General features: G+C 68.8%; 35 protein-coding genes, 1 tRNA gene and 4 pseudogenes (2 of these 40 running past the window's edge). 24 read left to right on the top strand and 16 right to left on the bottom strand.

Annotated elements, in window-relative coordinates:
• The 8 genes from OHU89_RS54360 to OHU89_RS54325 all read left to right on the top strand — a co-directional run.
• Nucleotides 1-741, top strand: the 3' portion of a protein-coding gene (locus OHU89_RS54360; protein WP_405638625.1) for a TnsA-like heteromeric transposase endonuclease subunit. The gene continues 87 nt to the left of window position 1, outside the view; 741 of the gene's 828 nt are visible here — the last part of the coding sequence; its start codon lies off the left edge, out of view; it ends in the stop codon at nt 739-741.
• Nucleotides 738-2870 (top strand): transposase, encoded by a 2133-nt coding sequence (locus OHU89_RS54355; protein ID WP_331737782.1) that lies wholly within the window; start codon nt 738-740, stop codon nt 2868-2870. Before OHU89_RS54360 ends, OHU89_RS54355 begins: the two co-directional genes overlap by 4 nt.
• A 107-nt stretch (nt 2871-2977) precedes the next feature.
• Complete coding sequence (locus OHU89_RS54350) at nt 2978-3946, top strand: TniB family NTP-binding protein (protein WP_331737819.1); 969 nt, start codon at nt 2978-2980, stop codon at nt 3944-3946.
• 308 nt (nt 3947-4254) lie between these two features.
• Nucleotides 4255-4836 (top strand): acyl-CoA dehydrogenase family protein, encoded by a 582-nt coding sequence (locus OHU89_RS54345; RefSeq protein WP_331737779.1) that lies wholly within the window; start codon nt 4255-4257, stop codon nt 4834-4836.
• A gap of 1053 nt (nt 4837-5889) precedes the next feature.
• Nucleotides 5890-6093, top strand: a complete 204-nt coding sequence (locus OHU89_RS54340) for an acyl-CoA dehydrogenase family protein (protein ID WP_405638626.1) — start codon at nt 5890-5892, stop codon at nt 6091-6093.
• Between the two features lie 309 nt (nt 6094-6402).
• On the top strand, nt 6403-6876 hold the full coding sequence (locus OHU89_RS54335) for a hypothetical protein (protein ID WP_405638627.1): 474 nt from the start codon (nt 6403-6405) through the stop codon (nt 6874-6876).
• A 35-nt stretch (nt 6877-6911) separates the two neighbouring features.
• Nucleotides 6912-7535, top strand: a complete 624-nt coding sequence (locus OHU89_RS54330; RefSeq protein ID WP_331737772.1) for a hypothetical protein — start codon at nt 6912-6914, stop codon at nt 7533-7535.
• 93 nt (nt 7536-7628) lie between these two features.
• Nucleotides 7629-8336, top strand: a complete 708-nt coding sequence (locus OHU89_RS54325) for a helix-turn-helix domain-containing protein (RefSeq protein WP_331737771.1) — start codon at nt 7629-7631, stop codon at nt 8334-8336.
• A gap of 134 nt (nt 8337-8470) precedes the next feature.
• Here the strand turns inward: OHU89_RS54325 and OHU89_RS54320 are convergent, their stop codons facing one another.
• Both OHU89_RS54320 and OHU89_RS54315 read right to left on the bottom strand, forming a co-directional pair.
• On the bottom strand, nt 8471-8764 hold the full coding sequence (locus OHU89_RS54320; RefSeq protein WP_405655329.1) for a transposase: 294 nt from the start codon (nt 8762-8764) through the stop codon (nt 8471-8473).
• 13 nt (nt 8765-8777) lie between these two features.
• Nucleotides 8778-8945, bottom strand: a pseudogene (locus OHU89_RS54315) (IS30 family transposase); the annotation flags it as partial.
• Nucleotides 8946-9022: 77 nt separating this feature from the next.
• Here OHU89_RS54315 and OHU89_RS54310 point away from each other — a divergent pair.
• The 6 genes from OHU89_RS54310 to OHU89_RS54285 all read left to right on the top strand — a co-directional run bounded on the left by OHU89_RS54310 (nt 9023) and on the right by OHU89_RS54285 (nt 13327).
• Nucleotides 9023-10081, top strand: coding sequence for an RNaseH domain-containing protein (locus tag OHU89_RS54310; protein ID WP_331737816.1), 1059 nt, complete (start codon nt 9023-9025; stop codon nt 10079-10081).
• Nucleotides 10082-10418: 337 nt separating this feature from the next.
• A complete protein-coding gene (locus OHU89_RS54305; protein ID WP_331737767.1) occupies nt 10419-10700 on the top strand; it encodes an HU family DNA-binding protein in 282 nt (93 codons plus the stop codon).
• Between the two features lie 199 nt (nt 10701-10899).
• On the top strand, nt 10900-11106 hold the full coding sequence (locus tag OHU89_RS54300; protein WP_030578348.1) for a cold-shock protein: 207 nt from the start codon (nt 10900-10902) through the stop codon (nt 11104-11106).
• Between the two features lie 53 nt (nt 11107-11159).
• Nucleotides 11160-11233: transfer RNA gene (locus OHU89_RS54295), tRNA-Met, on the top strand.
• Between the two features lie 668 nt (nt 11234-11901).
• Nucleotides 11902-12441, top strand: coding sequence for a helix-turn-helix domain-containing protein (locus OHU89_RS54290; protein WP_331737765.1), 540 nt, complete (start codon nt 11902-11904; stop codon nt 12439-12441).
• A gap of 55 nt (nt 12442-12496) precedes the next feature.
• Nucleotides 12497-13327 (top strand): IS5 family transposase, encoded by an 831-nt coding sequence (locus OHU89_RS54285; RefSeq protein ID WP_331737763.1) that lies wholly within the window; start codon nt 12497-12499, stop codon nt 13325-13327.
• On the opposite strand, the gene OHU89_RS54280 is transcribed toward OHU89_RS54285, so the two are convergent.
• From OHU89_RS54280 to OHU89_RS54270, 3 genes and pseudogenes are all read right to left on the bottom strand, one after another.
• Entirely contained in the window at nt 13324-14094 is a 771-nt protein-coding gene (locus OHU89_RS54280) for a hypothetical protein (protein WP_331737761.1), read from the bottom strand. The genes OHU89_RS54285 and OHU89_RS54280 overlap by 4 nt on opposite strands.
• Before the next feature lie 1220 nt (nt 14095-15314).
• A pseudogene (locus tag OHU89_RS54275) lies at nt 15315-15716 on the bottom strand (transposase); the annotation flags it as partial.
• Nucleotides 15717-15801: 85 nt separating this feature from the next.
• Nucleotides 15802-16595 (bottom strand): IS5 family transposase gene (locus OHU89_RS54270; protein WP_405655342.1). Its coding sequence is split into 2 segments (ribosomal slippage): nt 15802-16256 and nt 16256-16595, totalling 795 coding nucleotides; the frame shifts between segments, so codons are not numbered across the junction.
• Nucleotides 16596-16952: 357 nt separating this feature from the next.
• Here OHU89_RS54270 and OHU89_RS54265 point away from each other — a divergent pair.
• Complete coding sequence (locus OHU89_RS54265) at nt 16953-17987, top strand: NlpC/P60 family protein (protein ID WP_331737759.1); 1035 nt, start codon at nt 16953-16955, stop codon at nt 17985-17987.
• A gap of 72 nt (nt 17988-18059) precedes the next feature.
• Here OHU89_RS54265 and OHU89_RS54260 read toward each other — a convergent pair whose 3' ends face one another.
• Together OHU89_RS54260 and OHU89_RS54255 are read right to left on the bottom strand one after the other, a co-directional pair.
• Complete coding sequence (locus OHU89_RS54260) at nt 18060-31712, bottom strand: amino acid adenylation domain-containing protein (RefSeq protein ID WP_331737758.1); 13653 nt, start codon at nt 31710-31712, stop codon at nt 18060-18062.
• A 137-nt stretch (nt 31713-31849) separates the two neighbouring features.
• Entirely contained in the window at nt 31850-32065 is a 216-nt protein-coding gene (locus tag OHU89_RS54255; RefSeq protein WP_331737756.1) for an MbtH family protein, read from the bottom strand.
• 996 nt (nt 32066-33061) lie between these two features.
• On the opposite strand from OHU89_RS54255, the gene OHU89_RS54250 reads away from it, so the two are divergent.
• The gene (locus tag OHU89_RS54250) at nt 33062-34984 is read left to right on the top strand and encodes an N-acetylmuramoyl-L-alanine amidase (RefSeq protein WP_405655323.1); all 1923 of its coding nucleotides are present in this window, start codon (nt 33062-33064) and stop codon (nt 34982-34984) included.
• A gap of 133 nt (nt 34985-35117) precedes the next feature.
• On the opposite strand, the pseudogene OHU89_RS54245 reads toward OHU89_RS54250, so the two are convergent.
• A pseudogene (locus OHU89_RS54245) lies at nt 35118-35365 on the bottom strand (WhiB family transcriptional regulator); the annotation flags it as partial.
• Between the two features lie 72 nt (nt 35366-35437).
• Complete coding sequence (locus tag OHU89_RS54240; protein ID WP_331737755.1) at nt 35438-35821, bottom strand: helix-turn-helix domain-containing protein; 384 nt, start codon at nt 35819-35821, stop codon at nt 35438-35440.
• 558 nt (nt 35822-36379) lie between these two features.
• On the opposite strand from OHU89_RS54240, the gene OHU89_RS54235 reads away from it, so the two are divergent.
• The 4 genes from OHU89_RS54235 to OHU89_RS54220 all read left to right on the top strand — a co-directional run bounded on the left by OHU89_RS54235 (nt 36380) and on the right by OHU89_RS54220 (nt 39596).
• Entirely contained in the window at nt 36380-36631 is a 252-nt protein-coding gene (locus tag OHU89_RS54235; RefSeq protein WP_331737754.1) for a DUF3311 domain-containing protein, read from the top strand.
• Entirely contained in the window at nt 36628-38256 is a 1629-nt protein-coding gene (mctP, locus tag OHU89_RS54230; RefSeq protein ID WP_331737753.1) for a monocarboxylate uptake permease MctP, read from the top strand. Before OHU89_RS54235 ends, mctP begins: the two co-directional genes overlap by 4 nt.
• Nucleotides 38257-38628: 372 nt before the next feature.
• Nucleotides 38629-38865, top strand: a complete 237-nt coding sequence (locus OHU89_RS54225) for a hypothetical protein (RefSeq protein WP_405655319.1) — start codon at nt 38629-38631, stop codon at nt 38863-38865.
• Nucleotides 38862-39596 (top strand): hypothetical protein, encoded by a 735-nt coding sequence (locus OHU89_RS54220; RefSeq protein WP_331737752.1) that lies wholly within the window; start codon nt 38862-38864, stop codon nt 39594-39596. The genes OHU89_RS54225 and OHU89_RS54220 overlap by 4 nt, the downstream gene beginning before the upstream one ends.
• Nucleotides 39597-39617: 21 nt before the next feature.
• On the opposite strand, the gene secY is transcribed toward OHU89_RS54220, so the two are convergent.
• Nucleotides 39618-40931, bottom strand: coding sequence for a preprotein translocase subunit SecY (gene secY / locus OHU89_RS54215; RefSeq protein WP_331737751.1), 1314 nt, complete (start codon nt 40929-40931; stop codon nt 39618-39620).
• A gap of 428 nt (nt 40932-41359) precedes the next feature.
• On the opposite strand from secY, the gene OHU89_RS54210 reads away from it, so the two are divergent.
• Entirely contained in the window at nt 41360-42340 is a 981-nt protein-coding gene (locus tag OHU89_RS54210) for an aldo/keto reductase (protein ID WP_331737749.1), read from the top strand.
• Nucleotides 42341-42816: 476 nt separating this feature from the next.
• Nucleotides 42817-43229, top strand: a pseudogene (locus OHU89_RS54205) (GNAT family N-acetyltransferase); the annotation flags it as partial.
• A 275-nt stretch (nt 43230-43504) separates the two neighbouring features.
• On the opposite strand, the gene OHU89_RS54200 reads toward OHU89_RS54205, so the two are convergent.
• Nucleotides 43505-47263 carry a S8 family serine peptidase gene (locus OHU89_RS54200; RefSeq protein ID WP_331737748.1) on the bottom strand — a complete coding sequence of 1253 codons (3759 nt, stop codon included), beginning with the start codon at nt 47261-47263 and terminating at the stop codon, nt 43505-43507.
• Nucleotides 47264-47513: 250 nt separating this feature from the next.
• Here OHU89_RS54200 and OHU89_RS54195 point away from each other — a divergent pair, with 250 nt between their 5' ends.
• Both OHU89_RS54195 and OHU89_RS54190 read left to right on the top strand, forming a co-directional pair.
• Complete coding sequence (locus tag OHU89_RS54195) at nt 47514-48554, top strand: LuxR C-terminal-related transcriptional regulator (protein WP_405655315.1); 1041 nt, start codon at nt 47514-47516, stop codon at nt 48552-48554.
• Nucleotides 48555-49242: 688 nt separating this feature from the next.
• Nucleotides 49243-51615 carry a carboxypeptidase regulatory-like domain-containing protein gene (locus OHU89_RS54190; RefSeq protein ID WP_405655313.1) on the top strand — a complete coding sequence of 791 codons (2373 nt, stop codon included), beginning with the start codon at nt 49243-49245 and terminating at the stop codon, nt 51613-51615.
• Between the two features lie 175 nt (nt 51616-51790).
• On the opposite strand, the gene OHU89_RS54185 is transcribed toward OHU89_RS54190, so the two are convergent.
• The 5 genes from OHU89_RS54185 to OHU89_RS54165 all read right to left on the bottom strand — a co-directional run.
• Nucleotides 51791-52627, bottom strand: a complete 837-nt coding sequence (locus OHU89_RS54185; RefSeq protein WP_331737744.1) for an alpha/beta hydrolase — start codon at nt 52625-52627, stop codon at nt 51791-51793.
• A 381-nt stretch (nt 52628-53008) separates the two neighbouring features.
• On the bottom strand, nt 53009-54211 hold the full coding sequence (locus OHU89_RS54180; RefSeq protein WP_331737743.1) for an acyl-CoA dehydrogenase family protein: 1203 nt from the start codon (nt 54209-54211) through the stop codon (nt 53009-53011).
• Between the two features lie 136 nt (nt 54212-54347).
• The gene (locus OHU89_RS54175) at nt 54348-55712 is read right to left on the bottom strand and encodes an epoxide hydrolase (protein WP_331737742.1); all 1365 of its coding nucleotides are present in this window, start codon (nt 55710-55712) and stop codon (nt 54348-54350) included.
• 280 nt (nt 55713-55992) lie between these two features.
• On the bottom strand, nt 55993-56427 hold the full coding sequence (locus tag OHU89_RS54170) for a nuclear transport factor 2 family protein (protein ID WP_331737741.1): 435 nt from the start codon (nt 56425-56427) through the stop codon (nt 55993-55995).
• A 102-nt stretch (nt 56428-56529) separates the two neighbouring features.
• Nucleotides 56530-57671, bottom strand: the 3' portion of a protein-coding gene (locus OHU89_RS54165) for an MFS transporter (protein WP_331737740.1). 280 nt of this gene lie beyond the right edge of the window; the window shows 1142 of its 1422 coding nt (coding positions 281-1422); the start codon falls outside the window, past its right edge; the stop codon is at nt 56530-56532.

The following is a 57671-nucleotide window of genomic DNA, read 5'->3' as shown; positions in this document are numbered from 1 at the left end:
GCCGTTTTCGTTGGTCCGGCGGGGCGGGCGGTGCGGCAGCAGTGGGCTGGCGCCGCGGTGACGGTGCCGTTTGAGGAGTTGGATCCGGTGTCGTCGTTCCCGGTGGTGCCGGGACGGCGGTGGGGGCCGGGGCTGTGGTGGTCGGCGACCACCGGGCGGCACGTGTTGGCGGGATCGCATGCGATGCGGGTGCAGTTGATGGTCCTCGACCGTGATCCGCGTGTGGTCGGGATGGCGGGCCGGCCGGTGCGGGTGCTGTGGCGGGATGGGCGGGGGCGGGAGCGGTCGTGGGTGCCGCAGCTCTTCGCCCGGTACGCGGACGGCACCGGCATGCTGGCCGACTGCCCCAGCCACGCCGAGGCCGGCGGGGAACGGGCGCTGCGGGCCGCGGCCGTGTTAGCGGAGGCGTGTGCGCAGGTGGGGTTCGTCTACCGGCGCTTGGAGCGGCTCGATGAGTTGGTCGAGGCCAATGTGAAGTGGCTGGCCGGCTACCGGCACCCACGAAATCGGGGACGGGCGGGACTGCTGGAGGACGTGGTTGAGGTGTTCTCGCAGCCGCGGCCGCTTGTCGAGGGGGTAGCGGCGGTTGGTGATCCGCTTGAGGTGCTTCCCGCCGCGTTCCACGCCCTGTGGGCCCACTTGTTGGTGGCGCCGCTGGATGTGGCGCTGCATGAACGTGTTCTGGTCCATGCCGTGCGGGAAGACGCTGAGGGCGCGAGGGTCCGCGGGGAGGCCAGGTGAGCGGGGTGAGGCCAGGCGGGCGGCCGGTGGTCGCGGTGGGGGCGTATGTACGGTTTCGCGGTCTGCGGTGGCAGGTCGTCGCGCTGGCCGGGCAGCAGTTTCATCTGACCGGTGAACAGGGAGCGGATGAGGTGGTGCTGGCCGGGCATCTGTTCGCCGATCCTGCCTTCGCGGTGCTGGGGGCGGAGCGGGCTCAGGCGGTGCCGCAGTGGGGGCTGTTCGAGACCGCCCCGGCCGCTGCGCGGGAGAAGGCGCTGGCCTGGCAGCGGCACATCCGGGAGGTGGAGTACGGGCGCCCCGATGGGGAGGACAGCGGCGGTCAGGTGCGGCCGGAGTACAACCCGGAGCGGTGGACGCTGGCCGAGCGGGAGCAGGCCAAGGCACGGGAGCTGACGGCGCTGGGCTTTGGTCGGGTATCGAGGTCGACAGTGCAGCGCATGCGGCTGGCCTACCGCAAGCAGGGGCTGTGGGGGCTGGTCGACCACCGCACCGCCCGCAGTCCTGGCGGCGGTGACGGGCGGCAGGACGAGCGGGTCGTTGCTGCGGTCAAGGACGTGCTGCGCGGCCAGCGGGGACGTTCCAAGGGCACCGTGAAGGCGCTGATGCCGCTGGTCGCGCAGCTTCTCAAGGACCGGCACGGGGACACGGTGGCGATGCCGGCGCAGGCCACCTTCTACCGGCTCGTCAACCAGCTCGCCCACCCAGCCGACCACCCGGGCACTGCGGTGCGCACGGCGCCGATCACGGACGACGGGCGCGCCCTCACCCCGACCGTGGCGCTGCGGCCCGGGGAGCAGGTCCAGATCGACACCACCTGCCTCGATGTCCTGGCGCTGTTCGAGGACGGCAGTGTGGGGCGCCCCGAGCTGACGATCGCTGTCGACGTGGCCACCCGGGCGGTCCTGGCGGCCGTGTTGCGCCCGGGTGGCACGCAGGCCGTGGACGCCGCCGTGCTGCTGGCCGAGATGGCTGTGCCGCACCCGGCGCGGCCGACCTGGCCCGATGCCCTGCGCTTGGCCCACAGTGCCCTGCTTCCCGGACAGCGGCTGCTGTCGCTGGACGAGCGTTTTGAAGGTGCGGCCGCACGGCCGGTGGTGGTACCGGAAACGGTCGTGGTGGACCGGGGAAAGGTGTTCCTGTCGAAGGCGTTCACGGGTGCCTGCCAAGCACTCGGGATCAGCGTGCAGGCCGCCCCGCCGTTCGCGCCGACAGCCAAGGGCATCGTGGAACGCACCTTCGGGTCGATCAACACCCTGTTCTGCCAGCACCTGCCCGGCTACACCGGCTCCAATGTCACCCGCCGCGGCAAGGATGTCGCACGTGAAGCCTGCTACAGCGTCGCGCAGCTGCAGGACCTCCTCGACGAGTGGCTCGTGCACTTCCACCATCGCCCCCACGAAGGGCTGCGGCATCCGCTCCTGCCGAAGATCGCGCTGTCCCCGAACCAGATGTGGGCGGCCCTGGTCGCCATCGCCGGATACGTGCCCGTGCCGTTGAGCGGCAGTGACTACCTGGAGCTGCTGCCGGTGCGGTGGCAGGCCATCACCGACCGCGGCATCCGCCTGCACCACCGCACCTACGACCACGACCTGCTCGGCCCCTACCGAGGCCAGACATCGGACGTGGCCGCCCGCGGCGGGAAATGGGAAGTCCACACCAACCCGCACGACGTACGCCAGATCTGGGTCCGCCTGCCCGGCCTCGGGCTGACGGAGATTCCCTGGATCCACCGTGAGCACGCCCACCGGCCGTTCAACGACCGCACCTGGCAGTACCTGCAGACGATCACCACCCGCCGCGACGGCCATGACCGCTACGAGGCAGATCTCGCCGAGGCCCTCGACCAGCTCATGCGCCGCGCCCGCGCCGGAACGGCCACCCGCGACGAGCAACACCTCCTGGCCCGTCACGCCCCCGTCCGCACTCCCCCACCACGAGCCGTTCCCGGGCCCGGCGTTCAGGAACAGGAGGAGGGCGCACCAGCCACCGCGGAGGCGGGAGGCGACAGCCTCGACGACCTCGACCAGGACACGCAGGGCGCCGCCGGGAACGAGGACGAGACCTTGGACGGTCCGGCGGTGGCCGGATACGGGCTCTACGACGCCCTGGAGGAGGCCCTCAAGTGGTGAACCACCACCGCCCCGGCACCGCCGGCACCGACACGATGGCGGGCGTGGGCAGGGGCGAAGAGAGTGTGCCCGCCGACGAGGATGCGGCGGCCGGCGGGGCGTGGCCGGTGACCACCTGGCAGGGCTGGCAGCACTTCGCCACCACCCCGCCCCTCGCACCGCCCGCCCCCGGCGACCCGGCGCGCAGCGAGGAGGAACGCCTGGCCTACCACTCCGCGTTCGTCACCGTACGCACCCCGGCCATCGACACGCTCACCACGAACGTACGGACCCTGATGATCCTGGGACGGCACCAGCAGACCACCGCCCGCCCCTCACTGATCGTCACCGGCCCGGCGGCCGCCGGGAAAACCACCGCCCTGCTCCACGTCGGCCGGGCCTGCCACCTCGCGCACAGCCACAATCACCCGCCGCCGGCGGGCTCCGCGCACCCCCAGGTGCCGGTGGCGTATGTACTGGTCCCACCTGCCGCGAGCGCGAAAGCACTCGCCACCGAGTTCGCCCGCTACCTCGGCATCCCCGTCACCACCCGCATGACCCAGGCCCAGATCACCGACGCCGTCTGCCACACCTACAACCGCGTGGGCGTCCGCCTGGTCATGATCGACGAGATCCACCGCCTCAACCCCCGCACCACCACCGGCGCCGAAACCGCAGACCTCCTCAAAGACCTCACCGAACGCATCCGGGCGACCTTCGTGTACGCGGGCATCGACGTCACCGGCACCGCTCTGTTCTCCGGAGTCCGCGGAGCCCAACTCGCCGCCCGCGCCAGCCTCGTGGAATGCGGAGCGTTCCCCGCACGCCTCGGAAAACACCAGCCGTTCAAAGAACTGATCACGGGCGTGGAAGCCGCCCTCGACCTCCGCGCACACCGGGCAGGCACCCTGGCCCGCCACGCCTCGTACCTCCATCAGCGGACCGCAGGAAGGATCGGGAGCCTGACCCGCCTCATCCGCCAAGCCGCGATCACCGCGATCCTCGACGGCACCGAACGCATCACCAAAACCAGCCTCGAGACGATCCGCCTCGACCACCTCGCCGAAACCCACCACCGCCCCACCGGCAGGAAGTAACCACCCACCAGGTGCTGAGCAGGACCAACCCCCTGGCCAGCACCAATGCAGCCGGTGCCCTTAGACGCAGAAGCCATCTGCAACAAACCCCAGAATTCTCAACAAAGTTGAGATAGCCCCTGTTCAGAGCATTACAAGCCCGCAGCGCCTTACCAACAACCCGTTCTCACCCAACCTGCAACACCCCAGCCCACCCCACACCCCGCACCCCAACCACCACCCCGCCAACGTCAACCGCCAAACTCGGCCTGCACGGCTTCAGCTTCGGACAGATCACCCTCGACCGCGTCCGCATCCCGCCACGCAACGTGCTCGGCGAGGTAGGCCAAGGGCTCGCCGTCGCCCAGTCCAGCAGCGTCCTCTACGGCCGCCCCAACCTCACCGCCCTATCCCTGGGCCTGCACGAGCAGGCCGTGGCCCTCACCGCCCGCTACCTCAGCCAGCGCCCCCGTTACACCGGCACGCTCGCCGATCTCTCCGTCGTACGCGACCGGCTCGGGCGGATGTCATCGAGGCTGATCATGGCGCGGATCCTCGCCTACCACGCTGTCGACATGCTCGACCACCACCTCGCCTGCGACGACGAACTCATCACCGCCAAAGCCCTCGGCCACGAACTCGCCGCCGAAACCGGCAACGACGCCATGCAACTCCACGCCGCCAACGGCCTGGGCACAGAACTACAGATCGGGCGCATCTGGCGCGACATGCAAACCACCTACGCCCCAGCCGGCACCGGCGAAATCCAACGCAAACGCCTCGCCGACACCCTCCTCCACCACCACACCGACACGACCGGTCCGGCCGACGAGCAACCACACCTCCCGTGGTCAGTGCTGCATGCCGCCCGCGGCCAGCCATCTGTCCCCGAACCACCCCTGCCCGTCTGACACTCCACGCTCCCGCGCACGGTCACTCCCCGTGACTCCCCACGATCGTGCGCGGACCCGTCCCACAGCCGGCCCCGCTCCGGCGCCGCCTGTGGGACACCCGGTGCGGCATCCGCAGTGGCCGCAGGTGCCGCACCGGACCCTCCGGCCAGGGAAACGACCCGGTGATCCGATCCCCGGCCGGAACCCGGTGCGGCGTACGTCCTGGGCAGACACGCGCCGCACCGGGCCCCAACTCCACAGCCCGCGGCAATCCCTCACTCCTGTCCGGCGGCCCGGATGACGACCGGGCCGGGTCGCCGGACAGGGCACACCCCCGGTGCGGGGATTCGTTCCCCCACGGCCCCCGCACCGGGCTTTCAACACGCCAGCTCCCTCCCAGCCGAAAAGGACAGACACCGTGCAGCTTGTTGCGACCCCGTTGGGAAAGCACCGCCTCATCCTGCGGCCCGGCAGCACCAAGGCCGTGCAACTCCCCCACGCCCGGTTCGAGGAGCTGCGCGCCCTGTCGCTTGCTTCTGCCTTTGTCCCCGAGTGGCTCATCCGCCCCGTCCGCGCGCAGTGGGGCGTGGATCTGGCCGGCTTAAGGGCCTGCGACGTGCTCATCATGCGTGAGGCTGGCCCGTACGAGTTCAGCCGCGCCACGTTGGAGATCAACCTCGGCTGTGACTACGACTGCGTCATGTGCTCGCTCGGCGCGAAGCGGCAATGGAGGAATTCCCGACACTCGAAGGAGGCTGATAGCCACCACCGCGCACCAGGCGACCCTCAGCCCAGAGGCAGACCCGGACCTGATCAAACGAGGTCGGCGTCCAAGCCGTGTTGCGGGTCAAGTACCGGTAGCCGACCCACTCCTGCGCCAGGCACTGACTGGCGGTCAGGAGGCCGACCACCTTCGCCCGGTGCGCCGCAGGCATCCACTCGACCAGGGCACGAGTCTCCCCTGCGTCGATGGCCTTCTCCTTCGCACCTCGTGCGAGTCCGAGCTCCAGGAGCGCGCCATAAAGTCGCTCAGTAGGCTGAACCGTTGGAAGGCCCCGCTCGCTGGCCGTCTTGGACGCGGACTTCCCCATCGAGCGCGTCTGGCGGGACATGCAGAGCACCTACGCACCCGCCGGGACCGGTGAGGTCCAGCGCCGGCGCCTCGCCGAGAACCTCCTCCAGCAGGAGGACGAGACCGGTGCGCGCACCCCGTGGTCCGTGTTGCATGCCGGGCGCTTCCAGCCCCCCATCGTCGACCAGCCAGTCGGCGTCTAGGAACTCCCGCGCACGCTCACCCCCGTGTGTCCGCAGGACCGTGCGCGGGTCCAACGTCTCACGCTCGGCACCCCCCGTGGCCGAGCGTGAGACACCGGCCCGGCGCGGGGAAGACGGTGCGGCTTCTCCTCCCCTATGAAGACGCCGCCTCCGCCCCCGCGCCGGGCGCCACCACCATCCCGCCGACCGCACAGGGAATGCCCCGTGACAGCCGTCCTGCCCGCCTTCGTCCCTCAGTTACTCAACCAGAGCAAAGACCCCACGGAGATTCCTCAGATCGACCCTTCGCACGCTGAAGGCTGGCTCAGCATGCTCGCGTCGAGGATCCTCAGCGTCCTCGACACGGGCACCTACCGGGCAGACGGCTCGTTCCTCGCCCACGGCTACGCGCATCTTCCCGTCGGGCTGCCGGACGGCCCCCTGACCTACCTTCGGGTGACGACACAGTCCGGCCTGGCGCCCTGGCCGGTACGCGCCACCTCCGTGGTCCTGACGCTCTCCGGCTCACTCGAGCTGGAGATGTACCAGGAGATGGACGACTCCCTCGCCCAATGGCCGCGCTACGCAAGCCTCTTCGGACCAGAAGAGGTGTTCGCCGTGCACGCGGAAACACTCTGCGCCACCCGAAGCAGCTCCGACGCCCTGCACCTGCTGGCCATCGAGCGGCCTGCGAAGCCTGGTGGTTCGCCACTCACCCCCGACGAATACTCCCGCGCCGCGCACCGGGCACGCGAGGTCCTCGAAGGCGTCTCACTGGCCAGTGCGGCAGGGAGGCGTCCCTGAAGACCGCAGACTCCTGGCTGCCGCAGGTCCCGTGTATGGACACGACCGACCTGGACTACGTGCAGCACGTCATGCGCAGCATTCTTGACCGGCTGGCCGCAGACCGGAACCTGCTCACCACGCTCGTCGACGAGGTCGTGCATCATCCCGCCCGCCTGGCAGCGAGCCGTGTCACGCTCCTGCTGAACCGGCTGTCGCTGTGGGAGGCCCCCGACCACAGCTTCGAAATCCGCCTCCATATGAACCCGCGGCCCGAGAACCAACTCGTACCGCACAACCACTGCTACGCGTTCGCCACACACATCCTGACGGGCGGCTACGTCCACGTAGTCCGGCGCCGCACCGACGGCTGGCAGGGCCCGTTCACCGGCGCCGACCTCCAGCCGGCCATCGTGACGATCGAACGCCCCGGTAGCTCGTACGCGCTCGATCACTTGATGGTGCACCAGGCCGCGATGACGCCCGACACCGTCACCCTCTTCATCCGCGGCCCCCGCCGAAAGACGGCCTCCCACGCCGCCGAGGAGCTCATGCCCTCCGAGCAGTCCTGGCCCGAGTCCGCCGTACCCGGCAACCAGCCCGAACAGTCACACTCCGCCACCGTCGACGAATCCCTGACGATGCGCCGCTACCTGCGAGACCGCCGAATCATCAACTGACCCCCGCCGGATTCCCCAGCCCCTACGCCGTAGCCGCCCGCCTGCGACACGACAGGCAACGGCGAACACCCCGAACGACACGAGGAGTTTGCGATGGCCGACGTACTGACGACCGATCCCCCCGCCTGGCACCACTACGACAACGGCGCCCGCGCCGTACAGGCCGGCTCCGGGCTGTGGGCCATGTCTCACAACAGCAGCGGCCAGCACATCGACTGCGTGAACGGCACTCGCCACGTGTCGCAGCGACCCTGGAATTCGCCTCACGGTGGAGCCTTCGGCGTCCTCCGGGAGACAGACACCACACAGGAGGATGCCATGCCAGCCCACCGCGCCCTGAACGCCAAACAGGAGAGAGAGGTCCGCACCCTCTACGCCCACGGCCTCAGCTCAACCGAGTTAGCCCAGCGGTACAGCGTCACGCACAAGACAATCCTCAAAGCCATCCCGCAGAGCGAGCGCCGGGTGCCGGGCGGAATCCCCCTGCGGCAGGACCTGCCGATGCACGAGATCGTGCCCCGGTACCAAAGCGGCGAGAGTGCAGCCGCCCTGGCCGACGAGTACGGGGTCAGCGCGACCACTTTGAAGACAAGGTTGCAGGACGCGGGCGCCATGAGCCCCCTCGCCCGGATCAGCACCCCTGAAGGTAACCGCGCCCTGGTCCAGGAGTACGAAAACGGGGCGACACTCGACAGTCTCTCTGCCCGCCACGGGCCGTCTCGACTCACGATAAAGCGGCTTCTGGAAGAGAACGGAGTGACGATCCGGCGGCGTGGCCCCAGAAGCAGCCGCAACCGCTGACAGGGGCCCGGCTGTGACGGAACAGCTTCTGACAGGTCATTGGGCCGGTTCGCCGTTGGCATCGATCTGAACCACTCCGGGTCTGATGGAGACTCCGGACTGTCCCGAGTTGAGTGGAGTCAAGTTGCTTGGTTTCAGGCGGATTGCGGGACTCGTTCCCGGCTCTGCCAGAAGTCGCGTTCGTACTCGGCTGGTGGCACGTAGTCAAGCGCGGAGTGCAGGCGTTCTTCGTTGTACCAGGTGATCCACTGGAAGATCGCCCGTTCGACCTGGGCGGGGTCCTTCCAGGGGCCCTGCATCTCGATCAGCTCGGCCTTGAAAGTGCCGTTCAGCGCCTCGGCCATGGCATTGTCGTACGAGTCCGCGACGGAACCGACCGACGCGGAGGCGCCGATGTCCGCGAGCAGGTCAGTGTATCGAATCGACACATATTGGGCGAGTTCAATTGATCGTTGCAACACCCGGCTGTTGCAACGAGCGTAGCTGCTCTTCGAAGACCTCGGCCAGCGTCCGCCAACCGAGGATCTTGCGGGGCCGGTTGTTGATCGCCGTGGCGACGGCTTCGAGGTCCGTGGACGACCACAGGGAGAGATCGGTGCCCTCGAAGAAGCCGTTGCCCGCGCTGCGGATTTCCGCGGCTCCTTCAAGACGAAGACCGAGCAGCGCATCGGCGCCCTGGACACCTACTGCAAGACCTGCCGGCGTCCCTTCGCCGAAGTCACCGGGGAGGACTGCGAAGCCCTCGTCGACAACCGGCACCTGATCGGCGGAGACCAGTCGGTGCGCGCGAAGCGCAAGCCCGCCCCGGCCCCGCCCCCTGGCGCGAAGCTCGTCAAGGGCGGCACCTACAGCCGGTATGGCCTCAAGGCGTACGTCGCCGGCGTTTCGGCCTGTTCGGGTATGCACCTACGGGTACCTCGGTTCGCCGTGCGTGGCAGGAAGACGCGCTTGCACCTCGTCGAGGACGCGACGTGCGAGCTGGTCGTCACTGGCGGCCCCAGGCCGCGGCGGAGGCGGCCTTCGGCCGGGGCACCATCGGCCGCGAAGGACACGCCCGCCACGAAGAAGACGCGCTGCTGGCCCGTCAGCACGTCGAATCCGCTCTGAAAGTCCTGCCGACCGACCGACCGCTGATCATCTTCGTGGACACGGAAGCCTGCCGCACCATCTGGCCCGGCCTCCAAAACGTGCGCTTCGGCACCGGGCCCCTGCCCGGCGATGACCTGCGCACCCCCACACGCCCCGTAGCCGTGGTCGCCATCAACACCGCCTACGGCGAAGTCCCCACTCCGGTGGAGAACACCGCCAGCACCCGCCAGAACCTCAAACGCCCTCCCAAGCCCCAGAACCGCCTCTACCGCCGCACCACCACCACCGGCCTCACCAGCTGGTACATCGCCCAGGCATCCCGCACCTACGAAGGCTTCGGGGGCGCCGGCAGCATCGGCGGGCTCCACACCCGCTTCACCCTCCCCAAGGACGACTGGGCCCTGCAGCGGAAGGACTGGCACAGCTTCACGGCCGCCCAGATCACCGTCCCCCACGCAGGAACCTGGGTTCCGAAACAACTCGCGGCACTCTGCGCCCAGTTGTGCCACCAGTCCCTGGCCTGGGACGCGCGCACCCGCCACCCGGTCCCGCTGCAAGTCGCCGGCGCCATGGACCGCTCCCACCCCGAATACCGGGGGCCGAGCATCGAACCTTCCGCCGCACCCGCAGCTGATGAGGCCGAAGATGGCATGTAGTGGGCGCAGACGGGTGTAACCACGGATAATCCGGCTGGATACAAGATCTCGCTACCTGCTCGCCGAACACGGCGACAGCCAGGAAACGCCGATCCGGGCTTCCCACCCAAGCCGGGCCGAGCACGCAGAAGGTGACCGCCGCGATCCTCGCCGATCCCGGCATCGCCCACGCGGCCCGGCGCCCCAGCATGTCCCCGGCTAACGCCAGGCCCGGGCTGTGAACGACCCGCCGCCAGCACCGGGCGCAGCGTTGTCAGACCCCGGTGACAGGATGACGCCAGAAGAGCCGTGTCCGCCCAGCGGCCGCGGCACCCCGAGCAGCACGGAGCACCCGCCCATGAACCGCAGTGAGCTGATCGCAGTCGTAGCCGAGCGCGCTGAGGTGACCCGCAAGGACGCCGACGCCGTGCTGGTCGCGTTCGCCGAGACCGTCGGCGAGATCGTCGCCAAGGGCGACGAGAAGGTCACCATCCCCGGCTTCCTGACCTTCGAGCGCACCCACCGTGCCGCTCGCACCGCGCGCAACCCGCAGACCGGCGACCCGATCGAGGTCCCGGCCGGCTTCAGCGTTAAGGTCTCCGCCGGCACCAAGCTCAAGAACGCCGCGAAGGACAAGTAGGCGCCTGCCTCCCGCCGGCAGCGGCCCAGCACCGAAGAGGCCGAGGCCCGATGGGCGGGCACAACGGCACGCCTCACCCGCAGGAGCCGGATTGGAATCCCGCCCACGGGGTAGAACGGTCGCCGGGCATCCTCCAGTGACGGACGATCCCACCCCCAGACCAGCCGGGATGCACCGGCAAGATCGAAGGACAAGCAGCATGGCCAGCGGCACCGTGAAGTGGTTCAACGCCGAGAAGGGTTTCGGGTTCATTCAGCAGGACGGCGGCGGACCGGACGTCTTTGCGCACTACTCCAACATCTCCGGCAACGGCTTCCGCGAACTCCTCGAAGGCGAGCAAGTCACCTTCGACGTGACCCAGGGCCAGAAAGGCCCCCAGGCCGAGAACATCGTCCGCCGCGGCTGACCTGGAAAATGACGCCGCCCCGCGAGAACCACTGTGTAAAGTGGCCTCACCGACGCGGGGTGGAGCAGCTCGGTAGCTCGCTGGGCTCATAACCCAGAGGTCGCAGGTTCAAATCCTGTCCCCGCTACTGACCGAAGGGCCCGGATCTCCGTCCGGGCCCTTCGCCGTGTCCGAACCCCGCACCATTCCCGCGTCCCGCCGAACCTGCCACTCCAGCGACCAGGCCCTTCACCACGAACGTCACCCGGCATCAGCAGCAGCCACAGGATCCGGGCCCTGCCCTACCCACCCGGGCCGCATCCGCGCTCAGACCGTGCGGGCGCCCGATCTGCTCCCAGGTAGCGCCCACCTCCGATCCGCGAAACGCACACCGCAACGCCAGCGACCACTGGGCACTCGCGGACTGGCGGCGCGCCATGGGTCTACGGCGCCCAGGACGAGAGGCGGCACAGGCTCCGACCGGGCGGGTACAGGAGCACGCGCCAGCGGTCCGACTGACGCTGAGCGGCGCGTAGGGCTGGCGGGCCAGCCCCAGCACCCGGCACGTCACCGCCACCGGCACAGGGCACTCCCGCGACCGCTCCCCAAGATCTGTCCAGAGCCCAAATAGCGCCGCCCTAGCCAAGCCAGAACAGTTCAGCCTGACCTATTTATGGGGTGGGACTGAACCGTCGACCCTCACGGCCCCGTGTTGTGTCTGAACACTTCCGGACCATGGCCCGCTCGACCACTGGAGTGCGCGCCGCCGCGGCACCGGATACACGAAGGACTGCAACACATCCCGAAGGGCCTCACATGTTCAAACCCGGGCGTCCCAAGGCGGTCCTGCACCTCATGGACAGCGAGCACCGCAAGCTCGTCAGACTGGCCGAGGACGCGCGCACACCTCGCGACATCGCCCTACGGTGCAACATCGTCCTGACATGTGCCCAGGGTGTCACAAATCGCGAGGTGGCACGCCGGATCGGAGTCAGGGAGGAAACCGTGGGCAAGTGGCGTGCTCGGTTCGTCCAGGAGGGAGTCGCCGGACTGTGTGTGCCATCGCGCCGCAACCACGGTGGCCGCCCCAAACCGGTGCTCTCCCTGAGCGAGGACGAACGTCTCCGCTTGGAGGAGATCAAGAAGGTCGGCCCTCCCAGCGCAGCCCTGCTGAGCACGGTCCTCCTGGCAAGCGCCTCCGGTCTCACCAACCGGGAGATCGCACGGGCGAACGGCCTGGCCGAGCACACCGTGGGACGGTGGCGGGCGCGGTTCCTGGCCAACCGGCTTCTGTGCTTCGGGGCCGACGGTCTCCCTGGCCGCCCACGTGCGCGCTTAGGGGTCCTTGCGGAATGACCTTGTTGTGGCACGGTGGAGATGTATGTGATCCCGTGTTTTGTGGGGTGTGACCATGGCGCGGCGGAAGCCGTGGGAGGTCAGTGACGAGTTGTGGGCGGTGATCGAGCCGCTGTTGCCGAAGCATGAGCGTCGTTTCCGGTATCCGGGGCGCAAGCGGATCGGTGACCGCAGGACCCTGCAGGGTGTGCTGTTCGTCCTGTACACCGGTGTCCAGTGGGAGTTCCTGCCGCAGGAGTTGGGGTTCGGTTCGGGTCCTACCTGCTGGCGGCGTCTGGCCGAGTGGCAGGAGGCCGGGGTGTGGGAGGAGCTCCAGCGGGTGCTGCTGGATGGGTTGCGGGCAGCCGACCGCCTCGACTTCTCCCGCGCCACGATCGATGCGTCCCACGTGCAGGCCAAGCGGGGGCGAAGCAGCCCAAAAGTCGGCCCGAGCCCGGTTGACCGCGCACGACCGGGCTCGAAGCATCACGTCCTGACCGACGCCCGCGGCACTCCGCTGCGGGTGTCTCTGACCGGCGGGCACCGCAACGACGTCACCCAGCTCCTGCCCCTGATCGACAGTCTTGGGCCGGTGCGGGGCAAGCGGGGCCGGCCACGGTGCAAGCTCCGCGTGTTATACGCCGACCGCGGCTACGACCACGACAGTTACCGGCGACGGCTGCGCGAGCGCGGCATCGTTCCAAGGATCGCCCGGCGGGGGCAGCCGCACGGTTCGGGCCTGGGCTGCGTCCGGTGGGTTGCCGAGTCCGCGATCGCCTGGCTCCACGGGCCCCGCCGCTTACGGATCCGCTGGGAAACCAGAGACGACATGCACGATGCATTCCTCCAGCTCGCGCACTGCATGATCCTCGCCCGCAAAAACCCAGCACTCTCAAAGCACCACTAAGCAGGGGTGCGCGGCTGAGTACCGGGCCGAAGCTCGATGCGAATGGTGTCGTCGTCCACGATGACGTACGTGGGATCCGTGGCCTTACTCCACCCCAGGCCCAGCAGGTAGTAGCGCTGATCACGCTGGATCAGCAACCGCAGGCCGCTGTAGCGGTACCGGTAGTGCGCATCGGGTCCCAGATCCTCCACATGCGGGCCGGGCGCAGCGATGCTCAGCGGCTCGGTGCTCAGCACGATCACGGCCACGCGGCGCACCAACTGGTCTGCATCGCGGTGCGCGTCCTGACGGCCGAGCTGCCCGGCTATCAGGGCCACCACCCAGATCAGAAAGAGACCCGCAACCAAGACAGACACGGCACGCTCCCATGCGGGCCTGCGCGGCTCACCCGCAGGAGCAGCACTGCGCGTCTGGCCGAGGAGGAGTCCTGCTGACACAAGCAAGGGCGCCGACCAGGCGGCAGGCTGGATCCACCGCCACAACACCATCAGCACGACCCCCGCGGCGACGAACGCCGGATACGCCCGCGCCGCTGCTTGCCCGAAAACGCGCAAGCGGCGGACATGGCGTTCTGCGAGGTGCAGGGTGATCAGCAGCCGTGGAACAGCCGGTACCAGCAGCGCCAGGGCGACGGCTACCAGAGCCGGCAGCGTGGCGAGCCGCAGGCTGCGCATCCCCAGTTCCAAAGTGCTGAAGCCCATGGCAAAGCTATCCACGTGGAAGTAGCCGAAGTAGGCGTTGGTGTAGATGGAACCGGCGTAGAGCATCAGGCCGCCGACGAACGACGTCGCTCCGAAAGCCGAGTTGACAAGCTCCAGCCGACCGCCTGTGTCCGTATGCGGGTCAGGCGGCGGTGAGGCGTTCCCGTCCCCGAGATGGCGGTGACGTGCAGGCCCGCGGCGGACCTCGCGGCGGGGTCGGTGGTCAGGCGGGCGGAGCGTAGCGGAGGGAACTGCCGGCTCCTGGGGTACGGCGGCGCCCATCCAGTCAGCCCTCCTCGGGTGGCATGCCGGTCTCCGGCTCGGTCGGGGATGCCGAACACGTGTTGCCCGGACCCGGTGTCGGGCTGCACGGGGTCGGTGTCGGCTCGTTGCTGGCCGTGGCCATGGTGCCAGGCTCGTCAGGCGGCCCGGTGTCCGTTGGAGGCGGTTCCACGGGGGGAATCCCCGGGTCCCCGTCTGCCCCTCCACCGTTGTCCCGGTCAGCCAGGACACCGCCCCTGCCATCCTCGTCGGCGGCAGATCCATCGTCGTCACTCCGACCGCTGCCGGTGCTGCGCTCGCCGCTCTGGCCGTTGACGGTTCCGCCGCCGTCGCCCTGGTCAGCCGGGGTTCCGCTCTCCCCGCTGTGCCCGGGAGTCGTCGGCCCTGACGGGGTAGCTGCTGGCACCGAGGCATCAACAGGTGGATTTCCGCCAAGTGGCTCTCCCGGAGTGCCACACCCTGCAGCCCCAAATCCCAGGAGCACCGCCGTGACAACAGCGGTAGCAGCCCTGCCCCCACTGACGCCTCCCGGGCGCACTCGTATCCGTTTCCTCGTCACAATCTGCAATACTTCACGGCCCGTAGAGGCAGGATCAACTAGATACAGGCATTGCACACATGTACGGATGAAACCATAGAAACCGCTGCACGAATGCGCGCTGGTGTCCTGCGTCAGTAGTTGATCGTTAGTAGTTGCGTGACTTCTGCTGCTGGCGCGTCAGTTCCTTGCAGCGGCCCCAAGTTGGAGCCGTTGCTGCTGTCTGCGGAGGAGCGGGCGGCGTTGGAGCCGTGGACGCGTCGGGCGACATCGACCCAGGCGTTGGCCCTGCGGGCTCGGATTGTGCTGGCGTGTGCGGGGCCGGAAGCACCGCCGATCGTCGCAGTCGCCAGGGATCTGCGGGTGGCCGCGGACACAGTCTGCAAGTGGTGGCGGCGGCTTCGCACCGAGCGGCTGGACGGCCCGGCAGCAAGCACCACATCCTCACCGACGGACAGCACATCCCGCCCGGTCGTGCGCGGTCAACCGGGCTCGGGCCGACTTTTGGGCTGCTTCGCCCCCGCTTGGCCTGCACGTGGGACGCATCGATCGTGGCGCGGGAGAAGTCGAGGCGGTCGGCTGCCCGCAACCCATCCAGCAGCACCCGCTGGAGCTCCTCCCACACCCCGGCCTCCTGCCACTCGGCCAGACGCCGCCAGCAGGTAGGACCCGAACCGAACCCCAACTCCTGCGGCAGGAACTCCCACTGGACACCGGTGTACAGGACGAACAGCACACCCTGCAGGGTCCTGCGGTCACCGATCCGCTTGCGCCCCGGATACCGGAAACGACGCTCATGCTTCGGCAACAGCGGCTCGATCACCGCCCACAACTCGTCACTGACCTCCCACGGCTTCCGCCGCGCCATGGTCACACCCCACAAAACACGGGATCACATACATCTCCACCGTGCCACAACAAGGTCATTCCGCAAGGACCCCTAAGAAGCCGTCTCATTTGGTGAGTCGGCGGTAGCAAATGAGGGTGCAGGCGATGGCGGTGAAGGCCATGAAGTGTTCGGCTTTGCGTTCGTAGCGGCGGTGGAGCCGACGGCAGCCGGCGAGCCAGGCCATGGTGCGCTCGATCGTCCAGCGGTGGCGGCCCAGCCGTGTGGAGGATTCGACCCCCTTGCGTGCGATGCGGTGCGTGATACCGCGCTTGCGCAGCCATCGACGCAGGTGGTCGTAGTCGTAGCCCTTGTCGGCGTGCAGCTTGGCGGGCTTGCGTCGGCGTGGGCCGCGGCGGGAGCGGATCGGCGGGATCCCGCGGACCAGGGGCTGCAGGGCCTGGCTGTCGTGGAGGTTGGCACCCGATATGCCGACGGAGAGGGGCAGACCAGTCCGCTCGGTGATCAGGTGGATCTTCGAGCCTTTCTTGCCCCGATCGACAGGATTCGGACCTGTCAGGCCCCCCCTTTCAGGGCCCGCATGTTCACCGAGTCGATCGCACACCTCGACCAGTCCAGGTCTCCGCGAGCGCCGAGTTCGTCCAGCACCAGGCGGTGCAGTTTGGCCCAGACCCGGGCCCTGCTCCATTCGCTGAACCGGCGGTGCGCGGTCGGCCCCGACGGGCCGAAGGATGGCGGTAACTGCTTCCATGTGCACCCTGACGTGGCCACGAACACAATCGCGGCCAGCACCTCGCGATCCCCGTACCGCTGTCGGCCACCACCTTGTGGCCGTGTCGGGGCTGGCGGCACCACCCGCGCGAACAACTCCCACAGCTCATCCGGCACCAAGCGCTCCACGATGTCCACGACCGCAGACTATCGAACACGCCAAATGAGATGTCCTCTAAGTGATGATGCCTTGGCCGACGCGGCCCCGGCGATCCCGCGCAGGGCACCGTGAAACCTGTCCCATCGGCGGGAGAGGGAAGGTGTCAACAACACTCAGGAAGACAGCGAAATAGCAGACATATAGATGCGGCGGAGCCCACACAGAACACTTCGACATCAGAGCACGTTGTCGCCGCCAGGTGTGACCGGCTACAGTCGCAGCGAAGTTCTGCCACCCGATCCATGTACGAAGTGTCCGTGCGTCGGACACCATTGACCGCCAGTCAGGTGTTAACAGGCGGCTAAGACCAGAAGGAGTTCGCCTCCGTGGCGTCCCACCGTCGACCCAAGCAGCCGAGCCGCACGCGCGTGACCGTGCTGACCACAGCTGCTGCCGCTGCAGTCGCTCTGAGTGCCAACGCCGCCAACGCGGCGCCGAGCGAGAAGCCCAGCAAGGACGAGGTCAAGTCCAAGGTCGACAAGCTCTACGAGGAGGCCGAGCAGGCCACCGAGAAGCTCAACGGCGCCAAGGAGAAGCAGGAGAAGCTCCAGAAGGAGATCTCCACGATCCAGGACAACGTCGCCCGCGGCCAGGAGGAGCTCAACGACCTCCGGGACTCCATGGGCCTGGCCGCCGCCGCCCAGTACCGCACGGGCAGCATCGACTCCTCCCTCCAGCTCTTCCTGTCGTCGAACCCGGACGACTACCTGGACAAGGCATCCACCGCCGACCAGCTCAGCGCCCAGCAGGTCGACGCGCTGAAGAAGATCCAGGAGAAGCAGCGCGAGCTCGCGCAGCAGCGCTCCGAGGCCTCCGAGAAGCTCAAGGACCTCTCGAGCACCCGCACCGAGCTGGCCAAGAAGAAGAAGGAAGTCCAGGGCAAGCTCGGCGAGGCGCAGAAGCTCCTCAACACGCTGACGGCCACCGAGAAGGCCGCCATCGCCGCCGAGGAGAACCGCGCCAGCCGCTCCGCCAGCGAGCGCGTCGACCTCGGCAGCACCGCCCCCGCCTCCGGCCGCGCCCTCGCCGCCTTCCAGGCCGCCCAGGGCAAGATCGGCTCGCCGTACGTCTACGGCGCCTCCGGCCCCTCCTCCTTCGACTGCTCGGGTCTGACCTCCTGGGCCTTCGCCCAGGCCGGTGTCGGCATACCGCGCACCTCGCAGGCCCAGGCCAACTACGGCACGAAAATCTACAGCCAGTCCGACCTCAAGGTCGGCGACCTGGTCATCTTCTACGGCGACCAGCACCACGTCGGCTTCTACGCCGGCAACGATCAAGTCCTCCACGCCCCGCGCACCGGCACAGTCGTCCGCTACGAGTCGATCGGCAACATGCCGTTCCAGTTCGGCGTCCGGATCTGACCTCGGCCGGCCCCGACACGTGCCTCGTCGACTTCGGTGCCTTCCCCGCCTGCATCGGCACCACCGAGCCTTTCAACGTGGCCGACCGTTATGGCCGTGCTCGCGGAAAGCCGTCCAGATCCGTTCCAGGTGCTCTGGGAAGACGATGTCGTGGTGTCCGCAGGCCAGCCTGAGTTCCTCGATGTGCCCGGTGATGGCTGGCGCCCAGTCCTTGGCCGGGGTGACGTGCGAGGGTTTGTCGGTGGTTGCCACCACCAGGAACGCGTCCCCGTCGTATCGCCGGGGCGTGTGGGTGAGATAGAGCTGGCCGTTGTTGAGGATGATGCGTCGTGCTATGGCGAACTCCTCATCGGTCAGTTGCACCGGGTTGGCCCGGATGTAGTCGTCGAGGTTCTCCAGCCGGAATCCGTCTCCGGCGGGGTTTCGGGCGGACCTGTCCGGTGCCAGGTCGGTGGGGTCCGTGGCCGTGTCGTGTCCGGCTCCTTGGTTGTGCCGCTCTGTCTCCAGGGAGGGGAACGAGTCGAGCAGGATGAGGGACGTGGTGCGTTCGCCGGCTTCCTGGAGCTGCACTGCGATCTCCTGGGCGATGACACCACCGAGGGACCAGCCGAGGAGGTGGTAGGGGCCGACTGGCTGGATCCTTTGCATCTCCTGGAGGTAGTGGGCAGCCATCTCCCGCAGGGAACCGGGCAGCGGGTCGCTGTCGTAGAAGCCGCGGGCCTGAAGTCCGTAGATGGGTACCGAGGCGGGGACAAGACGCGCGAGAGGCGCGTAGGCCCAGCTCAGTCCGGCCAGCGGGTGGACGCAGAACAGCGGCTTGTCCGTTCCCGTACCGCGGATGGGAAGGACGGTGCGGAAGGCTTCCCACTGTGTCGACGGTCCCAGCCGCGGGGCGAATTCGGCGACGGTGGGCGCAGCGAACAGGGCGCGCAAGGGCACGTCGACATGCAACCTCTTCCCGATCTCCGTGACGAGCCGGGCCGCGAGCAGTGAGTGTCCGCCCAGGTCGAAGAAGGAGTCGTGGATGCCGACCCGGGGGATGCCGAGGATTTCGGCGAACAACTCGCAGATGATCTCTTCCCGCGCGGTGCGCGGCTCGTCCGACGGTGTCCTGGAAGCAAGGCCGACGGACGGCAGTGCGTCTCGGTCCACTTTGCCGTTGGCCGTCAGGGGCAGCGTGTCCAGGACGGTGAGGGTGGCGGGGAGCATGTAGGGGGGCAGAAGGCCGGCCAGTTCCTCACGGACCTGTTCCTCCGGGAGGTTTGGGCCTGGCGCGGGAACCACGTAGGCGGCGAGCAGGCGTCCTGCGGGGCCGTTCTCCCGCACGGTGACGGCGGCTTGGCGCACACAGGCGAGGGAGAGCAGTGCGTTTTCGATCTCTCCCGGCTCGATGCGGTAGCCGCGGATTTTGATCTGCCGGTCCGTGCGCCCCAGGAACTCCAGCTGCCCGTTGGGGTTCCAGCGCGCCACATCGCCCGTACGGTACATCCGCTCGCCGGGCCGACCGTAGGGGTCTGCGACGAATCTCTGTGCCGTCAGTCCGGGGCGGTTGAGGTAGCCGCGGGCCAGTCCCGGCCCCGCCACGTAGAGCTCGCCCGCCACACCGGGCGGGCAGGGCTGCAGACGCGCGTCGAGCACATAGGCCCGTGACCCAGGCAGGGGGTGTCCGATGGGAACGCTGGCGGCTGCGTCCAGGTCTTGTGCGCGCAGGGTGTGGGTGGTGGAGAACGTCGTGTTCTCCGTGGGACCGTAGCCGTTGGTGAGACGCAGGTGGGGAAGGCGGGCCAGAAGAGCCCGGCAGTGGGCGACCGACAGGACGTCACCGCCGGCGAGCAGGTGGCGTACCGGACGGAATATCTCCGGATCGGCGTCCACCATTTCGTGGAAGAGCCCTGCCGTCAGCCAGCAGACGGTGACGCGGTGATCGGAGAGAAACTCCTTCAGTTCCACCGGTCCCATCCGGTGGGTGGAGGGCAGCGCCAGGCGGGCTCCGTTGAGCAGCGCCCCCCAGATTTCGAACGTCGCGGCGTCGAAGGAGACCGAAGCGAGCTGGGCGACCGTGTCGCCCGGTGCGAGCGTGGCGTAGCCGGCGGGTGCCACCAGGTCGATCACCGCACCGTGGGTCACGGTAGTGCCCTTGGGACGCCCGGTGGACCCGGACGTGTAGACGACGTACGCGGGGTGGCCGGCCACGAGCGGGGACGTGCGGTCGCGGTCGGTCAGGTCGTCGCCGGGCACGGTCGCCGGCAGACCAGACTCGTCGAGGTCCAGTGTGGGGATGGTCAGGTCCGGCAGATCCCCGCGGGAGCCGGGCGTGGTCAGCAGGAGGACCGGCTGGGCATCATCGGCCATGTAGGTGATGCGGTCCGCGGGATAGTCCGGGTCGACCGGCAGGTAGGCTCCTCCCGCTTTCAGTACGGCCAGCAGCGCGACGATGAGCAGTGGTGAACTGTCCAGGGCGACCGCGACCAGGCGCTCCGGCCCCACCCCGTGACGGATGAGCAGCCGGGCCAGCTGGTTGGCACGCGTGTTCAGGTCCCGGTAGGTCCACTGGGCGCCTTGGTGGATCAGGGCCGGCTGGTCGGGTGCGGCTGCCGCGTATTGCTCGAACAAGCCGGAGACCGTGACCGCCGGCTTGGCAGCGTGTTCGGCGGCGTCCGCGTGCGGGGCCGCGGCGAGCAGGCGCCGGCGCTGTGTGTCACCGAGCACCGGCAGCTCGTGCAGCGGCAGGTCGGGGTCGTCCCGCAAAGCGGCGACGAGACCGCTGATCGTGTGCTCCAGCAGGGCGCCGACCAGGTTGGCGTCGACGATTTCCACGGCCTGGACGGTCACGGAGAACCCGGTGGTGAAGTCGTCGACGGAAACGGTCAGCGGGTAGTTGTTGCGCTCTCGTGAGAACAGCACCTGTGCGCCGTCCAGGCCCGTGCGGGTGCCGGGCGGGCTGCTGTAGCGGTAGTTGAACAGGGATGTGAAAAGCGGGCTCTGCGGCGGCAGCCCGCTGGCCTGCTGGGCCAGCGCCAGCGGCGCGTGATCGTGTGCGAGCAGTTCGGCCAGACTTCGTCGCATGCCCGCCACAGCCTCGGACACGCTGTGCGCGCGGGTGTCCATGCGGACCGGCAGCGTGTTGATGAACAGCCCGGGGACCCGGTCCGCTCCGTCGCCGCCCCGCAGGCGCCCGAACAACAGCGTGCCGAAGACGACGTCTTCACGTGCCGACGTCGCCGCGACCACCCGCGCCCAGGCCACGTGGAAGAGGACCGCCGGACTCACGCCCAGGTCGCGCGCCGTCTTGCGCACTTGCCCGGCCAGGACCGGGTCCACAGCCCGTGAGGCATCCCGGACCGTGGATCCGTCACCGCGGACATCGACCAGGCCGAACGGAGCTGTCGGCTCGGTCACGTCGCCCAGGAGGTGGCGGAAGAACGCCTCGTGTTCCTCGCGGGGCATCAGCCGACGCGCCCGCATGACGAACTCGCGGAACGGAACCGGGGCCGGAAGCAGGTCCTCCCGGCCGTCCATGACCGTCGCAATCTCGCCGATCAGCACGTCGAGACCGGTGTGGTCCTGGATGAGATGGTGCACCTGCACCAGAACCGGCCAGTGGCCGTGCACCGGCTCGCGGCTCACGGTCACGCGCAGCAGCGGGGCCTGCCCGAGCGGCAAACGGGAGCCCGCGGCGGCCAGGAGCTCCTCGGCGACGTCCGCGCAGCCGTCCGGCAGGAGTACGTCCCGTACCGGCACCACCGCCTGACGCAGCACCACCTGCATGGGCTCTGCCGGTCCGTCCCACACCATGGCCGTGCGCAGTACGTCATGACGGTCCACCACCCGCTGCAACGCTGCCAGGAAAGCCGAGCGCCGTTCACGGGTGTCGAAGGCGAGGACGGTCGGCAGCACATACACGTCGCTGTCGCCGTCCGCACTCATCAAGGAGTGGAAGAAGATGCCTTCCTGCAGCGGGGCCAGCGGATAGACGTCCGCCACATTCGCCAGGCCACCGGGTATCCGTCGCGCGACCGCCGCCGTCAAGCCGGCCGGCAGCGGTGAGGCCACCCCCGCTTCTTCCGCTCCCACGGGCCGCTCGCGGTCAGGCTCCGACTCCTCCGCGTCGGCCAGCAGAGTGCTCGCCGCGGCCAGACCGGCGACGGTCGGGGAAACGAACAGGCTGCGGATGTCCACCGCGACGCCTCGTTCCCGGAGCCGCTCGGTCAGGGTGACCGCGGCCAAGGAGTGCCCGCCCAGCTCGAAGAAGGAGTCGTGGATGCCGATACGCGCCAATCCGAGCACGTCGGCGAAGACCGCGCACAGCAGTTCCTCCATCGCATCGCGCGGGCCATCGGTGTCGTGGCCGTCGGGCTCCGGCGCGGGCAGGGCCCCGCGGTCGAGCTTGCCGTTCACCGTCAGGGGCAACTCCTCGACCACCATGACGAACGGCACCATGTAGGACGGCAGAAGGTGCGCCAGATGGGCGCGCAGTGTCCGGCCGGTCACCCTGGCGGCGGTGGGATCGAGCACCGCGTAGGCCACCAGCCGCTGGTCCCCGTCGTGCTCCTCGCGCACCAGTGCCGCCTGGGCGACCGCCGGGTGCGACACCAACGCGGTCTCGACCTCACCCAGTTCGATCCGGAAGCCGCGGATCTTGACCTGGTCGTCGCTGCGCCCCAGGTACTCCAGTTCGCCTGCAGTGTTCCACCGCGCGATGTCCCCGGTCCGGTACATCCGGTCCCCGGGGCGGCCGAAGGGATCGGCGAGGAAACGTCCGGCCGTCAGCGCAGGGCGCCCCAGATACCCCAGCGCCACACCGCTGCCGCCCACGTACAGCTCACCCGCGGCACCGGGCGGCAACGGCCGCATCCCGGCGTCCAGAACGTAGGCTCGCACGCCGGAAATCGGACGCCCGATCAGGCTGCCGTGCTCCGTCCGGCCGGCGGTGCCGGCTGTGAGCGAGACGTGCGTGACGTGCACCGTCGTTTCGGTGATTCCGTACATGTTCACCAACTGCGGAGCGTTCGCGGCGTGGCGGTCGTACCACGCTGCGAGCCGAGCGGTCTCCAGCGCCTCTCCGCCGAAAATCACGACGCGCAGGCAGAGTTGCGCGCTGGTGCGGGGATCCGCGCAGTCCGCCAGATCCAGCTGGTAGAACGCGCTCGGTGTCTGGTTGAGGACGGTGACGCGCTCACGGGCCAGGAGAAGCAACAGGTCGCGGGGGGAGCGTGAGGTGTCGAAGGGGACGGCGACGAGTCGGCTGCCGTGGGTCAGTGCGCCCCAGATCTCCCACACCGAAAAATCGAAAGCGAACGAGTGGAACCACGCCCACACGTCGTCGCCGGTGAACTGGAAGGTGTCACGCGTGGACCCCAGCAGAGCGGCCACGTTCGCGTGGGTGACAAGAACGCCTTTCGGTCTGCCGGTGGAGCCGGAGGTGTAGATCGCGTAGGCGGGATGTTCCGCGGTGAGCACGGCTGTGCGCTCGGAGTCGGTGATATCGCTTGCGTCGGCCGCGGCGCAGAACCGGACGGTCGCCGCGTCGTCCAGGCCGATGCGGTCCACGCCGTCACTTTCGGACAGCGCGGCTGCCATGGCGGAGTGGGTGATGACGACGGCCGCTCTGGCGTCGTGCAGGGTGTAGGCGATGCGCTCGGTGGGGTAGCCGGGGTCAACAGGCAGATAGGCGGCCCCGGCCTTCATCACCGCCAGAGCGGCGACGACCAGGTCTTCGGAACGGTCCAAGGCGATGCCCACGAGATCTCCGGGACCGGCGCCTCGCTCGATCACGAGCCGTGCCAGGCGGTTGGCACGTTCGTTCAGTTCCCGGTAGCTGAGTGCGCGTTCGTCGCAGACCACGGCCACGGCGTCGGGAACCCGGGCCGCCTGCCATTCGACCATCGCATGCAGCGTGCTCGGCGGCACCCCGGGTTCCGTGACGGGTGGCGGTCCCAGGAGCTGCGCCCGCTCCCGTGCCAGCAACAGGTCGATGTCGTCGATCCGTAGCCCGGGATCATCGGTCAGCAGGTCCAGGACGTGCGCAAAGCGCTCCACGAGCAGGTGGGCGGAGGTCTCCGTGAAGAGGTCCGTGGCGTATGTGAGGGTGCCGGCGAGGCCCGCGGGCTCGCCGTCGCCGCCGGACACCTCCTCAAGCTCGAACGTCAGGTCGAGCTTGGCCGGGGTGTGTCCGGTCGGTACGGCCCGTGCCGTGACGTCGGGAAGGTCGACGACGGCCTCGGCGTGGTTCTGCAGCAGGAGCATCACCTGGAACAGGGGGTGCACGGCGGTCGAGCGTTCCGGGGACAGGTCCTCCACCAGGTCTTCGAACGGCAGGTCCTGATGGGCGAGGGCTCCCAGCACCACGTCCCTGGTCCGGGACAGGAGCTGTGAGAACGAGGGGTTACCGCTCAGGTCGTGCCGCAGGACCAGCGTATTGATGAACGGCCCCACCAGCATGTCGAGTTTCTCGTCCGTGCGTCCGGCGACCACCGTGCCAATGGGCAGATCGTGACCACCGCCCAGCCGTGACAGCAAGGTGGCGAGGGTGGCCTGGAGAATCATGAACGGTGTGACGTCGTGGGACCGGGCGAGCGCGGCCAGGCGCTGGTGCAAGGACGCGGACAGGCGCATGTCGACGCTCGCACCCTCGTGGCTGGATGTGACACGGCGCGAACGGTCCAGCGGCAGAGGCGTCTCCCGCGGACTCGCCTCCAGGACGGTGCGCCAGTACGCCAGTTGACGGTGGCGCACACTGCCGGGAGTGTCGCCCGCATCGAGCAACCGGGACTGCCACAGGGCGTAGTCCGCGTACTGCACCGGCAGCTCCGGCCAGTCCGGTTGTCGACCTTCGGCGCGGGCACGGTAGGCCACCGAGACATCGTGTGCCACGACCGACATGGACCATCCGTCGCTCGCGACGTGGTGCACGTTCACCACCAGCACCCAGGCGTCGGCACGTACCCCGAGGAGGCCCACTCGCAGGGGGGCCTCCCGCGACAGGTCGAACCGGTAGGACGCCATCTCCTCGATCCGATCCGCGAGTTCCGCGTCGCCGAATGGACCGGGTTCCACCGTCAGCATCTCGATGCGAGCGCTCGCCGGGAGCAGACGCTGGCGCGGCTCGCCCGCCACCGTCTCGATCACCGTGCGCAGGACTTCGTGCCGCTCCACCACGTCACGAAGCGCAGCATCGAGCGCATGGACGTCCAGCGATCCCTCCAGCCACATGGCCGCCGCGACGTTGTACGTGGCGCTGGGGCCCTCCAGCCGCCCGAGGAACCACAGCCTGCGCTGGGCCGGAGAGAGGGGTACGTGCGCCGGGCGCGGACGCCGTTCCAGCGGGGGGCGCCGCCGCGTGTCCGGCCCGTCGTCCAGGCAAGCGGCCAGCCCCGCGACGGTGGGATGCCTGAAAACGTCCGCCAGCGGCAGCTCCGCACCCGTCGCGGCCCGGACGCGGCTGGCTAGGCGGGTCGCCAGCAGGGAGTGGCCGCCCAGGTCGAAGAAGGAGTCATGAATCCCCACCCGGGGCAGACCCAGCAGATCGGCGAACGCCGCACACAGGATCTCCTCCAGCGCGGTACGGGGCCCGTCCTGCGAGGTCCGCGACGTGAAGTCGGGTTCGGGCAGGGCACCCCGGTCGAGCTTGCCGTTCGCCGTCAACGGCAGCGCGTCCAGGACCACCACGGCAGCCGGCACCATGTAGGCGGGCAGCTTTTGGGCGACGTGAGCCCGCACGTCGCTGTCACCAACTGCGTCCGAGCCGTCTGCCGGCACCACGTAACCGATGATCCGTCCGTTGCCGGGCCGGTCCCCGCGCACCACCGCCGCCGCCCCGGTCACATCCGGGTGCGCCAGCAGCGCCGCCTCCACCTCACCCAGTTCGATCCGGAAACCACGCACCTTCACCTGGTCGTCGGTGCGGCCCAGGTACTCCAGCAGGCCGTCCGCCCGCCACCGGACGAGGTCTCCTGTGCGGTACATCCGCTCACCCGGCCTCCCGTAGGGGCAGGCCACGAATCGCTCTGCGGTCAGCCCCGGCCGGCCCAGATATCCCTGCGCCAGCTGCGCACCGGCCAGATACAGCTCACCCGCCGCCCCCACGGGCACCGGAGACAGCCCGCTGTCCAGCACGTACACCCGGGTGTTCCACACCGGGCGGCCGATCGGAACCCGGCCCGCGGCCGGTGCGTCAGCCGCGCGGACGCCGAAAGCCACACACCCGACAGCGGCCTCGGTCGGGCCGTACTCGTTGACGATCGTCACATCCGGATGCGTCGCTCGCAGCCAGGCCAGCTGCTCACCGCTCAGCCCTTCACCACCGAGCACCAGCTCGCGCCCGGGCAGCGATCTCGCGTTCCGGCCGGACAGCAGCGCCATGTGGCTCGGCGTCGCTTTGAGGAAGCTCAGCGCCCGCCCCGCAGGAAGCATCTCCTGGACGTCGCCAACGTGCAGTGTGCCACCGCAGGTCAGCGTCCCGAACAAGGCGGTCACGGTCAGGTCGAACGCCACTGACGAATGCAACAGTGCCGATCCCGACAGCCCCGGGTAGGCGTGCGCGGCCCACATCAGGTAATGGCACACAGCCTGATGACTGACCGCGACACCTTTGGGCTGTCCGGTGGATCCGGATGTGTGGATGACGTAGGCCGGTTGTGCGGGCAGGAGTGGCCCGTGACGGTCGTCGTCGCTCAGGTTGTCGTCGCCGTAGGAGTCCAAGTCCGCGCGTGTGGCCGGGTGGTCGAGGATGACGTGAGTGAGGCCGGCCGGGGCGGAGGGGGCGGTGACGGTGGAGACGATGGCCGCGGTGGGTGCAGCGTCGGTGAGGAGGTAGCCGATCCGGTCGGCCGGGTACGCCGGATCGACGGGCACGTAAGCGGCGCCGGTCTTGACGACCGCGAGCAGGGCGACGACCAGGTCGGCCGAGCGTTCCAGCATGACCGCGACCCGGTCCCCGCAGGCCACGCCCCTGTCCACCAGCAGCCGCGCCAGACGGTTGGCCCGCGCGTTCAGCTCCGCGTACGTCACACGCGCTTCCTCGAACACCACGGCCATCGCCGCCGGCGTCCGGGCCACCTGCGCCTCGAACAACTCGGCCAGGGTCGCCACCGGCACGTCGTGGGAGGTGTCATTGAGCGTGTGCAGGACGTGCCGGAGCTGTGTGTCAGCGAGGCAGCTGACCCGGCGCAGCGCGGTGGCGGGCGCGGTCTCCAGCGCCGTGGTCACACTCTCCACCGCGGTGGCCAGGAGAGCGGTCACCGCGCCGGGACCGGCCGGCACCGTGGTCTGGCCGACCAGGCGGAAACCGTCCCCGGTATCTTCGATGTTCATGCTGACCGGGTAGTTCGTGCGCTCTCGCGCCTGACGGAACTCGATCCCCTCCAGGGGAAGATCCCTCTCGCGTCCGCTGTCGTGCCGGTAGTTGAGCAGGGACGTGAACAGCGGCGTCCGGGCCGCCACACCGCTGGCCTGTTGGGCCAGTGCCAGTGGCGCGTGTTCGTGGGGCAGCAGATCGGCAAGCTGCTGCCGCATCTTCTCGACCGCCTCCGCAACGCTCACCGTGGCGATGTCCAGACGAGCCGGAAGAGTGTTGATGAACAGTCCGGGCACACGGTCCGAGCCGGTACCCGCGTTCATCCGCCCGAACAGCACGGTGCCGAACACCACGTCGTCGCGGCCCGACGCCGCCGCCACCACACGCGCCCAGGCCACGTGGAACAGCACCGCGGGACTCATCCCCAGACGCCGGGCTTGAACCCGGATCCGCCGGGCCACCGCATCCTCCAGCGGCACTCGGATCTCCGCCATGTCCCGACCGTCACCGTGCACGTCCAGCACGCCGAACGGTGCCGTCGGCTCCGTCACGTCCCCCAGCAGCCGGGCGAAGAACCGCTCGTGCTCCTCCCGTGAAGCCCCCAGACGCGCCCGTGCCACGAACTCCCGGAAGGGCAGCGGCTCGGGCAGGCCGTCCTCGCGTCCTTCGAGGCACGCGGCGATCTCACCGAGGAGCACGTCCAGCGCGGTGTGATCCTGAATCAGGTGGTGGATGCGCAGCAGCAGCCACCAGCGGTCCTGCCCGGGCTCCCGCGTGACATGCGCACGCATCAGCGGGGCCCTGGAAAGATCCATACGCGGTGGGCACGCCTCTATCAGCCGCTCCGCCGCGTCCTGCTCGTGCAGCGCGTCGGCCGGCCATTCCGTCTCCTCCACCTTCAGCACGGCAGCGCGCGACACCACTTGGACCGGCTCCCTGATTCCCTCCCACACGAAGGAAGTCCGCAGGACGTCATGACGGTCCACGACGCGCTGCACGGCGGCGAGGAACGCGTCCAGCCGGGCCCGGCCGTCCGCCACCAGCACCACCGGCAGGACGTACGGGTCGGCGCCTTCGCCCTCCAGGACGGAATGGAAGAAGACGCCCTCCTGGAGCGGGGCCAGAGGGTAGATGTCGGCGATGTTGCCCACGCCGCCCGGCACTGCGTCGACGACCCGCTCGAGCTCCTCATCCGTCAGACCGGCCAACGGCACCATCTGCGGCGTGATCTGGGTGACGCCCGCCGGGATCCCTTCCCCGGCCGGCTCGGCAGGGCGCGGTCCTTGCCCGACCGTGGCCGCCACTTGCGCCACGGTCGGGGCGAGGAACAGCGTCCGCACGTCGATGACGATGCCGTGTTCACGGGCCCGTTCCACCAGCGTCAGGGCCAGCAGGGAGTGCCCGCCCAGTGTGAAAAAGTTGTCGTCGACTCCGACAGTCGGCAGGCCCAGGACGTCCGCGAAGAGGGCACACAGCACTTCCTCCCGCTCGGTGGCCGGCCCCCGGCCGGTGGTGCCGTACGAGGTAGGGCCGGGTGCCGGCAGCGCTCCGCGGTCCAGCTTTCCGTTCACCGTCAGCGGCAGGACATCCAGCACTTCGAACGCCGAGGGCACCATGTGATCCGGCAGCGTGGCGCCGGCATGGGACCGCAGCGCGGACAAATTTACGGCGTCCGCATCACCCGCCGGCACGACATAGGCGACCAGGCGCTGATCACCGGGCTGGTCCTCCCGGACCACCACCACGGCCTCCAGCACGTCCGGATGCGCGAGCAGCGCCGCTTCGATCTCACCGGGTTCGATCCGCACGCCACGCATCTTCACCTGGTCGTCGGTGCGGCCCAGGTACTCCAGCAGGCCGTCCGCCCGCCACCGGACGAGGTCTCCGGTGCGATACATCCGCTCCCCGGGAGCGCCGTACGGGTTGGCGATGAACCGATCCGCCGTCAGCCCCGGCCGCCCGTGGTACCCCTGTGCCAGCTGGGCCCCCGCCAGGTACAGTTCACCCGCCGCTCCCACGGGCACCGGCCTCAGCCAGCCGTCCAGCACGTACACCCGGGTGTTCCATACCGGACGGCCGAGGGGAACTGTCGCCCCGTGCTCACCGTCCGGACGACAGGCCCAAGCCGTTACGTCAACCGAGGCCTCGGTGGGACCGTAAAGGTTGTACAACGGCACGCCGAAGCAGGCCAAGAAGCGGTCCCGGAGCCGCGCGGAGAGCGCCTCACCGCTGCTGACCACGGCTCGGAGCGACGGCAGACTCCGCTCCGACACCTCGGCCGCCGCCGTGAAAGCGCTCAGCATCGACGGCACGAAGTGCGCCACCGTCACGTCTTCGCGCTCGATCAGACCGGCCAGGTATTCGGGGTCACGGTGCCCGTCCGGACGGGCCACCACCAGCGTGGCCCCCTCCGCCAGCGGCCAGAAGAACTCCCATACCGAAACATCGAACGAGAACGGCGTCTTCTGCACGACACGGTCACTCGCGCGGAGTCCGAACATGTCCTGCATCCACGCCAGACGGTTCACCACGCCGCTGTGCGGAACCGCGACGCCTTTGGGCTGTCCGGTGGATCCGGATGTGTGGATGACGTAGGCCGGTTGTGCGGGCAGGAGTGGCCCGTGACGGTCGTCGTCGGTCAGGTTGTCGTCGCCGTAGGAGTCCAGGTCCGCGTGTGTGGCCGGGTGGTCGAGGATGACGTGGGTGAGGCCGGCCGGGGCGGAGGGGGCGGTGACGGTGGAGACGATGGCCGCGGTGGGTGCAGCGTCGGTGAGGAGGTAGCCGATCCGGTCGGCCGGATACGCCGGATCGACGGGCACGTAAGCGGCGCCGGTCTTGACGACCGCGAGCAGGGCGACGACCAGGTCGGCCGAGCGTTCCAGCATGACCGCGACCCGGTCCCCGCAGGCCACGCCCCTGTCCACCAGCAGCCGCGCCAGACGGTTGGCCCGCGCGTTCAGCTCCGCGTACGTCACACGCGCTTCCTCGAACACCACGGCCATCGCCGCCGGCGTCCGGGCCACCTGCGCCTCGAACAATTCCGGCACCGTACGAGCCGGTATCTCGCATGCAAGACCGGCCCCCCAGGCGAGCATCCGGTCACGCTCGGCCTCGTCCAGGAGCTGCCACGTGCCGATGACGTCATCGGGTATCGCTCTTGCCAGCCAGTGCAGGGCATTGCGGAAGTACTGCGCGCTGCGCTCGCTGTTTTCCGCCGCCGATGCGGCGGCACGGGCGTCGACCGTGACGGTCACCGGGGCTCCCGGCCGGTGCTCCCGGACAGTGATCGACAGGTCGTGGAACTCCCCGCCCGAAAGACCGTGCACCTCAACCGGGATGTCGCCGAAGCTGACGTCGTAGTCGAACAGCATCACGTTGACCACGGCAGCGAACAGCGGCCCCCGACCGACTAGATGCAGATCCCGGACGATGTCCTCATAGCGGTAACGGTCGTGCCTCAGGGCCGCGCGCAGCGTGTGCGAGACGCCACGGACGAACTCCGCCACCGTCTGGTCCGGCCGCAAGCGGAACCGGACCGGCAGGATATTCGACATCATGCCTGGGGTGCCGAGCTGAAGGCGGCCCCTGCGGGCGAGGACCGGAATACCCAGAATTACCTCGTCGATACCGGTGCGGGCGCCCGTACTCACCGCCGCGGCCGCGATGAGTACAGCGGACAAACTCGTCCGCAGCTCTCGGGCCAGCGTCCTCAGTCCCTCCGTGATCCCGGGCTCGATCTCGGCCGATACCCGGGCCGGACCACCCGGCGGGGCGGACACGCTGCGATCGTCCACGACCGGCAGCTCGGGGCGGTCGGCGAAAGCCCCGCGCCAGAACTCCCGGTCGGTCTGGAAGCGCGCTGACGTCCGGTATTCGCGATCTCCCTCGATCAGCAGAACCGACGAGGGGAGAGCACCTTCCTCGACCGGGGTTCCGCGTGTCAGGGCTGTGTAGATGTCCGCACAGCGCGCCACCATCAGCGATCCGCTGTAGCCGTCACCGATGATGTGGTGTACCCGCTGGTACCAGAAGTAGCGGCTCTCTCCCACCGCGAGAAGCGCCTGCGTGAACAGGGGACCTTTCAGCAGATCGACAGGGCGTCCCAAGTCATCCCGCATCCACGCCTCGGCCGCCGCCTGTGGCTCCGCCTCGTCGCGCAGGTCCACGAAGACGGGGTGCCACTGCGGGTTCCGGGCGAACCGCTGAGCGACCGAGCCGTCGTCCGCGATCTCGAACCGCACGTGCGCCAGGTCGGCCTCTTCGACCAGCCGGCACAGCGCGGACAGGAATATGTCGACGTCCAGCGGGCCCTGGAACTCCACATACTCGGCGATGTTGTAGGCGGCGCTGTGGGGTTCGAGCTGCTGGGCGTTCCATATCCCGAGCTGTCCGGTGGTCAACGGCCACCTGTCGCCCGCGTACTCGACCATTCTCTCCACCTGTGATGTTGCTGTTGAAGGTCGGTGCCACCCGCGCGCGACGGCCGTTGATGCGCTGGGTCGGCCGGCGGACACTGGGTGCGATGGGAAAGCGGGCGACTCCGGTGATACGAGAGCCCGACGCCGACTCAGTCGCCGTCCATGGCGTCGGCCAGGCTCTTGGGCCGCAGGTCGGTCCACGTGTGCTCGACGTAGTCCAGACACTCCTGACGCGTGGCCTCGCCGAAGACGACTTCCCAGCCGGCTGGGACATCGGCGAAGACCGGCCACAACGAATACTGCCGTTCCGCGTTCACCAGCACCACGAACCTGGCGTCCTGGTCATCGAACGGATTCGTCATCATCTGCGCCTCCGTCTGCCCGTACGTGTAGACATGTTTCTCATCGACATGTTTGCCATCTCCGCATGAAAGAGCATACATGTCGAACAAAGCACGTTTGTTTCGCCCTTATGCGTGTGTACGTAGGCCGCGCGGACACCCGCTCGTGTCCCGCACGGCGAGCAGACCACCGAGGCCGGGAATACCTGGCCAACGGCGGCCCTGATGATCAAGGAGAGGCTTCCGAGACGGACATCGGCCTTCCCGGAATCCAGCCCTCGGCCTTGCAGGAGGGTCAGAAAAGCGGGTCGCCCGGATCACGCGGACGTTCTCCATCACCGGCATCCGCCTGCGCACCCGATCCCGGACCCGGCCACCTCACCGATCCCGGACCCGGCCACCTCACCGGTCCCGGACCTGTTCCAGCGGGACTTCACCGCCGACGAACCCGGCCTGAAATGTATGGGGACATCACGTATCTCCCCCTGGAAGACGGGAGTTCCTGTATCTCGCGACCGTGCTGGACAGCTTCAGCCGCAAGGTCGTCGGCTGGGGAATCGCCGACCACATGCGCACCGGCCTGGTCACTGCTGCGACCAGCTCGAAGTCACCCGGCCGATGGGCGCGGTCGGCACCAGCGCCGACAACGCGGCCTGCGAAAGCTTCCACACGTCCCTCAAACGCGAGACCCTCCAGGGCGCCCCCGGCTACGGCGATGCCCACACCTGCCACGGGACTGTCTTCACCTGGCTGACCCGCTACGACCCCCGCCGCCGGAGCTCCGCCAAGGGGACAGCCGGGGCATCAGTCATTCGGTGGGTCAGATCGCCGAGCGGTGCCGTGATCAATCCTCGCGTTTTTCGGGGCGACAACTACCCCTTCTTCGCTCGCACTTGTGCCGCGAGCGGCAGGGAGACCTCTATAGTCAGCGGCACGTCCAGAGGTTGCCTCGGGCATACATCCCGCCGTCCGGAGCAACCGTCTCGGCACCATGTCTCCCGGTTCCTAAGGATCCATACCTTGCACAAGCGAAAGAGGGCCGGAACGCCCGTCGTGATCGCTGCGAGTGTGCTGGCCGCGAGCGGTCTGCTCATATCGCCGCTCACGGCTGTGGCCGACACCTCACACGGTCTCTCGAGTGGCACCACGTCCCGGCAGCAGGCCCTCGTGTCCGCCGCAGCCGAATACCACGTCCCACCCGGCGTCCTGCTGGCGCTGTCCTACCAGGAGTCGCGCTGGGAGTCGCACGGCACACAGGCCAGCACGGACGGCGGCTACGGGGTCATGCACCTCACCGACGTCACTCCCGACATGCTGGCGGGCGGTGGCGCGGGCGCCGTGGGCCGCGCCGACCTGAAGTCCCTCGCCGCGGACCCCGCCCTGCACACCCTCCAAAGGGCCTCCGAACTGACCGGGCTGTCCGCGCGACGGCTGCGGGCGGACGATGTGGCGAACATCCGAGGCGGTGCGGCGCTGCTCGCCTCGTACGAGAAGGAACTGGTCGGCGGCACACCCACGGACGCCTCCCAGTGGTACGGCGCCGTGGCCCGCTACAGCCAGGCCAAGCAGCGGCAGGGCGCGGTGAGTTTCGCCGACCGCGTCTTCCGCACCCTGCGCAGCGGCGCCACCGCCACGACGCAGGACGGCCAGGAGGTCCGGCTGACCGCCGACCCCTCCGTCGAGGCGATGCCGTCGCAGATCGCCGCACTGCGTCTGAAGGCAGCGGCCACCACCGACACCGAGTGCCCGCCCGCCGTCCGCTGCACCTTCGTCACCGGCTCCCCCGCCGGGGGCCAAGTCTCCGAGCGCCCCGCCAACGGCATCAGGATCGACACCATCGTCATCCACGACCTGGAGACCACCTACGACGCCGGTGTGGCAGGGCTGGCCAACCCCACCAACACCACCTCGACGCACTACGTAATGTCCTCGGAAGGCGCCGTCACCCAAATGGTGCCCACCAAGAACATCGCCTTCCACGCGGGCAACTACTCGACCAACCTGCACTCGATCGGCATCGAGCACGAGGGCTTCGCCGTCCAGGGCGCCGCCTGGTACACCGAGGCCCAGTACGAGGCGACGGCAGCCCTGGTGCAGTACCTGGCCGCGCGGTTCGACATCCCCCTGGACCGGCAGCATGTCATCGGTCACGACAACGTCGCCGGTCCCAACTCCGCCCTGGTCTCCGGCATGCACTGGGACCCCGGGCCCGCGTGGGACTGGCAGCACTTCATGGATCTGTTGGGCACCCCGTCGAACGGCCTTCCCGGCGTGCCGCAGACCGGCGAGGTCGTGACGATCAACCCACCGTTCGCAGAGAACGAGCAGACCCTCCAGGTGTGCCCGTCCGACGACCCGACCGGGCAGACGACCACCTGCACCGAACGGCGCCAGCAGGCGAACTTCGTCTACCTGCGCACCTCCCCGAGCGAGACAGCCCCGCTCTTCGGCGACCAAGCGATCCACGGAACGGCGGCCGGTACCGACCGGATCAACGACTGGGGCAGTACGGCCCAGTCCGGGCAGCAGTTCGTCGTCGCCGACGTGCAGGGCGACTGGACAGCGATCTGGTTCAGCGGCACCAAGGTGTGGTTCCACAACCAAGACGGTGTCAACACGAAGATCAGCTACGGAGTGAAGGTCATCCGGCCTGCGGGCACCGGCCCGGTGTCCGTGTACGGATCCAGCTACCCGGACAAGACCGAATACCCGGTCGGTCTGGGCGCCTCCACGCAGGCACCGCTGAGCATGTACTCCATCCCCGTCGGCCAGGCCTACGTCGCCACCACCGAACCCGCCGCCACCGACGACTACTTCCCCTCCAGCGGGGCGGTCGTGATCGGCGGCAAGAAGATGTACACCGTGCAGTTCAACCATCGGGTGGCACTCGTCTACGCCGGTGACGTCACCGCGACCGACGCGGTCCAACACTGGGAGGACTGAGGCTGCCGACGGCCTCCGCGCGATGGATCCCGGTCCGTGTCGCGCGGAGGCCCTCACGCGCCCCACGGTGTGCCGGCGACGGCGGTGTCCGGCCGGCTCGGGCCGGTGCCCCGGTGGTTGGGGCCGCCGGTCGAGCGGGCCGCTGAAGTCGGTGGCGTTCCGCCTCGGTTGTCGCGCCCCATATGCCGTGGTCCTCGCGGGACTCCAGCGCCCACTGAGGGCAGAGTTCGATGACGGCGCAGTACCGGCACACGGCCTTGGCTCCTCGATCTGCGCCAATGACGGGCCAGCGTCACCGATGGGGAAGAACAACTCAGGGTCCTCGTGTCTGCAGTCGCGCTGTGCCCGCCGGTCGCTGTCTGTCCGGAACTCCCGGTGCATCAACGTCTCCCTCAGATCTGCCGAGACGTGTCGCATCCGCACTCGTGACAGTCACATGTGTGCGATGGGCGGCTATGGAACGCTATTCCGCCTGTGCGGACGTGTATCTGAGGGGAGAAGGTCAGCCTGCGGGGCGACGGTAGGCGCCGTGCCACCAGATCCGGGCGAACCGGTCGGCCCGTCCACCCCGGCGCCCGGGGCCCACCGTCGCGCCGACGCCAGCAGGGATTCCCACAGTTCGTCGGGGAGCCACACCAGGACGTCCGACTTGCTGTCGAAGTGCGCGTAGAACGTGGCCCGGGACATGCCTGCCTCCTCGAGGATCCGCTGGACGCTGATCTCGGAGAAGGCCTCGCCGGAATCGAGCAGCCGCTCCAAGGTGCGCATCACCTGCGCCCGGGTCGCGGCCGAACGTGCGGCGTGGTGGTCCGCCTGGCGTCGGGTGACAGGTCTCATCTGGTGCCCTCCGGGTCTTCGTACTCACGGCCTGCTGACGCGTGGTCCGACCACCGCTTGCTACGCCTTCGCGTCGTAGGCGATCTATGCGGGTGCAGCCGCTGGGCAGGTGATGTGTGCTGCCGGTGCGCTGGGCGAACGGCGCCTGGTAGGCCGGGGGAAGGCTCTGGTCGTCGTCGCAGGCCGGCCCCGATCGCGTCGACACCGACGAGCCGAACGGCGATGACACCCCGTGGCACCCTCGGGGAGGCGGCCGGTTGGCCATCGCGCACCCTGCCCCACGTGACCCACATCGGGTGTGACCTTCCGCCTCACATGTGTTCACATGTTCACTTGGCGTACCCGAGGGGAGAGATCATCCCGGTACATGCGGTGTTGCCGTTATTGCGCCAATCCTCGGGTGTGAACCACCAGGGCTCGCTCACGCGTTAACGAGGTGTGAGTGGCCGCACCATGCGGCGGGTCGCCCTGGCCGCCCCCTCACCACGCCTCACATATAGAGGCGTCCGATCACATACTTGCCATATGCACGGACATCAGTGAAAGGCAGACTCCTAGATGTCGACTGCACCGGAGAGCAGAAGATCGGTGGTGACTCCGTTGCGAGCCGTCATCGGTCTGTGCCTTGCCGCACCCTACGTGGCGATTCTCTGGGTTGGTTCCTACGCCAAGACGGACCCGGCCTTCATCGGCATCCCGTTCTTCTACTGGTACCAGATGCTGTGGGTGCTCATCTCCACCGCGCTGACCGGGATCGCCTACCTGCTGTGGCAGCGTGACCAGCGTGCCCGCCGTGGAGGTACCAAGTGAACGACGGCGTGAACGGCGTCGCACTCGCCGTCTTCATCTTCTTCTTCCTGGCCGTCACGGTCATGGGCTTCCTCGCCGCGCGCTGGCGCAGGGCCGAGAACCAGCACTCGCTGGACGAATGGGGCCTGGGCGGCCGCTCGTTCGGCACCTGGATCACCTGGTTCCTGCTCGGCGGCGACCTCTACACCGCGTACACCTTCGTCGCCGTACCCGCGGCGATCTACGCGGCGGGCGCGGCCGGCTTCTTCGCCGTGCCGTACACGATCCTCGTCTACCCGCTGATCTTCACCTTCCTGCCCCGCCTCTGGTCGGTCTCCCACAAGCACGGCTATGTGACGACCGCCGACTTCGTGCGCGGCCGCTTCGGCTCGAAGGGCCTGTCACTGGCGGTCGCCGTCACCGGCATCCTCGCGACCATGCCGTACATCGCCCTGCAACTGGTGGGCATCCAGGCAGTTCTCGATGTCCTGGGCATCGGCGGTGGCACGAACACGAACTGGTTCGTCAAGGACCTGCCGCTGCTGATCGCCTTCGGCGTGCTGGCGGCGTACACCTACTCGTCCGGCCTGCGCGCCCCCGCGCTGATCGCGTTCGTTAAGGACGCCCTGATCTACGTCGTCATCGCGGTGGCGATCATCTACATCCCGATCAAGCTGGGCGGGTTCGACGACGTCTTCGCCAAGGCCGGCAAGGCGTTCACGCAGACCAACCCGGCCACCGGCGCGCCTCGCGGTGCCCTGGTTCCCGGGGAACCCGGTCTGTGGACGTACGCCACGCTCGGACTGGGTTCGGCGCTCGCGCTGTTCATGTACCCGCACTCGATCACCGCGACGCTCTCCTCCAAGAGCCGCGAGGTGATCCGCCGCAACACCACGATCCTGCCGCTCTATTCGCTGATGCTGGGCCTGCTCGCGCTGCTGGGCTTCGTGGCGATCGCGGCGGGTGTGAAGGTGACCAATGGCCAGCTGGCCATTCCGCAGTTGTTCGAGGACATGTTCCCAGACTGGTTCACGGGTGTGGCGTTCGCCGCCATCGGTATCGGCGCGCTCGTGCCCGCAGCCATCATGTCCATCGCGGCGGCGAACCTCTTCACCCGCAACATCTACAAGGACTTCATCAAGCCGGACGCGACGCCGGAGCAGGAGACCAAGGTCTCCAAGCTGGTGTCCCTGTTGGTGAAAGTGGGCGCGCTGGCGTTCGTCCTGACCCTGGACAAAACGGTGGCGATCAACTTCCAGCTCCTGGGCGGCATCTGGATCCTCCAGACCTTCCCGGCCGTGGTCGGTGGTCTGTTCACCCGGTGGTTCCACCGCTGGGCGCTGCTCGTCGGCTGGGCGGTCGGCATGCTCTACGGCACGGTCGCCGCGTATGGCGTCGCCTCCCCGGCCCAGAAGCACTTCGGCGGCTCCGCCAAGGAGATCCCGGGCATCGGCGAGATCGGCTACATCGGCCTGACGGCCTTCGTGTTGAACGTCGTCGTCACGGTGGTGCTGACCTTCGTACTGAAGGCTTTCAAGGCTCCGGAGGGGGTCGACGAGACCAAGCCGGAGGACTACGCGGCGGACGCGGGCGACTCGGGCGTGCAGGTCGAGCTGCCGCCGACCACTGCGGGGGCCTCCCACTAGGGCCGCCTGTCGAACGAGCTCCCGTGGCGGGTCGCGGTCAGGTGGGCGGGGAGGAAGGGATGGCGCGGTCGGTTTTGACCGTCCGAGGACACCGTTCTGTGCCACCGTGCGTCGGGGCGTGGTGCGAGGACACGGTGGTCGAGGACGTTCTCCGATGGACTGGGCGGACTCCCGACGCACCGGCGCTCCTGGCGTTCCGGGAACGGGACGGGCTGGTCGCGCTGACCTGCAGGGATCTGGCCGGCTGGGTGGAACTGTTCACGGCCGCTCCGGGCGTCGGGGCGTGTGATCTGGTGGCCGTGCGGTTGCCCAACCGGTGGCAGGCGCCGGAGCCGGCCTGTCGGCGTCGGGGCCGCGGTGCCGACTTCGGTGATGACCGCGATCCGCAGCCGCGAGCCGGAGCGGAGGCCGGCGCGTGTGCTGGCCCGCGTGTTCATCACCACGGATGTGTGGCAGGGGTACGCCTGCGCCGCCGCGGTGGCCAAGATGGCGCCTCGACTGCCGGCGCTGCGCCATCGGGTGGTGCTCGGTGAGACCGTATCCCGGACATTCAGCTGTGCGATCATCACCACCCACACGTGTGATAGCCATGAGGAGGCACCAGGGTGATCTCCGAGCCGGAGATGGCAGACGGGCTCGACCCGCAGGAGTCCCGCGAGGTCGTGGGTGATCGCGTGCAGCGGTCCCCCGTGCGACGAGGGCCGTGGCTGTGGGCCCTGGCCGGCGCGTCGGCAGCGTCCGCGCTCTGGGCGGCGGTCTTCCTTCCCCACCTGGGCAACCAGAGCGCCGAGCTGCACGGGTACCGGCTGGACCACGAATCCTGCAGGTCGGCACGGTTGGCATCACTCCAGGAGGCACTCGCGCTGAAGAGCATGCCCGACGCGACCGATGACGAGCTGCTGAAGCATCCGGCTCTCGACCAGGTTCACTGCTCCCTGTCTTTCCAGAAGCGTGCCGAGGAGAAGCCGGGCGGACACTGGTCGGTGAACACCACCATCGGTATTTCTGTGGCACTGCACAAGAGGACCGATCCCCGCGGCGAGTTCGATGCCGACCGGCGCGTGACGGACGCGGGGGTCGTCGCAGCGGACAACGTGAGGGCCGTTCCGGATCTCGGTGACGAGGCGTTCGTGATCGCCAAGGACACCAGTCACACAGAACTCAGGGTCCTCGACGGAGCGGCAGTCATGACCCTGAGTCTGTCCACCACCAGCTATTACGACGGGGACGCCGGCACCAGCGCCGTCGAGGAGGAGCCCGACCTTCCTGATGTGTCCACCTACTGGCCCGCCGTGATCAGCGACATGCGTGAGCTGATGGCCGCCTTCAGGCATCCGTAGGAACGACCCGAGAGCCGGTCCTCAGCGAAGGAATCCCTCGTAATGGCGCTGCTGAAGCCGGCTCTCGATCTGCCGGACGGTTTCCAGGCCGACACCGACGATGATCAGGATGCTGGTGCCTCCGAACGGGAAGTTGTTCGTCGCCCCGAACCCGATCAGCGCAATCGTGGGGACGAGGGCGATCAACCCGAGATACAGCGAGCCCGGCCAGGTGATCCGGGTGAGCACGTACGACAAGTACTGCGCGGTCGGCCGGCCGGCCCGGATGCCGGGCACGAAGCCGCCGTACTGCTTCATGTTGTCCGCGACCTCGTCCGGGTTGAAGGAGATGGAGACGTAGAAGAACGCGAAGAACACGATCAGCAGGAAGTACGCGGCGATGTAGATCGGGTGGTCGCCCTTGGTCAGGTTCTGCTCGATCCAGGTCTTCCAGCCGGACGTACCACTCGAGAACTGCCCGATGAGAGCCGGGATGTAGAGCAGCGACGACGCGAAGATCACCGGGATCACACCCGCCTGGTTCACCTTCAGCGGGATGTACGTGGACGTCCCGCCATAGGCGCGGCGGCCGATCATCCGCTTCGCGTACTGCACCGGGATGCGGCGCTGGGCCTGCTCGACGAAGACCACCAGGCCGACCATGACCAGGCCCACGAGGATGACGGTGCCGAACTCGATCCAGCCGTCGGCCAGGGTGCCCTGCGTCTTGATGGCCCACAGCGCGGACGGGAAGGTGGCGGCGATCGAGATGAACATCAGGATCGACATGCCGTTGCCGATACCGCGGTCGGTGATGAGCTCACCGAGCCACATGACGACGGCCGTACCGGCGGTCATCGTGATGACCATGACGATCGTCGTGAAGATCGAGCGGTCCGGGACGATGGACGAAGCGACCGTGCAGCCGGAGAACAGGGCACCACTGCGGGCGGTGGCCACCAGGCCGGTGCCCTGCAGGATGGCGAGCGCCACGGTCAGATAGCGGGTGTACTGCGTGATCTTCGCAGTACCGGCCTGGCCCTCCTTCTTGAGGGCTTCCAGGCGCGGAATGACCACGGTCAGCAGCTGCAGAATGATGCTCGCCGTGATGTACGGCAGGATGCCGAGCGCGAAGATCGTGATCTGCAGCAGCGCGCCACCGCTGAAGAGATTGACCAGCCCGAACAGCCCCTGGTTTCCGGAGGCCTGTGCGACGCATTCCTGGACGGCGCTGTAGTTCACGCCCGGGATCGGAACATGCGTGCCGACCCGGTAGAGCACGATCATGCCCAGGGTGAAGAGCAGCTTCTTGCGCAGGTCGGGTGTCCTGAACGCCTGGATGAACGCGGTTAGCACGGAGCCTCCTGCAACGAAGCGGCATGACAGCAACACCTACCGCTATGACCGGTAGCGGACACACCTACATGAGATCACACGTGTCCCCGACATACCCTTTCAAGAGAAACTACATCAAATGAATCCAAACCTGCGGGTGTGCACTGAGGCGCTCCTCACATGAGGGCGTCACGCACATGTGCCTTACAGTGAGAACTGGATACAGCCACACTTCATTGAACTCTCTACGCTTGTCACATGCGTATCCTCTGGCAGCGCCCCATCCCCAAGGCCGCTGTCTCCAGCCCCTCCGCGGTCACCTTGGCCGCATCCACCCGGCGCGGCCAGATCGCCTCCAGCAGCACGTGAGTGACCTGGCGGCCCGAGCACCACGCAGTTGACCAGCGTGACCCAGCTCAGCGCCTGATGCCGTCACGAAGGAGTACCTGATGCAGCACGTATCACTGGGCGGGCTCGATGTCTCCCGCATCGGCCTGGGAGCCATGACCATGGCCGGCATCTACACCACGGGCGGAGGACTCGACGACGCCGAGTCGATCCGCACCATCCGCCGGGCACTGGACCTCGGGGTCACCCACATCGACACCGCCGAGATCTACGGCCCCTTCCACAGCGAGAACCTCGTCGGCAAGGCCATCAAGGGCCGCCGCGACGACGTCGTGGTGGCAACGAAGTTCGGCCTCGTCTCCCACGCCGGCGACGGCCCCGGCGTGATCGACAGCAGCCCCGCCAACGTGAAGACCGCGGTCGAAGGCTCGCTCCTGCGGCTCGGCACCGACCACATCGACCTCTACTACCAACACCGAGTCGACCCCAACACACCCATCGAGGAGACCATCGGCGCGCTGGCCGAGCTGGTCGCCGACGGCAAGGTGCGCCACATCGGACTCTCGGAGGCCGGCCCCGACACGATCCGCCGGGCACACGCCGTGCATCCGGTGGCCGCGCTGCAGACCGAATACTCGCTGTGGACCCGCGACGTCGAGGCCGAGATCCTCCCACTGCTGCGCGAGCTCGGCATCGGATTCGTCCCCTACTCCCCCCTCGGGCACGGCCTGCTGACCGGGCAGATCCGCACCGTCAACGACTTCACGGACGACGACTGGCGCAAGACCAACCCGCGCTTCACCGGCGAGAACTTCCAGCGCAACCTGCGCATCGTGGACGAAGTGCGGGCCATCGGCGCCGAAGTCGGCGCCACTCCGGCCCAGACCGCGCTGGCGTGGCTGCTCACCCGCGGCGACGACATCGCCCCCATCCCCGGAACCCGGCGGGTCTCGCGCGTCGAAGAGAACACCGCCGCCGACGGCATCGAACTCAGCGCCGCTCAGCTCGACCGCCTGAACACCCTCACACCGGCCGCGGGCGAACGCAATGACGAGGCGAACATGGCCACCATCGACCGGTGATCTGACGCCCCGACGACTCGCTTGTCCGTCGCACCCGACCAACCCGCATCCGTTCACCGAGAGCGTGGGAGAAGTCTGTGTACAGCCCCTCCAGCACCGACGCCGTGCGCCCGCGCCCCTCTCACGACGCCACCGCCGACCGCTCCAGCCACTCACCAAGTCCGGCGAACAGCGAGCCGAACTCCCGCATGAGCGAAGTCACTTCGCGTGGCCGTGACAGGTCCCGGCAAGTGACGTGCGCCCGCCGCCCCGTGATCGACATGGCGCCGGACTCTGTCCCGCGGACAGTTCAACAGCACGTAAATCAAGCAGAGGGGCGTGGGCGGGCGTGATTGCAGGTAGACGGTGGGGGCGTTCGCGATGCCGACGGCTGATGCCTTGCGGTTCTGGAACGGCGGCGCGGGTGGGCACGGATTACCGATGAGGCCCCTTGTCTTCGGCAGGATGGGTGCCATGACCGAGATCCTCACGCCCCGGACCCGGACCACACGGCAGAGGCCATCGAGCGGTGGGAGGGGGAGTGGAACGAGGAGGGCTTCGGGCTCTTCGCCGTCGAGCTGCTGCCCTCGGGTGAGCTGTCAGGCTTCACGGGTCTGTCCGTGCCCGAGTTCCTGCCGGAGATACAGCCCGCCGTGGCCATCAGCTGGCGGCTCGGCTCACCGTTCTGGGGCCTGGAATACGCCTCCGAAGCCGCCCACGCCACGCTGGAGTTCGCACTCCAGGACCGCGGGCCTCGACCGCATCATCAGCATCAGTCAGATGGGCGACGACGCCTCCGAGAACATCATCCGAAAGCTCGGCATGGTGCTTGAGCGATTAGACAATGCACCCGGCGTACGGCTGTCCGCTGCAGGTTCGCACCATCGACCTCACCGAGTTCCAGGCATGAACCGGCCCCGCCATCGATCACCACAAGACGGCCGACCCCTGTCCCGTTCGCATTCGGATCAACCACACACACCTGCTCTCAGCCCCGCAGCGGCCGGAAGGCTCGGCGCGGTTCCTGGGGCAGCTCTTTCAGCGGAGCCACTGATTGCGCGGCCCGCCACCAGTACTGCGCAGCCACCGCGCGGGGCGACTCGGACCGTCATCGGGGAATGGGCACGGACGGGTGCCGCCCGGCGGTCGTGCGGGGATCGCCGGGCGGCTTCACTCACGCCGAGGTCATCCGGCGATTCCCGCGGCGCGTACGACGGTCTGCGTCACGGTGTTGCCGCGGCTGTCACCGGCCTGGACGCGCAGCGTGACGTACTGCGCCGAGGCGGGTGCGTGCAGGCGCAGGCTCACCTTGCCGTTGCCCCTGCCACTGAGGCGTGCCGTCGTCCAAGTGACGCCGTCGTCGTAGGACAGTTCCACCTTGCGGGTGTTGAGCGCCGCGTTGGAGCCGCCCTTCAGATGCAGCGGAGTGACGAGCACGGTGGCGTCGGCGGCTGCCTTGCCGTCGTCGGACGTCGGCAGGGTGTAGTCCACCTGGACGAGCGGGAGTTGCTCGCTGTCGTCGGCGTCCCTGGGCGCCGCGGAAGTGAACGTCCACTCGGTTCGGGTGGCGGTCGAGTAGGGGAAGGCGGCCGTGGCGGTACGGGTCGCCGCGTGCACCAGACGGAAGGTGCCCTTCGCGGCCGGTACCGTCGCGCTCACTCCGGCGCCGCCCTCGGCGACCAGCGTGTCGCCCCGGTACAACGAGGTCTCCTGGGTGGTGTCGGTGCTGCCGAAGGCGGCGTAGTTGGCGTGGCCGCCGCCGGAGTCGCCCCAGGACGGGATGATGACGTCCAACTGGTCGCCGGTGCGCACGGGCGGCGAAACGCTGTCGTTGATGCGGGGGCGCACCACGGGTCCGAACCACTCCACGTCCGTGGTGCTGCCCGCCGGATAGGTGAGGGATCCGGACGCGCTGTAGGACAGGGACTGAAGCTCGCCCTCCTCCGTCCACGAGAACGTGTCGTCGGTGCTGACGTAGTCGGTGCGGTGCGCGCCGGCCGTGCTCAGCCGGTTGGTGCCGACCTGGTAAGCGCTCCAGGGGTGGATGTCGTAGCGGTTCTCGTACACCTCACGGCCGGTGGGGTTGTTGAACGTGGTCTCGACCCGGGCCAGTTGACCGGTCGTGGGTGCGTGGACGGGGTTGGCGGGGATGCGGTCCTTCCAGGTGCGGACCAGGTCGTACAGGTAGTCCGTGTCGGGGCGGGAGACGGCCCGCAGGGGCACGCTGCCGGTCGTGCTGGCGTCGACGCTCGCCATGAGCTTGTCGCCGTTCGTGCGGGACAGGCCCACCACCTCGATGGAGGACTTGATGATGGGCTCGCGCAGTCGCCCGTCGAGGTCGTTGACGAACAGCAGCAGCTTCACGCCCGCGGCCTGCGCGGCCCTGATCTGGTCGTCCGCCGTGTCCTCGTCACTGGAGTCCCAGGGCACCACGGCGGCCTTGCCGGCGGCCTCGACGCCCTTGTAGTCCTCCGCGAGGCCGTCGCCCGGGTGGATCAGGTCGAGGGAGTAGTCGTCCTCGGGCAGCTTCGCCGAGCCGGGCATGATCCACAGGTCGTCGAACTCCTGCCCGCCCGCGGTCACCGACAGCAGCGGTTCCTGGTTGCGCCAGCGGGCGGTGAGGTACTGCTCGCCGTCACCGGGCGCGGTCGTGGGCGCCGTCCAGACGCTGTCGTAGCCATCGCCGATCAGCGACATGTCGGCGACCGAGGAGCCGTCCTTGAACTCGCGGTAGTAGTCCAGGCGTCGGGAGAAGTTCTCGGTCTTCTTCGGTGTGACGGTCTTGACCTCCTTGAGCCTGGTGCCGTCCAGTACGAGGTCGGTGGTGCCGGTCACCTTCACCTGGGGGATGACCATGCGGGCGTATCCGGCCGAGGCGGCACCGTGCGTGCCCTCCACGCGGAAGTCGGCGTAGACGGTGTAGAGGCCGGGCGGCAGCAGTTCGTCGGACCGGCCCTCGCCATAGAGGTAGGTGCCCGCGTACTCGTCGCCCTTGCGGTAGAAGGTGAGAACGCCGTCCGTGGCCTCACCGGAGCGGCCGGTGACCTTGGTGCGCACGTGGAACAGCTGCTGGCGGGTGCTGACGCCGAGCAGCGTGCGGGTCAGCGCCGTTCCCCCGGCGGACGCCGTCAGCCGCCCGGTCCGGCGCTGGAGGCCGCCCGCCTTGTCCAGGTCGGTCGTGACCGTGGCGGTCGCGGTGCCGTGCGCCGGGACCTCGACGCGGCTCGGGGTGACGGTGAAGACGCCGTCGGGAACGCCGGGGGCGTCCACGCCGAGGTCCACGGTGACGGCCTGGTCGCCGGTGTTGGTCCAGGTCGCTGTGGACTGGGCGGTGCCCTTGTCCGTCCCGGGCGAGTGGATGCCGGCGTCGATTTTGCCGGTGGCGGTGAGCGTCGCCGTGGCCGCCGCGGCGGCGTCCGCCCGGCCGTTGCCGCCGTCGTCCGCGCTGATGTCAGGGGTGGCCTTGGCGGTGCTGACCAGGGCGTCCTTGATACGGCTGCCGGTCCAGTCGGGGTGCGCGGCGGCGACCAGCGCGGCCGCGCCGGCCACGTGCGGGGTCGCCATGGACGTACCGCTGGCGGTCATGTAGGAGCCGCTGCCGGTGGCGGCGTACTGCGACCGGGCGGCCAGGATGCCGACGCCGGGCGCGGTGATCTCGGGCTTGAGGGCGTCGTCGCCGTAGCGGGGGCCGCGGCTGGAGAAGTCGGCGAGGGCGTCGGAGGCGTCGACCGCGCCGACGGTGAGGGCCGCGTCGGCGGTGCCGGGCGAGCGGACGGTCTGGGCACCGGGACCGTCGTTGCCGGCGGCGATGGTGAACAGGGCGCCGGTCTCGGCGCTCAGCTCGTTCACGGCCCGGGCGAGCACGGTGTCGCCGTCGGCGTTCTGGCTGCTGCCCAGGCTCATGCTGATGACCCGGGCGTGGACGTCGCGGGCGGCCCACTCCATGCCCGCCAGGATCCAGGAGTCGTAGCCGTAGCCCTCGTTGGCGAGGACCTTGCCGATGTGCAGGTCGACGCCGGGTGCGACGCCCTTCTCCTTGCCGTCGGAGGCGGCGCCGCTGCCGGCGATGGTGGAGGCGACGTGCGTGCCGTGGCCCTGGCGGTCGGTGACATCCTGGCCGGGGACGAAGCTGGCGCTGTCCTCGACCGTGTCCTTCAGGTCGGGGTGGCCCGGGTCGTAGCCGGTGTCGAGGACGGCCACGTCGACGCCGTCGCCGGTGTTGCCGCCCGCCCAGACCTCGGGGGCGCCGATCTGGGCGACCGAGTCGCTGAGGGTGGCCTCGGCCTTGCCGTCGAGCCAGACCTTGGCGACGCCGCCGCGGAAGGCCCCGTGGGTGTCCGGCATCTTCGCCGGGGCAGCCTGGATGCCGGTGAGCGCGCTCCACAGGGCGTCGGTGTCCTCGCGGTCCGCGGCGACGGCCACTCCGTTGACGCTGGTGAGGGGGCGTACGTCCGTGACATCGCCCGGCATATCGACGGCGCGCCGGCGCAAGGTGGAGGCCGATGCCTCCTTGCCGCCATACGTGACGATGAGCGGCAACTGCTTGAGTGCCGCGTCGTCGTAGCCGTCGGCCACGAGGCGGGAGACGTTGAACAGTCGGTCGTCCAGAGCGCCGGATGCCAGGTAGGGGCGGGCGGAGTCGGGATAGACGTAGGTGTCACCGCCTACGGTCAGCACGCGGGCGCCGGTGGGTTCGCCGTCGGGACCCTGAACGGTGATCGTGCCGGGGCCGTCGCCCGCGCCGGGGGCGACGGTGGCCTTGTCGCCGGTGACCAGGGTGACGACGGATACGGCAACGTTGTCGGAAGTGCGGGTGGCGCCGGCCGAGTTGTCGGCCGGCGCCGTGTCTGCGGAGGAGGCCACGTGCGGGGTCGCCGCGGTGACCAGGAGGGCGGCCGCGACCACGAGCAGGCGGCGCCGTCTTCCGGATGGGTGCTGTGTCAAAGGATTCCCTCGACTTGAATGGACGTACAGGCAGCTGATGCGCAGGGTCAGTCGCGTCTTCGGGACTGGCGGTACGGAGCGTGCTCACCTTGACGGTGTCGCGTCATACGCGACAAGATCCGGCTGTCGCGGATTCGCGCAATTGCGCACATGCGCTTGCGTCCCGCGGGCGGGGGCGCAGAGATTCGCGGGCGGGGGCGCAAAGATTCATTCAGCACCGATGCGCACTACAGCGGGAGCCTCAATCTGCATGGATGTGACGTCGGACAGCCCCTGGGCTGGAATGGGTCTGGACGCGCTCGGCGGCCGAGTCCTCGAGTACCTGGTGGGCCACGCCTCCGCCGGTTCCCTCGCCGTGGCGGCCGCGGTCGGCGCGTCGCGCGAAGAGGTCGAGACGGCACTGCGGTCTCTGGAGGACGCACTCCTGGTCATCCCCATCGCCGGCCGACCGCCGCGGTGGAAGGCCGGCCCGCCGCGTTCGTCCCTGGGCTCCCTGCTGGCCCGCAGACGCGCCGAACTGGCCCAGGCCGAGCTGTACATGGAGCAGCTCCACGAGATCTACGACGCCGTGGCCCGCCCGCAGGCTCCGCACCTGGTGGAGGTCTTGGAGGACAACGAGGAGGTCACCGCACGCTATGCCCATCTCCTCAAGGGCAGCACCCATGAAGTACTGCACCTGGCCAAGCCGCCCTATGTGACAGGGCCCGCCGGTGCCGCAGGTCATGGGGATGCCGCACAGCCGGAGTTCCGCGAGGGGATACGGCTGCGGTCGGTCTACGACACCGAAGGCTTCACCGACACGGTGTCACTGGAGACGGCGCTGCGGGGCAGCGCCAGCGGCGGCGAGTTCCGGCTCAGCTCCCGACTTCCTGTCAAACTGGTCCTGTTCGACCGGACTGCCGCCCTGTTGCCCCTGCACGACGACCGCCCGTCGGCAGGATCGCTCGTGGTCCACTCACCTGCCCTGGTCGGCGCACTCGCCGCGCTGTTCGAGGCCATCTGGAGACACGCGGTGCCGGTGTCGCTGGAAAGCCGGCAGGACTGGCCCGCCCTCCGCCAGACCCGGGAGGCGACGCGGATCGACGAACGAACCCAGGCGATCCTCGAGCTCATGGCGACCGGGATGAAGGACGACGCCATCGCCCGGGTACTCGACATCAGCCGCCGCACCGTGCAAAAGCACGTGAGTGAGGCCGGCAGCGCACTGGGCGCCAGAACACGTTTCCAGATCGCCCTCCGCGCAGCCGAACGAGGCTGGCTGCCGCTGGAAGCACCGAACCCGAACGAGTAGGCACTCGGCGGTCGTTCACCGCACGGCCTCGTTCAATCGGTTCTCCCTATTCTCCCCGAATGGACTCGACGCTGTCCCGGTCGAAAAAATAAAAACACCCGGACGGAGCGGACTCCGGAACTACGGGAGAGCAATTTCATTCTGCTTCTCGCTCGCCTTGTCCGGCAAGGGCGAACCGTGCGGAATATGTGATCCTGCACAAGTGAGAAGCCCGTCGGCGGCTCGGTCCACAAGGTTGCCCATGGCGTGTTGAACGGGTGGGGTGCAGGTCACGGGCCAAGCCGGAGGCGTTGCTGGGGGTTCGTCCCGATCAGGTCGCCGACGACATATACGCGCAACAATCGGGGGGTTGACAGGCCGTCAATCGGCATCGACTAATTGATCGCCCGCACTTCATGCGTATTCGCTTTCGTTCGGCCCGAGTTGAGGGCCCACTCATGATTGGCGACCTGTGTCGATATCCCCTCGTGCGAGAGGTGCGTTCCCGGCCTTTCGCATATTCCATCGCGGCGCGGCCCTTCTCGGTGTCGCGACCCTGGCGCTCCTGGGCGTCCAGCCCGTTGCCCACGCCGCACCTCCCACGGCCGCCCAGGCCGCGACCAGCACAGCCCAGGACGCATCCGACGCCGAGCCCGACTTGGCGCCCGTCTGCGGCACCCCGGCCAAGGGGCACGCGACGTGCTACGCCATGCGCGCGACGGACCAGCCGGCCCGGATGCGGCTGAGCGCGTCCGAAGTTCCCGCGGGGCTGGGTCCGCAAGACATTCAGAGCGCCTACAGCCTGCCCTCCGACGGAGGCGCCGGCCAGACCATCGCGATCGTCGACGCCTACGACAACCCCAACGCCGAGGCGGACCTGGCCGTTTACCGCAGCCAGTACGGCCTGCCGCCCTGCACCACCGCCAACGGCTGCTTCAGGAAGGTGGACCAGCGCGGCGGCACCGACTACCCACTGCCCAACGACGCCTGGGTGGGAGAGATCGCCCTCGACCTGGACATGGTCTCCGCGGCGGCACCGGCAGCCCACATCCTGCTGGTGGAGACGGACAACGACGGTCTGGAAAACCTCGCCGCCGGTGTGGACCAGGCCGTGGCCCTCGGCGCCAAGTACGTCTCCAACTCCTATGGCAGGACCGGTGACTACCCGACCGACCTGGCCACCTACGGGTCCTCCTACGACCATCCCGGCGTCGCCGTGGTCGCGGCCAGCGGCGACAACAAATACGGCGTCTCCTTCCCCGCGACCCTCCCCTCCGTGACCGCTGTCGGCGGTACGACCCTGACGGCCGACCCGACCAGCGCCCGCGGCTGGTCGGAGACCGTCTGGGCCAGAGACTCCTACGGACCGGGCTCCGGGTGCGCATCCCACCAGGCCAAGCCGGACTTCCAGCAGGACGCCGGCTGCACGGGACGCAGCGTCGCCGACGTCTCCGCCGTCGCTGACAACGTTGCCGTCTACCTGACCTACGGCTCCCGGGGCACCGGCTGGCAACGCTTCGGCGGCACCAGTGCCGCGACGCCGGTGATCGCCTCCCTCTACGCCCTGGCCGGGCCCCCGCGTCCGGGCACCGCCCCCAACTCCTATCCCTACGCCGCGCAGGGCGTCGGTCTCAACGACATCACCACCGGGTCGAACGGAACCTGCCCCGTCGCCTACCTGTGCAACGCCGGCACCGGCTACGACGGTCCGACCGGCCTGGGTACGCCGGCAGGCCTGGCCGCCTTCCGCAGCGGACCGCACGGCACCCTCTCCGGTACGGTCAAGGACGCGGCCACCGGCAAGCCGATCGCCCGCGCGACCGTCGGGTCCGGGCTGGACATCGCCACGACCGACGCACAGGGGGCGTACACGCTCGACCTGCCCGCGGGCACAGTCGAGGACCTGACGGTGAAGGCCTTCGGCTACACGACGACCACACCGGTCACCCTCGACATCGCGGACGGCCAGACCCTCACCCGCGACTTCGGACTCTCCTCCCTCCCTCGCGAGCGTGTCCACGGCACCGTCAAGGACGGGTCAGGACACGGCTGGCCGCTCTACGCCCGGCTCACCGTGAACAGGTCCCCCGAATCCCCGGTCTGGACCGACCCGGTCACCGGCGTGTACGAAATGACCCTGCCGAAGGGGAGCGACTACACGCTGAACATCACCGCCGCCCTGCCAGGCTACGAGCCCGTGGCACGGAAGGTGACGGTGCACGACACATCCGTCACCGCACACGTCGCTCTGACCGCCGATCCCGACACGGCCACCGCCGTCGGCTACCGGCTCGAACTCGCCGACCGCGCCGAGACGTTCGAGTCCACCGCGACCGCGCCCCAGGGCTGGAGCGTGGTGAACGCGGCCGGTACCGACAGTGGATGGGAGTTCGACGACCCGATCCAACGCGGCAATGTCACCGGCGGCGACGGCTCCTTCGCCGTCGTCGAGAGCGACAACGGATCGATCGGACCGCATCAGGACAGCCAGCTCGTCAGCCCCGATTACGACCTGTCCGCCGCGCAGTCGGCGCAACTCACCTTCAAGACCGCGTACCTGTACAACCCCCACCAGCAGCACATGACCGTGGACGCCAGCACGGACGACGGTGCCACCTGGGAGAACGTCTGGACCGGGCCGAAGGTCAGCGACTCCGCGCAGCGCCTGACCGTGCACGTCCCGCTCCGGCAGTTCGCGGGGCACAACGCCGTGCGGCTGCGGTTCCATTTCGTCGCCGACTGGGGCTACTACTGGTCACTCGACGACGTGAACGTCCAGACCCGCGTCCTCGTGCCCGCACCCGGTGGCCTGACCGTCGGCACGGTACGCGACGCCACCAGCGGCGCCGGCGTGGTCGGTGCCTCCGTCAGCGATACAGCGGACCCGGACGAAACCGCCCTCACCACGGCCACACCGGAGGACCCGGCGGTCGGGGACGGCTTCTACACCGTGTTCTCGGCGAACCCGGGCCCGCACACCCTCCGGGTCACCGCATCTGGTTACACGGAACTGACCCGGACGACGCCAGTGCGGCCCGATCGGGTCCGCCGTATGGATCTCGCCCTCAGGCCGGACGCATGATCCCGGTGCCGGCACCGGCGTTGGCGACCTGACACGCCGGCGCGTGCGACTGGGGTCCCGGCTCAGAACGATCCTGCCGGAGCATGAACGCGCGAGAGGACCGCCGCCTGGTGGACGACGGTCCTCTCGCATCGGGTGGCGTGGATGAGGTTGCCGTACGCGCGCCGGGGTGCCGTTACTTGGCCAGGAACTCCAGCAGGGCCTTGTTCACCTCGTCCGCGTGGGTCCACAGCAGCCCGTGCGGTGCTCCCTCGATCTCCACGTAGTCGGCGGAGGGGAGGGCCTGGTGGAAGAGGCGGGCGGTGGACTCGATCGGCAGGATCCGGTCACCGGTGCCGTGCAGGATGAGTGCCGGGACGTCGATCTTGGGAATGTCCTGGCGGAAGTCGGTGCCCCAGGTCAGCGGTGCGGCGGCGGCCGCGTGGGCACCGCCGCCCGCGGCGACGTTCCAGCTGTTGCGGACGGCCTCTTCGCTGATGCGTGTGCCCAGGTTCTCGTCCAGGTTGTAGAAGTCCTGGTAGAACGCCGTGTAGTAGGCGTACCGGTCGGCCTTCACCACGTCGGAGACACCCTGGAAGAAGTCCGCGGTCGCCGCGCCTGCCGGGTTGTCGTCGCTCTTGAGCAGCATCGGCTCCAGGGAGCCGAGGAAGGCGACCTTGGCGATGCGCTCGGAACCGTAGGTGCCCAGGTAGCGGGCCACCTCGCCGGTGCCCATGGAGAAGCCGACGAGGACGGCGTCGCGCACGTCGAGCGTTTCCAGCACGGTGTTGAGGTCGGCGGCGAACGTGTCGTAGTCATACCCCGTGGTGGGCTGGCTGGACTGGCCGAAGCCGCGCCGGTCGTAGGTGATGACGCGGTGGCCGGCCGCCAGCAGCGCCGCCGACTGCTTCTCCCACGAATGCCCGTCGAGTGGGAAGCCGTGGATGAGGACGACCGGCTGCCCGGTCCCGTGGTCCTCGTAGTACAGCTCGATATCGGTGGTGTTCTCCTGGCCGACGGTGATGAGCGGCATGGTGATCCCTTTCGGATGCGGCGGAACCGGTGTCGCTGAGATATGGGCGGCGAAGTGTCGCCCTGGCCTGTACAGAATCGCGTGAGCGGACATGTCCGGGTATCCGTCTAATGACTCAATCTTGCGACCGCATTTCTCCCCTCGCACCTCCCGCTCGCAGGGTGTGTCATCGCGTTCCGGCACGTGTGTGACTCAGCTGCGCTGCTCCGATCCTGCCGCGAAGGCCTCTGGTGCGGGGTGTCCGTACCCGAAGGCCGAGCCACGCCCGCGGCGGCAGCGGGTTGAGCCAAATGGCCGGGTCGGACGAGACCCGCAGGCCGAACCTGGCGCACGCCTCGACTCCTTGTCGGGCGATGTCGCCCGCGCGCCCCGCAGTGTCCGTCAGCCCGTTCCCTCCGCCGTGACGCCGAGGAGCGCCTGGCCGTAGGCCTCGCGGTTCGGGTCCGGGGCGAGGTTCGAGTGGGACAGCGCGACCTCCATGTCCCGCCAGATCCGCTGGACCGGCCCGGCCGTCGAGAAGCTCGCGCTGCCGAGGGCCGTCAGGAGGTGTCGGACGGCTTCACGGAGGTTGCGCGCTGCCATCGCCGCGTCCATCTGGATGCGTGCCTGCACGAGCTTGTCGGGCTGGGCTCGTCGCGCGATGCCCGTCTCCACGTCGTCCAGGGCTCGCATCAGGAGCAGCCGCGCGGAGTCGATCAGGGACGCGGCGTCGGCCACGGCGTGCTGCACACTGGTCGACTCGGCCCGCCGGGCCGGAGCGGCCAGCTGGTCCTGCGCGTGTTCCAGAGCCGCCAGGCCCATCCCGAGCAGGGGTGCCACGAGCGTCACGGTCAGGGCCGGAACCACGGCCGCCGCGCACAGGGGCTCGTCCGGATGGTCCTGCGCGCAGCCGCCGACCACCATCCGGGTCAGCGAGAGCACCCGGTGTTCCGGAACGAACACCTCGTCGAAGGCGATCGTGTCGCTGCCGGTGGCGCGCAGGCCCGTCACCTCCCACGTCTGCTCAGTCGATCCCGCCGCCGTCGGAACCACGGCCAGGGCGAGGTCCGCGTCGGCGTCGGTCGCCACCGCGACCATCGCCCACTCGGAGTGGTGAACACCCGAGGTGGGCCACCACCGACCGGAGACCATCAGGCCCCCGTCCACGACCCGCCCGGTGCCGGCGGCGGGCAGCCTGCTGGCGACGACCGCCCCGGGATCCACACCCCATATCTCCTGACGTGCCTGCTCACCGAGGAGCGCGGTCATGTACGAACCGCCGGACAGCACCATCGCGAGCCAGCCACTGGAGCCACAGCCACGCCCCAACTCGGTGTACACCTCGAAGGCGGTACGGAAGTCCGCGCCGGGCCCTTTGAGGGCGCGTGGCACTTGGAGGCTCAGGAATCCCGCGTCGCGCAGTGCCGCCGCGACGGTCTCCGGCAGCCGCCCGCTGCGGTCGGCTTCGCCGGCGTGCTCACGCAGCAGGGGAACCAGTTCTCGTGCCCTTCTCACCAGGTTGGAGGATTCGGTGGGCAGGGGCTGTGAGGGGGACGCGGACGGCGGTGCGGACTCGAAGGCGCCGGAAGCGGCTGAGGTGTTCATCCGGCCAGTATGTATGTCTCACACGTATCTCGAAACGGCCCCGGCCCGGACGCGGCCGGTTCCTGTACCACTGACACATCCTCGCCATGAGCGACACACACAGGCCGATTCCCCGGGCGAGCACACACGCCCGGTCTCAGCCCCGCAGTGGCCTGAAGGCCGTGCGCAGTTCCTGGGACAGGAGTTGCGGTTGCTCCCAGGCGGCGAAGTGGCCTCCCCTGTCGACCTCGTTCCAGTGGATGAGGTTGCCGTAGGCCCGCTCGCCCCAGCTCCGCGGCGCGGGGTAGATCTCGGCCGGGAACACCGTGACCGCCACCGGGACGTCGGGGATGTCGCGCGCGTTGAACGGGCCGCCGCCGGCCTGGGTGCCTTCCCAGTACAGCCGGGAGGACGACGCCCCGGTGTTGGTCAGCCAGTACAGCGAGATGGCGTCGAGCATCTCGTCGTAGGTGAGGACCTTCTCGGGCTCACCGCCGGAGTCGGTCCACTCCGCGATCTTGTCGTAGTAGTACGCCGCCATCGCGAGGGGCGAGTCGGCGAGGGCGTAACCGATGGTCTGCGGACTCTCGTTCATCATCGCCGCGTAGCCGAAACCGTCGCGGTAGAAGTGCAGCAGCCGGTCATAGGCAACCTTCTCGCGAGCGGACAGGTTCGAGGGCGCGGCATCGAAGTTGCGCAGGTGGCGCAGGACGTCCGGGGGCACGGTGCCCGGCATGTTGATGTGGATGCCGAGCAGCCCCTTCAGCCGCTGTGTGGCCTGGATCTGAGCGATGATCGAGCCGTGGTCGCCGCCCTGGGAGACGTACTGCTGATACCCGAGCCGGAGCATGAGCTGGTGGAGGGCGGTCGCCATGCGGGCCGGGTTCCACCCGGTCGACGTCGGCTTGCCGGAGAAACCGTGCCCGGGCAGCGTCGGCAGGACGAGGTGGAAGGCGTCCTCGGCACGTCCGCCGTGGGCCGTCGGGTTCGTGAGCGGGTCGATGACCTTCAGGAGCTCGATGATCGAGCCCGGCCAGCCGTGCGTCATGAGCATCGGCAGGGCATCGGGGTGCGGTGAACGGATGTGGGCGAACTGGATGTCCACCCCGTCGATCTCGGTGATGAACTGCGGCAGCGCGTTGAGCCTCGCCTCGACCTTGCGCCAGTCGTACCCGGTCGCCCAGTGCTCGACCAGCGGGCGGACCTTCGCCAACTGGGCGCCCTGAGCCCGGTTGCCGACGGTCTCGCGGTCCGGCCAGCGTATGGCCCGCAGCCGGCGCCGAAGGTCGCTGATCTCCCGCTGCGGAACCCTGATGCGGAAGGGACGGACTCCAGGGATCGGCCGGGCGGAGCCGAAGGAGGCGCCTGTCACCGACGTGGGGCCCGCCGCTGCCGTCCCGCCCGTCGCCGCCTGCGCCTGGCCGGGCAGGCCGAGTTGAGTGGCGGCGGCGGCACCCGCGGCGAGACCCAGGAACCGGCGACGGCCTGTGGTGGTCGGGTTGGTGTCTCCGGTCGGATTCATGTGGGGAACTCCCTGTCTCGGTGCTGAAGAGTCGGCAACTGACGGCCGAGCGAGGACGGGGCGACGGAGACACCCTGGCTGACACACCTGGCACGCCTGGCGCACCGACACCGGTTAAGCTGGTGACCCGTTCACACATGGCGATCATTGCGCACCTTCAGTCACCCGTCAAGCAGGTGACGAGCGGACTGCGTTCGCGAGACATGTTCGTAGCAGGGTTACGTGTATGTATCTCGTCCTTGCGTGAAGACACCTCTGCCGACAGGGGCGTGACGCCGGGTCAGCTCATGTGGTAGCTGGTGTCGCCCACCAGGTGGATGTGGATGCGGCGTTCGGCGAATCGCCAGGTGCCGTCCCGCCGCACAAAGCGGTCACGGTACCGGCCGGCCGCGATCGGCTGCAGCGGCAGTCCGGCGGCCTCCTGGAAGATCGTCAGGTAGGAACGGCCTGTGGCCGTGTCGGTCTCCTCGTCGACTTCGATGCGGATGTTGGTGGTGACGTGGTGCGTGCGCAGCGTGCCGTCACCGTGGACGATCGTGCGGTCCCGCAGCATCTTCTCGACGGCCTCGCTGCCTTCGTGCCGGGTGCCGTCGCTCCCGATGAAGACACCCTCGGTGAAGAGCCGGCCCATGCCGGCCAGATCGCCGGTGTCGACCAGTTCCGCGTACTCGGCGATCAGATTCTCAATGGGTCGGGTGTCGGTGGCTGTGGTCATGATCGAACACTCCCTGGGTGTGTGGTGTGTGGTGTGTGTCTGTTCGTCGTCGGATGCGGACGGATGCCGTCGGGCAACCGGCCGCACGCCTCGTCGGCAGGCTCAGGCGAGGTCGCGTTCCGGCCGGGTGACGGGCCGGGAGCCGCTGTGTTCCACGGTCGTCTGCTCGGGCGCCGGGCTCCCCGAGCCGGTCGGGATGAGCAGACAGGAGATGAGCCCGACCACTCCGGCCAGGGCCAGGAGCAGGAAGGCCATGGTGAACCCGTCCTCGCTGGGGAAGCCGCCGGTGGTCGTGTGCGACGCGAGGATGGCAGCGACGGCGGCAGCGCCCACGGCGCCTCCGATCGTGCGGATGTTGGCGTTCATCCCGGTTGCCGCGCCGGTGTGTTCGGCGGGAACGGCGTGGACGACCGCCGCGGACAGCGCCGCGAGGCCGATTCCGAAGCCCAGACCGGCGATCGCGGCCGCGAGGGAGACCAGCCAGGCGCTGTTGTGCAGCAGCGCCAGCAGGAGGAAGCCGATGATGGTCGGCAGGGTACCGATGACGAGCAGCACCTTCGCCGGCATCCTCCTGGCGAGGGGCCCGGCGGCGAGGCCGCCGACGAACTGGGAGGCCATCACCGGGAGGAAGAGCAGACCGGACACGGTGACGGACTCACCAAGTCCGTAGCCGGTACTGGCCGGCGTCTGGAGGAAGACGGGGATGAAACCGAGCGCGGAGTACAGGGTGACTCCGAAGAGGAACGACGCGAGATTAGCCGTCCACACCGGACGTATCCGGAACACGGTCATGTCGATCAACGGGAACCTGGAGCGCGACTCGATGGTCACCCACATCGCTCCGGCCACCACCGCGGCGGCGAACAGCCCCATGGTCCTGGCCGATCCCCAGCCCCAGTCCTGCCCCAGGCTGAGCGGCAGCAGCAGGAGGACGAGCGTGGCGGAGAGCATGACGCCGGCCGGCCAGTTCATCCGGCCCCCGGCCGAAGTGCCGGTCTCGGGAACGAGGAGGAGCACGAAGAGGGCCATGATCCCGTTGGCGATGGCGGGCAGCCAGAACAGCCACGGCACACCGAGTCCGTCGATGATCGGGCCGGTGACCACCAGGCCGATGGCTCCGCCCACGGCGCTGACCGCCGCGATCATGCCGATCTTCGCACCGACCTGCTCGCGGGGCAGCAGGTCGCGGACGACGCTGAAGGCCAACGGCAGGGTGGCGCCGCCCGCTCCTTGCAGCACGCGTC

Origin of the sequence: Streptomyces sp. NBC_00019, from assembly GCF_045041015.1 — a bacterium.
Taxonomy (GTDB): Bacteria; Actinomycetota; Actinomycetes; order Streptomycetales; family Streptomycetaceae; genus Streptomyces.
The sequence above is the reverse complement of the archived record's forward strand: the minus strand, read 5'-3'. Positions and strand labels throughout refer to the sequence as shown.

Bases quoted from the DNA above. Each gene is read 5' to 3' on its own strand.
- OHU89_RS54260 (WP_331737758.1), bottom strand. From the start codon at position 31,712: ATGGTCGAGTACGCGGGCGACAGGTGGCCGTTGACCACCGGACAGCTC.
- OHU89_RS54305 (WP_331737767.1), top strand. From the start codon at position 10,419: ATGAACCGCAGTGAGCTGATCGCAGTCGTAGCCGAGCGCGCTGAGGTG.
- OHU89_RS54190 (WP_405655313.1), top strand. From the start codon at position 49,243: ATGCGCGCGACGGACCAGCCGGCCCGGATGCGGCTGAGCGCGTCCGAA.
- OHU89_RS54225 (WP_405655319.1), top strand. From the start codon at position 38,629: ATGACCGCGATCCGCAGCCGCGAGCCGGAGCGGAGGCCGGCGCGTGTG.
- OHU89_RS54285 (WP_331737763.1), top strand. From the start codon at position 12,497: ATGGCGCGGCGGAAGCCGTGGGAGGTCAGTGACGAGTTGTGGGCGGTG.
- OHU89_RS54175 (WP_331737742.1), bottom strand. From the start codon at position 55,712: ATGAATCCGACCGGAGACACCAACCCGACCACCACAGGCCGTCGCCGG.
- OHU89_RS54185 (WP_331737744.1), bottom strand. From the start codon at position 52,627: ATGCCGCTCATCACCGTCGGCCAGGAGAACACCACCGATATCGAGCTG.
- OHU89_RS54255 (WP_331737756.1), bottom strand. From the start codon at position 32,065: ATGATGACGAATCCGTTCGATGACCAGGACGCCAGGTTCGTGGTGCTG.
- OHU89_RS54240 (WP_331737755.1), bottom strand. From the start codon at position 35,821: ATGAGACCTGTCACCCGACGCCAGGCGGACCACCACGCCGCACGTTCG.
- OHU89_RS54170 (WP_331737741.1), bottom strand. From the start codon at position 56,427: ATGACCACAGCCACCGACACCCGACCCATTGAGAATCTGATCGCCGAG.
- OHU89_RS54235 (WP_331737754.1), top strand. From the start codon at position 36,380: ATGTCGACTGCACCGGAGAGCAGAAGATCGGTGGTGACTCCGTTGCGA.
- OHU89_RS54325 (WP_331737771.1), top strand. From the start codon at position 7,629: ATGGCCGACGTACTGACGACCGATCCCCCCGCCTGGCACCACTACGAC.
- OHU89_RS54335 (WP_405638627.1), top strand. From the start codon at position 6,403: ATGCTCGCGTCGAGGATCCTCAGCGTCCTCGACACGGGCACCTACCGG.
- OHU89_RS54180 (WP_331737743.1), bottom strand. From the start codon at position 54,211: ATGAACACCTCAGCCGCTTCCGGCGCCTTCGAGTCCGCACCGCCGTCC.
- OHU89_RS54300 (WP_030578348.1), top strand. From the start codon at position 10,900: ATGGCCAGCGGCACCGTGAAGTGGTTCAACGCCGAGAAGGGTTTCGGG.
- OHU89_RS54330 (WP_331737772.1), top strand. From the start codon at position 6,912: ATGGACACGACCGACCTGGACTACGTGCAGCACGTCATGCGCAGCATT.
- OHU89_RS54195 (WP_405655315.1), top strand. From the start codon at position 47,514: ATGGATGTGACGTCGGACAGCCCCTGGGCTGGAATGGGTCTGGACGCG.
- OHU89_RS54280 (WP_331737761.1), bottom strand. From the start codon at position 14,094: ATGCTCTACGCCGGTTCCATCTACACCAACGCCTACTTCGGCTACTTC.
- OHU89_RS54210 (WP_331737749.1), top strand. From the start codon at position 41,360: ATGCAGCACGTATCACTGGGCGGGCTCGATGTCTCCCGCATCGGCCTG.
- OHU89_RS54290 (WP_331737765.1), top strand. From the start codon at position 11,902: ATGTTCAAACCCGGGCGTCCCAAGGCGGTCCTGCACCTCATGGACAGC.